This window comes from Acetobacter sp. (assembly GCF_047721705.1).
GTDB lineage: Bacteria > Pseudomonadota > Alphaproteobacteria > Acetobacterales > Acetobacteraceae > Acetobacter.
On sequence record NZ_JBDNXK010000001.1, the window covers coordinates 27,958 to 85,628 of the forward strand.

Genomic DNA, 57,671 nt, shown 5'->3' on the forward strand with positions numbered 1-57,671 from the left:
ACGCGGGGTTCAATGCCAAACTTGCGGGACAGCCATTCCGAAGCCACAGCCACCGGCCAGATGACTTCCTGCGGGAGGCGGATTTTCGGTGGCTTCACGCCAGCAATTTCGGCGACCATCTGAAACAGGTCCCCCAGCAGGTAATTCTGGCCGCCGAGGATATATTTCTCACCGATCACGCCGCGCTCCAGTGCCAGCGCATGACCTTCCGCCACATCATCGACATGCACGATGTTCACACCTGTATCGACGTAAGCGGGCATCCGTCCGGCGGCGCAGTCGAGAATCATCTGGCCTGTCGGAGTCGGGCGGATATCGTAGGGTCCAACCGGCGTCGAAGGATTCACAATCACGACAGGAAGCGCCTTGTCCCGGGCCAGCCTCAACACTTCCTGTTCGCCACGATATTTCGACTTCTTGTAGATGCCGATGACCGAATGCTCGTTGACCGGCGTTTCCTCGTCACTGATCGTGCCGTCACCGATGAGACCCAGCGCTGCCACCGAGGAGCAATACACGATGCGCTCCACTCCGGCGGCCTGCGCCGCCAGCATGAGCAGCCGCGTGCCTTCCACGTTGATCGCCATCATGGGCGCAGGGTCCGGCACCCAGAGCCGGTAGTCGGCCGCGACATGAAAAACGTAACGGCAGCCTTCGACAGCCTGGGCGAAGGTTGCGGGCTGAGACAGATCTCCCTCGACCACCTCCGCTGGAATCTCGGCGATATTGCTGCGATCACTCCCTGCCCGCACCATCAGCCTGAGATTGTGACCACGGGCCTGAAGAACCCTGGCCACGGCCGAACCAACAAAACCGGTTGCGCCGGTCACGAGCGTCGGGGCGGTCATCGATGCAGTTTCCTCTCTGGCTGTGTCACAATCGTTCTGCTTTATCCCGATGTCACAACACTCCGCCAGAGGGACAAGTATCAGTGGGACGGGTAAAAGCCCTGACATGCCCCGCTCTGGCATCTGAACACGGCGTGGTGTAAGGACTTCGCCCTGTTTGATAGGGAAGCGGCCGAGCGCCGGTTCGTATTGCGTCTTTTCCAGACTGGCTCGCGATCGGGAATGCCCATGCGTCATGTATTCCTCCCCGCAATCATGTCACGTGGAAAGGATGGGCTGAAACTGACGGACGGCACGACGCCTTGAAAAAGCTCACCATCCTCTTCACCCTGCTCGGCCTCGCCGCCATTACGGCCGCCATGGCCTGGAGTGGCTTTGGGTCTGTGGCCGAAGCTGTCACACGAATCGGCTTTGGCGGATTCCTGCTGACCGTGCTTGCGCAGCTCGCGGTCGATCTGCTGCTTGGGACTGCCTGGCATGCAGCGTTTCCGAGCATGAGCTTCCGGCATCTGTTCGTGTCACGCATGGTGCGCGATGCCGCGTCCACCTGCCTGCCTTTCTCGCAGTTGGGTGGGATCGTGCTGGGAATCCGCGCGACCTGCCGCAGTCATGGCGCACGTTCAGAGGAAAATGCACCCATCGAATGGCCGGAAGCAGCCTGCGCCAATGTCGTGGACATCACGACCGAAGTGCTGGCCCAGATCGTCTTCATCCTCATGGCCGTGACATTGCTGGCCGTCGGGACGACGCAATCCAACCCCCTGATCAAACCCGTCATCATCGGGGCGTTGCTCCTCACTGCGGGCGCTGCGGGCTTCATCTGGACGCAGCAACGCGGTGGCACCGCCGTGAAGCACACCGTCCGTGTTCTCGGGCAGCATATCGCGGGACAATGGCAGGCAACCATGATGGACGGCGCTGGCACCCTGCAGGACCGCATGGAAGAGGCATGGTCCCACCCCGGTCGCATCTCGCTGTCAGCATCCATTCACTTGGTTGGCTGGATTTCGAGTGCCGGCGTGCTGTGGCTGACCGTTTCCCTGATGGGGGCACATCTCAGCTTTCCCGACGCCATCGCCATTGAAGGCGTGACCTGTGGGCTGATGTCCGCCTCCTTCCTTATCCCGGCGGGACTGGGCGTGCAGGAAGGGTCTTACATGACGCTCGGCCATGCCTTCGGTCTAGACCCCTCCCTCTGCCTGGCGCTGTCGCTGCTGCGACGCGGGCGTGAAATTGGGATTGGCATCCCCGTTCTTCTTCTCTGGCAGCTCAACGAGATGCGTACGCTTAAAAAGTCCAATCGGCGCGCCGCCTCTTCCATCGTTCCCAATGGACTGACCGACAGCGCCGAAGGATGACCTCTGTGACGGCCTCGCCTCTCTTCGACACGCTTGTCATCATCGGACCGGGCCTGATCGGCGCATCGGTTCTCCATCGCGCACGCCGTGACAAGACGATTGCCCGCCGTCTGATCGCCGTCGATATCAACCCAGCCTTTCGTGAGCGCGTGCGTGAACTCGGCATTGCCGATGAAGTCATGGAAGACCCTGCGGCTGCCGTGGCCAACGCCGACTGCGTGATGCTCTGCGTCCCGGTGGGTGCCATGGGTGAAGTGGCGTCGCAGGTGATCCCTGCCATGAAGCCGGGAGCCCTCCTGACCGACACCGGCTCCACGAAAGTCTCGGTCATCGAAGCCATTCGTCCGTTTCTGCGGCCAGACGTGCCTTATGTGCCGGCTCATCCCATGGCTGGCACGGAATATTCCGGCCCCGACGCTGGCTTCGCCACACTCTTCGACAATCGCTGGTGCCTTCTGACCCCTTTATCGGAAAGCCCGGGTGACAGCGTGGAAACCGTTACGCGCCTGTGGCAGCTCTGCGGGGCTCTCACGCGCAACATGACGCCCGAACACCATGACCGGGTCTGCGCCATCGTTAGCCATCTCCCGCATCTGCTCGCTTTCACAATCTGCGGGACCGCGGACGATCTCGCTGACCAGACGCGCTCCGAGGTGCTGGAATTCGCCGCGAGTGGTTTTCGAGACTTCACCCGGATCGCGGCTTCTGACCCTGTGATGTGGCGGGACATCTTCCTGTCCAACCGCGAGGCTATTTTGGAAATGCTGTCACGGTTTCTGGAAGACGCGCAGGCCATGGCCCGCGCCATCCGATGGGGCGATGAGGACTATATCGTGGATCGCATTGAGCGTGGACGCAGCATTCGCCGCAGCCTGATCGAAAACCGTCAGGCCTGAGCGCCACGCCTCTCAGGAAGCGCCAAAGCCTCCTGCTTCCGCATCATTCCGGCCTTTAAGCGCGTCCATGCGTCCGGAGCGATGCGACGCGCCAGCACAAGCAATAACGCACCGGCCACAATCGGTGTCAGGCCGATATGCGTGAACTGGGAAAAAAGACGCGCGCCTAGCAGATAAATATACGCCAGAAAAAGAACGAATTTTTCACCGGACCACCAGCCGCTTCGCACGGCCTGCGCCACGATCCATCCCATGGGAAACGCCAGACAGGCGAGATCGTAATCGAGTAGAAACGGCGAACAGAACGGCATGACCGCAATCAACAGGGCCATCTGGCCGGTTGCTCGGGTCTGCGCATCCCAGCCGCTGCCATTGGAACGCAGACAGGTCGCCAACCAGCCGGTGAGGCTTAAAGCCGTCCCCATAGCCAGTATCTGCACCACGTAAGCCAGCCATTGTGGACCATGCAGCAAGGTGACGGCCGCAAATACGCTCTGCAATTTCCATGCCTGCACGTAACCATGTTCGAAAACGCCGCGGGCTTCCTGACTCATATGCAGAAAGCCTTCCCAACCCGCCGTACCGAAAGCCATCCATGACGCCAGAATGAGGACACCGCTGCCGAACATTCCACCTGCGATCGCCCACCAGCGCCGTGAGCATAACAGGATGACAGGTGCCGCCAGCAAAAGCTGAGGCTTGATGACAAGGCAGCCCAGACAGCCGCCGGCGAGAAAAGGATGGGACGCGAGCAGAACCATCGCCCAGCCGAGGAGCCCTCCCGTCAGCAGGCCATTCTGACCGTTGATCACGCAGATCACCAACCCCGGGAAAGCAAGAACCGGCATCAGCGCCCAATTTTGCGGGAGAAGACGCCGGAAGGCCTGCACAAAAAACGTGGTTGTCGCGATCAGGAACAGCGCGACAGACAGACGGTAAGGCACGAGAGCTAACGGCGCACAGAACAGCAGAAAAGTGGGGGGATAATAGAAAGCAAAATTGCCGAAAGAGAGGCCGGGGAAAAGGGCAAGTTCGGCAAGATGGTGCTTGGCACCATCATAGATTTCTGCTGTGTGACCGTGCAGCAGCTGCCAGGATGCAGCCCAGAAGCTGACAAAATCGGCACAGACTGGCTGACCTTCAAAATTCTTGCCGCCATGCGATCTGACAAGAATGACCAGCAGAATGCCCCAGCCATAGAAGCCGAAAATCCGGCAATAGGCGAGCGCCCGCCCGCGCGTCAGCCAGTTGGCGCGCAGAAACGCACAGTCTACCGCTCTTTTCAGGCTCGTCGTCAGACTGCGCATATCCCCTCTAGCCGCTAGATGCAGAGGCACCATCCGCCAGAATGGTAAATAAAACCCTTCTATTCATCCCATACCCGCGTACATCAACGTCTTGACGACACACTGCATCCGGCAGCGATGACAAGCAGTGTCCTCCGGACATATAATACGGGAAAATCAGGCGCCTCTGATGCGCCGAGAGGATGCAGCATGACCGCCACAACCGTTCATCTCGATTTCGCCGCGCTGGAAAACACACCTGTCACTCCAGGGCCTTTCGCGCATGTCGTCGTGCCGCACTTCATCCCGCCAGCAGAACTTGAAGCATTACAGGCCAGCCTGCCGGAGATTCATTCGGGTGGCTCATTTCCGCCTGAATCGCTGCAACTCACGCCCCTCATGCAGAATTTGGTCGAGCAGATGGAAGGTCCGCAGCTGCGTGACATCATCGCGAGAAAATTTGGTCTTGAGCTGGATGACGCGCCGACAATGCTGACCGTACGCGGCCGGACGCGGGAAAAGGATGGACGCATCCACTGTGACTCGACAGCAAAACGCGTCACGGTTCTGCTCTATCTGAACCCGTCGTCAGCAGCCTTCACGCGTCAGGAAGGATGTCTCCGTCTGCTGAATGGTCCTGACGATGTGGAGGATTATGCTGTGGAGGTGCCCCCCGTAAACGGCACGCTCCTCGTGTTCCCGAACGGTCCAACCACTTGGCATGGACATCGCCAGTATGTGGGGCCGCGTTACACGATCCAGCTCAATTATATGGAAACCGGTGCCAAGGCGCGTTCAGAACTTCGCCGCCACAAGCTCTCGGCACTGCTCAAGAAGCTGCCTTTCGCAGCCTGACGGGCTGGGCGCTCAGGCGCCGTCCATATTGTCCAGATCATCTTCCGGAACGCCGGGATCATTCTGGACAGGCTGTCTGAGCAGCAGGAAAGCACCGAGAATACAGAATGCGCCCACCACCACCGGAAGACGGCGCAAGGCCCATATCAGCCACGGGTCACCGCTGTTGGGATAAAAAATCAGATTCCAGCCAAAGACCAGAATGAGGGTGAAACCGCCGAGGAAGCCTCCCATGATCAGTCCAAGACGACGCAGGTAATTGGGCTGATCGGGCAAGAGAGCGCTCTCCTTTGTCGGCACACACCATTCTGATGACGGACGCTTTATACAGGCGAAAAAACATCCGTCAGCAGGAAAAGTTCACTGCTGGATAGCACGGGCCAGGAAGTTCTGCTGGTCGAGGGAGACAGGCAAGGTGGTGTTGGTGAGAGCAACGCCCTTCCAGCCCGCGCCGATCGCCGTGTAAAGATTGACGGCATCACGCAAACGCTCCAACCGCGAGAGAGCCTCGGCGTTCTGCGCGTTCAAGGTTGTTCTTTCAGCGGTCAGCACATCCAGAAAGCCGATCAGACCCGCACCATAAAGCTTACGCGCCCGATCCCGCGCCAGAGCGCTGTCCTGAGCGGCTTTTTCGAGTTTTTCCTGATATTCGATGTCATCATGCCATGCCGCCATCGAATCTTCGACTTCCTTGAAGCCGTTGAGCACCGTCTGGCGATAATGCAGACGCGCCGCTTCCGCCGCTGCCTGCGCCGCACGAATGGTCGCGGTATATTTGCCGCCATGAATGAGAGGCAGACTGGCCATCATCAGGAACTGCCAGCTCATGCCGTTGACCTGAAAGGCCTGATACATGGCCGACGCGTTGGGGTTGAATGTCAGCGGGATAACGAAATGCGGGTAAAGATCCGCTACCGCAACGCCGATTTCCGCAGTCGCCAGCGCATACTCTTTTTCCGCCATGCGGATATCAGGACGATTGGCTATGACCAGAGAAGGCAGGGTCGCGGGAAAGGCCGGCACGATCGGAAGAGGCTTCACCACCTTCAGTTCGGCTTCCAGCGCCCCCGGCATCTCACCCACCAGCACGGAAATGGCATGTGATATCTGCGATACGCGTGTCTTCAGTGGTTCACGCGCAGCGATCTGGGAGTCGAGTTCGGCCTGTGCCTGCGCCGTTTGCAGCGTGTTACCGACACCTTCGAGATACAGGCGATTGGTCAGATCGAGGTTTTCCTTGGCCACCTTGATATTGTCGGTAGCGATCTGAATCTGGAGCTGCGTGACGCGCAACAGCATGTAATCATTGGCGAGTTCGGACAGCAGCGTCATCAGCAGGGCGCGACGTCCCTCTATGGTCGCCTCAACCGAGCGTTCGTGCGCTTCCACACCACGGCGGATACGGCCGAATACATCGATTTCCCATGTCGCCGATGCCCCGTATGTCAGCATCGAGGCTTCAGGCCGGTTGGCAGGATCTCCGGGACGGATTGGCCAGTTATCGATGTTGATCGAATAACGGACATCGCCGCCACCCGCATTCGCATCCATCTGTGGATACCATGCCGAGGCCGCCTTATCGCGGAGGGCACGTTCGGCAAGGATACGCTCGCCAGCGGCCTGCAGATCGTAGTTGCCCTTGATCGCAGTTTCCACCAGACGGGTCAGAATGGGGTCGTTGAAGGACGCCCACCACTCCGTCATTTCCTTTTCGGTCTTGGCGATTTCTTCCGGTGTGGCAGGTTTCTCTTCCGCCGTTTCGGTGAATGCCTTGGGCAGTTTCATCTTCTCGGGCTGGAAGTTCGGACCGACATTACAGCCAGCCAGCACGGAACAGCTGAGAAGCGCCGGAAGAACACGCCGCCACATCTTACGCCCCAAGCGAGACCTCCGTGCGTTCTTCGCGCAACCGGAAGAATATGGTCCGGTTTGAGACGCCATGTTCGTTTCCATCATTCCGCCCGCCCGCTCTTACAGGTGATCCTGAAGCCAGCTGGTCAGCTTGCCACGGCGGCTTTTCGATTCCGGACCAACGCTGATGGTCGCCGTCATGCCGGCTGCCAGCGTCACACCTTCCGGCACATAATCAAGATGGACACGAACCGGGATACGCTGCGCCAGACGCACCCAGGTGAAGATCGGGTTCACGTCCTGCAGACCCAGCTTGTCGGGGTTGCCGTTCGTATCGTTGATACCACGGGCGATGGACACGACATGACCGGGGATGATCTGCTTGTAGCCCATCAGCTTGACGCGGGCGACGTCACCAACATGCACGCCCCACATCTTCGTTTCCTCGAAGTAGCCGTAAACCCAGTAAGAATCGGAGTCGATCACGGCCAGTCGCGCCTGCCCGGCAGTGGCGTAGTCACCCACACGCAGGTTCAGGTTGGTGATGAAGCCGTTGACCGGAGAGTAAAGCACCGAGCGCTGAAGATTCAGTTTCGCCACATCAAGCGCCGCGCGGGCTGCATCGACGGACGCGATCTGCGTCGCCACATTCGAGTTGAAGACTTCCTGCTCTTCGGCCGAGACGATGCCGCCCAGTCCCATACGGCGCTTCGCATCGTTCTGCTTGAGCTTCAGGTCTTCCAACGCACCATCCAGACGGGCCTGCGCCTCGCGGATGGCCAGACGGAACCGGACCGGATCGAGCACGTAGAGCGGATCACCCTTATGGACGAACTGGTTGTCCACCACCGGCACCTGCACCACCGTTCCCGAGACTTCCGGCGCCACATCGACCACATAGACACGGACGCGACCGTCGCGGGTCCAGGGAGCGATCATATAGGTGTTCCAGAGCGTCACCCCCAGCACGATGGCCAGCGAGACGACTGCCAGGGTCAGGATCACTCGGATCAGTGTACGAAGCAGTGGCATTGCGGTGACTCGAAAACCTTCTAGAGGGGATCAGACATACAGGATGAGAAGACACAGGACGCAGGTATAGAGGGCCACCTCGAACAGGGCGAAGTGCCAGAACCAGCGCATCAATCCACTCCACCAGAGCAGAAAGCGGAGAAACATCGTTATGGGAAGGGCTGCCAGCGCATAGACCACAATCGGTGCCATGAAGACGCCGAAGAGATTGAACTCAGTCAACATCAGGCGGCTCTCGAAACAGGACGTGTGGCGTTTGGCATTGTAAACAGGCGTAGATCCGCATTGGCGAACGGATGGTCCGCCGCTTGTTGCATCGGACCCCCTTTATGGAAGAAACCGGGCGCGGCGTCGATAAGCTGAGCCGCCTGTACGAGACAGGCAGCCATGCGTCTTACAGTGCCCAGCCGACTATTCCCTTCCGTTTCCTGATTTCCTCCGGCTTCAGCCGGGCCGCCAGTTTCCCTGAGGTCAGGCAGAAGCTGCTTTGCAGCCTCCCGCAGGCGGCACGCTGTTGCAATTGGATCACGCCGCAAATCTTTCAGCGCGGCCAACGCATCCTCCACGATTCTTTCCTGCTCCGGCGACGCGTTTCCGTCCTCGCGCAATAACCAGCGCAAACGCATGACCGATCGACCCAGCGCCACGGCAGCCAGCGCCGCATCCGTCACATGAAACACGCGATGACTGCCTTCCACGAAAGAAAGCCGCTGCTGCATGCGCAGCACGCGCTGCATCTGATGATATTCCCACGAGGGCCAACTGACCCTGTAACGCAATGGCAACGCGGCGAATCCCTGCACGGAGCGACAAAGCGCCGTAATCAGACGCGCTACGTCCAGCCGCTGATCAGCCGGAAGAATGACACGAAACACCAGCACCAGCCCCACACAGGCGATGAGAAAGGCAAACCACGAATTCAGCAGAGGAATATCGTGATAGGGAACCGGGTTGTTCACCTGAGACATGACGTTGAAGAACACCGCATAGCCAAATCCCATGACGGCATATTTTGGGTGAAACTGAATCCATATCCCGGGCAGCAGGCAGACAAACAGCGAAAGCCACAGCAGGGGAAACCCATCCGTCTGAGGCAGGAAAAACGTCCGGAAGATGAAACAGGCAGGAACAGCCAGCGCTGTGCCCGAGGCCAGAAACCACGAGGCTTTCGTGGCCGAGGGCGCAGTCGAAAGCAGGCAGGACGCGCAAATCAGGAACACCAACGCGCTGGGACCAGCTGACCAGTGCAGAATATACCACGTCAGACAGCCGATGAGCGCGACCAGCGCACCGCGCGCCATGTTCCTCAGAGCCGCAGGCCACTCGATAAGCGGCAGCAGGCGCACACCTTTTTCATGCCACGCAATGTCGGAAAGATTGTCAACCGCCTGCCCCAGCTGCGTGACAATGTCGCGCTCCGTATCCACTGCCGCCAATCCGGCCAGATCCGGCGCCTCGCGAGCCAGATGTTCAAGCTTGGCAACAGCCTTGCTGATCCGCGCCCGGATGAGTTGCGAATCACCATGCAGCAACTGCTCCATGGGCATATCCGCCAGTTCGCGGATGAGCTGGCCAGAAATCTCACGGGCAGCGCGAACCTGTCCCGCATCGCCCGGCGGTATATTACGGGACGCCGCATGATGAGTGCTCAGAAGCCCCATCAGGCGGCCGACTCCTTCGTGGAGCGCAGCCGCCCGTCGATTCACTTCCCAATCGACTGACGAGGCGTAATCGATGGCTTCGATCACGGCATTTGCCTGCGCGAGCAGTCGGCCGCGCGCACTGTAATCGACAGTTTCCATGGCCCGGAACGCACCGGCCTGTCCGGCCTCATCTGGCCGCGGGGTCGCACTCTGAAGCTCAGCAGCCGTCAGAAAAGCGAACTGGGCCAGCACATCACGCAGATACTGTTCGATTCGCGCACTGGCGGTATTCGGGCTTTTCAGCGTCGTAATCTGAAAGACAAAAGCCGTGCTGATAATGCCAAGCACCACCACAGACAGACGGGCCATGGCGCTTTCAAAGATATGGTCCGGGTTCTCGAATGCGCTCGTCGAGATGATGATGATGGTGTAGCCCGTCAGAACAGCCGCGTAGGCGCGATAGAAGCGCAGCAACGTCGCGACAAAGCAGGCGAGCCCTATCAGCACGCTCAGCCCACAGAAGAAGAGCGTCGGCTGCTGGGGAAAGCACGCCATCAGCGCAATCCCGAGCGTGGTCCCGACCAGCGTGCCGATGATACGCCAGATACTTTTGGAAATCAGGGCGCCGGGTGTGGGATTGGCCACGATCAGCACCGTCGTGACAGCGGATACCGGATTGTCCAGCATCAGGAATCCGGCAAGCCAGAGCGCCAGCCCTATGGCGAGAAACACGCGACCAGCATACAGCGCCGTCGGCTGCACGCGCAGCCATTCCCGCCTGCACTCGTCAACGATTGCAGAAAGAAACCGCCCGCTTCGGTCAACCGCGTGCGCTGTCACCGTCACTCTCCTGCCGACCCGGAATCGTCGCAGGCGAAACGGTCATTCATCAGACCGGACCAGACCTGATCGAACACCGCCTGGCATCCCTTGAGCGCCTCGTCAGACACACCATCAAGAATGCGCGCAGCGACTTCATCAGCGACGCCCAGAACCGTCTCGCTCATGACCGAACCGTTCGGCGTCAATGTCACCAGCTTGGAGCGACGATCTTCCGGATCTACATCCCGCTCGATCAGGCCTTTCTTTTCCAGCGCATCGAGTAGGCGCACGAGCGATTGGGCCTCGACCAGCATGGCGCGGGCAAGATCGGTCTGGCGGACGGGCGTTGGAAGGATGCGCAGATAGTAGAGTGGTCGCCATGTGGCGTCCGTGAGATCGAACGGACGCAGATCATGGTCGATCTCACGACGCCACTGCGTCGCCAGCCGCGACAATCGGTAACCGAAACGCCGCCGCAACAGCAACGTCGTCTCCCCGGGCTGGTCCTGATCCTGAATATGCTCGGTCACCCGGCTGACTCTGCTTTCAATACATTAGGTCGCACACGAATAGTTCGTATGCTTACTAAATGCATGACAGAAAATGGAACCTGCCGCTAGAGCCCTATCGGCATGGCTCCATGCGTCAGCCTATGCCCTCCGGCAGGCTCAGTATTCGTTGGCCTGTCCGGGCAATGGAATGGAAGTGGGTTTTCCCTTGATGCCCGCATAAACCAGCAGCAGAACGGTTTTCTGATTTCCGGCTACACCATGATGCGCGTCATCAACCGCTTCCGGAAAAGCCTCGCCTGCATGAAAGGTCTTCTTCTCACCTGTTGCCTTGTCGACAAGTGTGATTTCTCCCTCCAGCACATAACCTGCGTTAGGATAAGGGTGGGTGTGCCACGGCAACTCGGCGTTCGGTTGGATGGTCAGCCGCAGAACGGTCAGTTCCGGCTGGCCCTTGGCATACGGCGCGTAAGTCTTGCCGTTCCATGAAGCCGAAGATTTGACGAGAATCTCCGCCGACCCACTCTTGGCGCCTTCAGCGTGAGCAACGGATGCACCCATCGCCAGAACCGCAGCCATACAGAACGCCGCGCGTTTTACTACCAGCATTATTTCCCTCCCTCTTTCACCATCCGGGGCCATTCAAGCCTCCCCATACATGGCTATTCTGTTTCAACAGTGTTGCTGCACGGAAGGTTGCAGACACATATCCCCTTAGGCGGACTCCGCACGATAAGGTGAGAGTTCGGAAAGCGCCTCGGCCTCCGCCAGCATCGCAGGCCGTTCGGCTTCCAGAAACTCCGCCACGGCATGACGCAGGCCAGTATGACGGATGTAATGCGCAGAATAAGTCAGGCTCGGAAGGTAGCCACGCTGGATCTTGTGCTCGCCCTGAGCCCCCGCTTCAACACGTGACAGGCCATTTTCAATAGCGAATTCAATGGCCCGATAATAACACAGTTCGAAATGCAGAAATGGCCACTCGCCAATACAGCCCCAGTTACGCCCATATAAAGTATCCGCACCCATTATATTGAGCGCACCCGCCACGGGCCTGTTCTCGTGTTCGGCGATCATCAGCACGATGCGGTCGCCCAGTCGCTCCGACAGAAGGGAAAAGAATGACCGTGTCAGGTAGGCGCTTCCCCATTTGCGATCCACGGTGGAGCGGTAAAAACTGAAGAATGCGTCCCACAGCGGCTCGGTGATGTCACATCCACGGATCACCCGAAATGTCAGGCCGGAGGCATTTGCATCCCGGCGCTCGCGCCGCACCATCTTGCGCTTGCGAGACGAGAGCGCAGCGAGAAAATCTTCAAAGTTCCGATAATCCTGATTGTACCAGTGATATTGCATCCCGAGACGCTGCAACCAGCCCTGAGCCCCCAAAGAGTCGTAATCAGTTTCGGCGCAGAAAGTGACATGAGCGGACGATAGTTCCAGCTCATTGCAAACCTGCGCCAGTGCCCTGCCTAGCACGACAGCGGTATCTCCCGGCGCATCCGGCCTGACCATCAGGCGTGGGCCCGGCACGGGCGAAAAGGGAACGGCTATCTGGAATTTGGGATAATAGTCGCCACCAGCCGCTTCAAAGGCCCGGGCCCACCCCTGATCGAAGACATATTCGCCATAGGAATGCGCTTTCAGATAAGCAGGGGCAACGGCGAGAATCTTCCCGGTTTCATCGCGAAGAACCGTATGGCGCGGCAACCAGCCCGTGGAAGATTTAGCAGACCCGCTATCTTCCACGGCGGACAAAAAGGCATGACTGACGAACGGGTTCCCTTCTCCGGCGCAGGCATCCCACTCTTCAGGTGAGATGTCCGCAATCCGTTCATGAAGGGAAACCGTCCTGCCGGACATCAGGCGACCTCGAACAGGCCTTCGACTTCAACCGGCGCATCCAGCGGGAGAGAGGGCACACCCACCGTCGAACGCGTATGACGACCCGCATCCCCAAATGCCGCAACGGCAAGATCGGATGCACCATTCATCACACTGGCATGGGCGGTAAATTCCGGTGTGCAGGAAATGAAGCCGCCAAGCCGAACGACGCGCTTCACCTTTGAAAGATCGCCGACAGCCGCCTTGAGCTGCGCCAGAACATTGATCAGGCAGTAACGTGCAGCTTCTGTCCCGACCTCAAGCGATACGGCCGCTCCCAGCTTGCCGGTCGCCAGAAGCTTGCCATCTCTGAGCGGCAACTGCCCCGAAACGACAATAAGGTTCCCGGTACGCGCCCATGTGACATAGTTGGCTACGGGTGTGGCTGGCGTCGGCAGTTCGATACCAACTGCGCTGAGACGGGCTTCAGGTGTGCTCATGATCGTGGACCTTTGACGTTATCGTGTGAAAGCCAAAGGTAAGGTGCCGCTCATCCTGAACGGGAGCAAGAGCCGATGAAAATTCTTATACTGCGCCCATCCTCATCTCCTGATGATCGTGCGCAGCCATTCCAAGTTTGTAGGGATGTGATTTTGGCCCCGAGAAGCGATGCTTAACCGCTTCTCGAGGCGCAAAATCAACAGGTCTCGACCCGAAAAACATGTAACCGTACAGACTTCTTATGAAGCCAATACGGACGTGTTGGATTGATCTCCTGTCAGAACTGGCGCCGTAACGCTCTGCGTTGTGCTGAGCAGAGCAGCAGCGGCACTGCCAGATGCGACAGACGTCTCATCCGGAAGAATCGATCCTGTGCTGGTGGCTGCAACCGCAGAGCTGTTTTCAGTCGTCGTTTTTGCAAAGTCAGACTGTATGGACGTGCTCAGGTCTGTGCTACCGGCAATCGCCGAAAGAGACTTGTTGAGGTCGGTGAGTGGTGACGATGAGATGATATGGCCAAGTGTCACGTCTTTGCCATTGCTCAGTCCGATGGTGAGCGTGTAGCTGCCATCGTCATTTTGGCTGTAGGCCTGCGAAGTGGCAGTCACATTTTCCAGCGGATTGATCAGGAAGTGCGTATTTTCATTCACACCCGCAAAAGTCGTCTGAATATTCTGCAGGTTCTGACTTAACACGATCGTATCGTCCGTGCCGTCAACATTCACCGTACTGGTGTTACTGTAAAGCGAAGCGTAATACGTGCTGTCATTTTCCATGTTGACTGTTGGTAGAGCCACGACCAGAGCCTGCGCAGCGGAACCAAGCGTGGAATGATTCAAAGTCAGGCTGCCACCACCGGAAAGATGGTTGTTGTCGATTATCACATTGCTGGTATTATTGTTGATTGTCAGCGACCCATTGATGGCGCTGACGCCGCCCAGTTCAACTTTGGCGGACGTATCAACTACCAGTGAAGCATTCTTCTGAACTTCAACACCGGCTGTCGAGAAGACGTAGCTGTTCGGATTTTCCCCAGCAGCCGCTTTAATCGTCAAGGACGCTTCATCATTGACAGAGAGGCTGACAAACTGCGCTGAGTCGGCTTGGGTCACCACCACATTGGATGTGCCACTGATCGTTCCCTGAGAGCAGCTATCCTGTTGCGGCACGGCACCAGCGGACCAGTTGGCTGAATCAGACCAGTCACCCGACGCCGCCATATAACGATCATTGGAAGAACTGTTGTGGTTCACGACACCACTGTGGGTGGTGACATCGTCGCCTGTACTGGTCGCAGCTGCAGCCGTAGCTTGCAGGTCTTCATGGATCGTCGATGTGGTATAATCTGGGGACGTACCCGCCGCGTTGCTGTCTGTAAGGATATAGTTTCCATCTGCCGTTTGATCGATGGAGACCGTTCCAGGGGTAAAGCCGTCGGCGGAGACTATGTTGTTCAGGGTCAGTGTGCCGCCATTGGAAAGCACAATCACCATGCTGCTGGAACCATTACCGTTCGGAGTGATGGTCGCGGCTGTCGGGTGAACGCCATTCTGTGACGCAATTTCGATCCGGGCATTCTCCGAGAAGCCCTTGATTTCCGTGCTGACCGTAGGGTCATTCGATGGCAGCACAAGCGTGTTCACCGACGCAGGGTCGAATGTGACGGAATGGCCGGAAGCATTCCATCTTGTATAAAGCGTGCTGCCACCCTGCAGGGTAATATCCATATCCGGGATATGAACGGCAGCATCAGCGGAACCGAGCGTCGAATTAACCAGATTCAGCGTGCCGGTGCCATTCAGCGAATTGCCGTCAAGCGTAACCTTGCCATCATTATTCATGATGGTGACGGTGCCGCCACGAATCTGGGTATACAAACCAAGATCGACTGCGGACGAGGTATCGATGATCAGTGAACCTTTATCGGCCACTTCCAGAGAATGCGTTGCGAACACATACCCGGATTCGTTTGTCCCACCTTCCGCCGTAATCTTCAGTGTGCCGTAATCGCCCAGGCTCAGGGAATTGATCTGGCCGTATGAAAAGCCTCCAGCAACAGCGACAATGGGTTTGTCTGCCGAGCCAGTGATGTCAGCACTCTGGCACGTCTTGCTGTGTGGAACATCATTATTAGACCAGTTGGAAGCGGAGTAAAAATCTCCAGACGCTTCACCATCCCAGTAAGTCGTCGTCATAATTCAACAGACCTTTTCATCTGTAACCTATCGCGCAATCCCAGACGGCATCCAGCAATAAGGGAGGCAGACTGGTGACAATATGGTCGCTGAGTTCGTGCACATTATTTCATATATGCAGAATGCACTAAAACGATGACACCATTAAGAAGCAAGTAATTTTATTAACTTTTTCGTCTAAATATTGAGAATATTATATAATATTATAATACCACTCCCATGATTCAGATCATGTTTATTCACGTTGCGAACAAACAGATGATGGCTACACTTCAACAGGTGAATAAGGATTTTGAACAGAAGAATGATCTGATTATCTTATTGGATGAATTTATTGCGACATTGCACCTCGGAAATCTGGTATTTGATTTCCAAGCTATTAAACGAATCTGCGTCGTATAAAAACATCATGAAAATCTGAAAATACTTCGATCTATACCAGCTAATCTCTCAGCATTTCATTCGCTTTACGCAAGGATAAGGGGCGCCAATTTCAGATTCAGGGAAAAGGAAAGAAAACACAGATCATGAGACCCGCCACCACCCTTATCGGAATTAACTGCCAACACGCTCTCTCTGCTCAATCACCCAGTCATAGAAGAGAGACGCTTCATGCTTGGTTTGACGATGCAGCGTGAGAACATATCCGTTGGCGCTTTTTAGAGGCGCAGACCAAGCTTTCGCCAATTGACCGGATGCTACAGCAGCATCAATCAACGGACGCCACCCCAGAGCGATCCCCTCATTCTGACATGCGGATTGCATGAGAAGCGGAAAATGGCTGAAACTGCGAAAGACATTGATCCTGCCCCCACACCTTTGCGCAGTGGCTGTTTCCATTCCCGCAAACCAGCTTTCCCAGTTGAACCAGAGTTCTCCCCCTCCCTTAAGATGCAGAAGATGCGCCCGCCTCATATCGTCCAGCGTTCTGAATGGACCGCAGCGATTGAGATAATCCACGCCACACACTGGATAAATTTCTTCCTGAAACAACATTTTTCGCGTGACCGTCTGATCATTATCCTTGCTTGAACTGGCCTCAAACAGGATTGAAACATCCGGCTGCAGATCACCGGGCACGGATTCCGACAGGCTCCGGGTCGTCACAAGCTGGATTTCCACACCGGGACAGAGTTGCTCGAAATCTGCCAGTCGTTCCATGAGCCATGTCGCGGCAAACCCATAATCGGTTACCACCACGACTTCCCGATTTTTGCTGGCAGCGGATATGTCTTCAAGGCATCCACGTACCCGCGCCGTACTTTCGGTCGCGACAGCGAACAAAGCACGGCCAGCATCCGTCAGAACCACGCCACGATGACCGCGCGTGAACAGCGACTGCCCCAGAACCCGTTCGATCTGCCCGATCTGTCGGCTGACGTTAGGTTGCGTCACACCCAACTCAGCCGCCGCAGCACTGAAGCTGCCGAGCCTGCCTGCCACTTCCAGCAGACGGAGATTGGAGAGAATATATTCCACTACGTAAGGCGTCATAATTTTCAATTATACCACACATAATAACTGCATGACATCACAAACAATCATGTTGTATGGTTAAAATTAGACTTCACTACGCGGCCTGAGAGTTTCATGGCCTGTCCGGAACCAGATCGATGTCGAAGTCAGTCCCCCTTCCCTGCAATGCCATAGCCCAGGCTCCAAAAATGGAAGCGGCTCCGTTCGCGTCATCAGTGGGATGTTGTCGGTAGGTCCGAGAACAATCCCGCCATCGCTCCCGCGCGAAAAAACGAACGCACTTGCATTTCAGGAAAAGACCTCGTGGCTATGGAATTTCGCCGTCTACTGAATGGCACAATCGCTACTGCCTTCTTCGTTTTTACGAGTTCCGTAGCTGTCGCGGCCACAGCTTCGGTCGAGAAACAGCCCCGTCATAACGGGACAAAAGCATTTCACGCGGCAACATCCTCCGCGCCAGTAAAGCCCAAGCCCGCGAAACAGACGGAACCCGAACTGCTGAGCGTCAGCGCCCAACGCTCACACGCCCGCGGCATCACCGAAACGGTGTCGTCCGACATGATCGCCAGATCCGTGCCGGGCACAAACCCGCAGAAAGTGCTCGCCACACGCCCCGGCGTCATGTTCCAGTCCGCCGACCCACAGGGCCTCGATACTTGGTCAGCCCAGTTCTACATGCACGGCTTCCTGCAGAACCAGATCGGCATGACCCTCGACGGCATCCCCCTCGGCGATCAGGAGTTCCGCTCGCTGAACGGACTGAACACAACCGCCGCCATCGCCTCCGAAAATGTCGGCCATATCAACATGTCGATGAGCGCCGGAGCGGAATCCGTCGCCAGCACGTCAAACCTCGGCGGCTCGCTGGAATACTTCTCGTCCGACCCGACCCACGAACACCACCTGACAACAGCACAGACTTTCGGAAGCAACGCCGCCTACCACACCTTCATCCGCGCCGACAGCGGCGACCTCAACCAGATCGGCTCCCGCTTCTACATCTCCTACATGCGCAACGACACGGACAAATGGAAAGGCGGCGGCAACCAGTTCGCCCAGCAGGTGAACGCCAAGTTCCTCCAGCCCATCGGAAAAGACAGCCGGATCTCAACCTTCTTCGACTGGTCCGACAAGGATCTCTACAATTATCAGGACATGTCCTTCGACATGCTGAAGAACGGCGGCTACAATCTCGACAACTTTGCCGGCACACCCAACGGTTATGCCAAGGCCTACCGACTGGCGCAGTCCCTCAACAACCTCCCCGGCGGCGCCATCCCCGCCGGATACTCGCGCATGTCCGACCCGTGGGACGCCTCCTATTACGACGCCGTCACCGCGGAACGGGATTACTTCGGCGGCCTGACAGCGGATTTCGCCCTGACCCACGCCCTGCGCTGGAAATCAACCATCTATGGTCACGGACAATACAGACGCGGCGGATGGACCACGCCTTATCTCACCTCACCCAACGGAGCCCCTCTGGCCGAACAGATCAACGCCAGCCACACCCAGCGCTACGGCTTCACATCAGCCCTGACCTACACCATCGCCCATAACGAGATCAGCGCCGGCGTCTGGTACGAAAACTTCCATACCGACATAGGCCGTTACGGAATCGAGGAACCCCTTTTCGGTGAAGGCAAACCCGTCAACGCGCTCGGCTCCCTCCCCGCAGGCTATCAGGATTTCTGGGCACAGAGCTTCAACTCAAACAGCTTTACCGCGTTCGTACAGGACACCTACCACCCGCTTCCCAATCTCGCCCTGCATTTCGGCTTCAAGTCACTGCTGCAAACCGTCCGCGCCGGACAGACCGCCAACGATGAATCCTATACCGGCACCGACGCCATCGCAGCAGGCAGCATGACAACCGCCCGCGCCTTCCTGCCGCACATCAGCGCGGACTGGCATTTCCTCAGTCACCACGAACTGTTTTTCGATATCTCGGAAAACACGAAAGCCTACCCCGTGGCCGCCTACAAACAGGGCGCCTCACCGTTCGCCGTCACCCAGAGCCAGTTCGATCAGATCCACGGCGGCCTGAAACCCGAAACCGACTGGAACTACGCCGTGGGATACCGCTACCTCGACAAGATCGTCTCGGCATCCCTCTACGCCTATCACACGGATTTTCACAACCGACTGCAACAGACCACATCCGGAACCATCGTCAACCCGATCTCCACCGTCGCGAATGTCGGCTCCGTGACCATGAACGGCGTCGATGCCGGACTGACAGTCCGCCTGCTCCGCGATGTCTCGCTCTATAACAGTATCAGTTACAACCACGCGACCTACGGCGACAACCTCGTCGAAGCCGGTGTGACCTACGCCACCCACGGCCAGCAGATCGTCAACTACCCGCGCTTCATGTACAAAGCCAGCCTGTCCTACAGCCACGGCGGGTTCGAAGCGCACATCGACACCCAGTATCTCGGCGCACGCAATTTCAGCTATGTCGGCGACATGAAAGCCCCCGGCTACTGGCTCGAAAATCTCGGCATGCGCTACAATTTCGGCAAAATGGCCCAGTATGACCGTCACCTCGATTTTCTGAAAAACATCACCCTGTCCTTCGATATCTACAATCTCGCCAACACGAAATACATCGCGACAATGGGCGAGAACGGCAATCCGGTCTCAGGCGATTACCAGTCCTTCATGGTCGGCGCCCCACGCCAGTTCTTCGGCTCGGTCAAGGCAGAGTTCTGACGCCCGCCGCCTCCAGAAAAATCATTCCACAGGAAAAAGCCATGACCAAGCAGACGATTTCTCCCCCACGCCCCGACAACGCAGCAACCAGCCTCACCCTCCGCCCGATCGCCGGACGCATCGGCGCCGAAGTGCAGGACCTCGCCCTCACGCCCGACCTTCCTCCCGCAACCATACAGGCCCTCCGCGACGCCCTCACGCACCACAAGGTTCTCTTCTTCCGTGACCAGCACCATGTCGATGCCGCAACCCAGACTGCATTCGGCAGACAATGGGGCGAACCCGTCGGACACCCCACCGCACCCGACCAGATAGAAGGCCATCTGCTGGAACTGAACGCCGAACACGGCGGAAAAGCCAACGTATGGCATACCGACATGACTTTTCTGGACGCCTACCCCGCCGTCTCCATCCTCCGAGCCGTCAACGTGCCCTCCGCAGGCGGCGATACAGTGTGGGCCAATACCGCCGCAGCCTACGCCCACCTCCCCGATCCCCTGAAACGTCTGGCCGACGAACTCTGGGCCATCCACTCCAACGATTACGATTACACCGTCAACCAGACCCACCCCGATCACGCGCTGGACGCCTACCACACCACCTTCGTCTCATCAGTCTACGAAGCCGAACAGCCCCTCGTTCGCCTGCATCCGATCTCCGGCGAACGATCCCTGATCCTCGGCGGATTCTTCAAGAAGTTCTCCAATCTATCCCTGACGGACTCCCGCCGCCTGTTCGACCTCTTCCAGACCCACATCACCCGTCTGGAAAACACCGTCCGCTGGCAATGGAAAAAGGGAGATATTGCAATCTGGGACAACCAGAGCACACAACATTACGCACTGGACGATTACGGCAACTATCCCCGCGTGATGCAGCGCCTCACCCTGCGCGGCGAACCCAGCCTCTCCACCGACGGCCGCCACAGTCGCCAGCTTCTCCCAGCCCGCTAAATCATCGTTTCCTCTGCAGAAACAAAAGGAACGGTTCGATTTCCAATACAATCCATACAGATTCTTGCCGGATCCCTTTTTCGAGCGCGCTTGTCGTTGGATTGGGAGCCATCACTGCAATGGCTCATCTTGGTAATAATTTTACGCCCTATCTCATCGGTGGCCTGATGGACCAGCTTGGATTTACACCGCTCCAGATGGGGGTGTGGAGCATGGTGGAACTGCTCGCTTACGCCGTGACAATGTTGCTCATTGCCCCCCATCTCCGACATTTCAGTGCACGACACATGGCGCTTATGGCTGGCCTCATAATGGGCAGCGCACAATTTTCCTCTTCCCTCTTCCATACTTTTCTACCACTTTTAGCGCTTCGTGTAGCCTGTGGACTGGGATTCGGATTAGCAAATACTTCCCTTAATCTTGCAGCTGCACAGACAAACAATCCTGCTCGCGCTCTTTCTTTTGGCCTAGCAATACAGACGGCACTCTATACCCTTATTAACCTTGGCCTGCCTATTGCGGGAAAGCGATATGGCACATCAGGCATGTTCGATATACTCGCTGGGCTGGCCATTCTCTTTGCCATGGTGGCAAACAGTTTCCTACCTAACCGCTCCAATGATTTCTTGAAGCACTCATGCGTCAGGCCACAACCCCTGACCAAAAATGGCTGGAAAGTGTTGCTCGCCATTTCCGTGTTCAGTTTTGGTAGCCTCGCCATCTGGCCTTTCATCGAACGCGCCGCACATGAAATCGGTGTATCCGCAGTGCGGTATGGTCAGTATCAGAGCGTCGCCACGTTGGCCTGCGTCGCCAGCAACACCATTTTTGCGGCCTTGGCAGGGCGTTTGTCACTTCGATGGACTTTACTCATCGCTCTTTCAGTGTGCGGGACTGCTTGCGCAGCACTCACATTGGTTTCCACCCATTTAAGTTTCGCCATAGCCCTCATTGCATTCAATGTCAGTTGGCTGATCGCCTACCCGCTTATTCTCAGTATTGCCTACAAAATTGATGCCGATGGTCGTCTTTCAGTCCTGTGTTCGTCGGCATGGATATTGAATATGGCCATTGGATCTGTCGTGACCGGAACAATTGCGCAGTGGTTAGGAAGTTATGTTTTAATCGGCCCATTGGGACTCGTCGGGTGCCTCACTGCATTACGCATGCTTTGGCCCTTAAGTTCGGAAGTCCATTGATCCGACGGAAGAAATCTGATTCAGGCTCTATCAGAACATTGAAGATTAATGACCTTTACGGCTGAGGGGTGCTGGGGAAGAGAATAAAGGGCTACATCCCCAGATCATACTTAATCGCTTCAAGGACTTGTTGCTTGTCGACACACAGCCAGATCAATGCCAGACCGTATTCTTTTCCGCCACTCACCGGCCCGTCATGTTTTGGCTACAAAACCTGACAAGCAGTAGAAAGAAAAGAATTCACCCTTTTTTCAAAGAGTGAATTCTCTATGCTTTTTAAAAATATCCTAAACCTCGAAACTTTTCTATATCAGGAAAGATTCAAAGTAATGTTACTACTACTCGTATCGTCAGCAAACGTCACGGTATGACCATCAGACAAATTGACAACCATGTTGCCATTAACGAAATCCTCTGATTTCACACCTGAAATCGAGAAATACGCCTCACTGTTCACACTTGCTCCGGAAACAATTACATCCCCTGTGTTACCACTATTGATCACAATATGATCCGTACCCTTCGTGACATCTACTGTCAGAGCACCTGCACCCGCTGTGGAGAGATCGAGCCCTCCATCGCCGGCGCTTACACTCACAGCTCCGCCACCCGTAGTAACGTCAAGTTTTTTTGCACCACCGACAACAGTTCCGGAAGCTGTTGAAGATGCAAACTGCATGACAGTCAGCACGGCATTCCCCGAACCTGTATCAGTCACATCAAATGAACCAGACCCGGTAGTGTAGAACTGAGCACTTCCTGATCCAGCATCGACAAAAGAAGTATCGCCTGCACTATTCCAGACTTCAACAGTACCTGCATTTTGTGCAGTGATAGTATTATGACCACCCGGCAATACAACGATACCATTTTCTAGCGTGATGTTGCTTGAACCCTGCGTGGTTCCAAAAATAGTAGCGTAGGAATCTCCAGTCTGAGTGACTGTTCCCGTTGTACTGGAACCATTCCACAGATCGACTTCTTCAGTGTCACCCGAAGTTCCGCCCTGAATGGCGACCGTGCCATTCAAATCATATCCGTTTCCGAGAATAACCTGATTATGACCCGCAGCATTGACGGTTACCTCACCATCACCCAGCCAAAGAATATTGTTGCCACCCTCAACACTATTCACGGTCCAGTCTGACGTGTTACCAACAGAATTCGATACCAGGACACCAGTGCCGCCCGTGTAATTCACTTCCGCAGCGTTACCGTAGACGATTACACTAGCAGTACTACTCGTTGAATTAATGGTCTGATTGTCACCTGCCGTATCAACACTGACAGACTGGCTACCAGTGGCTTGCAGATTGATCGTGGAATTTTCCTGACTGGTGCCCATTTCAAATGTCAGCGCAGCATCATCGCTCTGCGTCGCATCCACGACACCGGAACCCACGGTCACTACACCTTTGCCCGCCTGAGCATTGATACTCGCCACACCAGCGCCAGTGGTCGCATTCCACAACAAGTCAGAACTGGCTGAAGACAACACGCCGATCGTCAGATCGCCAGTCGCTGCCGCTGTATCCTTGACCGAAAAAGTGCCGCTCCCATTCGCATAGAATTGGGCATTCCCTGAGCCAGTATGTGTAAAGGACGTATTGCCGCCCGATGTCCACACCTCAACGTTTCCAGCATCTTGAGCCACAATATTGTTGGAGCCACCCGACAATGCGACAATACCGTTCGTAAGCGTCGCATTCGTCGTTCCTGCCTGACTACCAAAAACCGTAACGTACGATTTTCCCGTTTGGGTCAGACTGCCAGTCGTATTGGCACCGTTCCAGAAATCCACTTCTTCTTTATCGTCCGAATCACCACCCTGAATGGCCAGAGAGCCGTTGAGGCCACTTCCAGCACCGAGAATGATCTGGTTACTGCCAGCAGCATTGAGAGTCGCTGTACCATCACCAAGCCAAAGCTGATTCTGTCCACCCGTCACACCCGAAATGGTCCAGTCAGTGGTATTACCGGCGGCATTTGACACCAGAACACCAGTGCCTCCGGTATAGTTGACTGCTGCCCCATCACCGAAGACCGTGACTTGTGAAATGCTCTTGGCTGCATCGATTGTCTGCGTGCCACCTGCCGCAGTCACCGCTGTAACACCACTGCCAGTATTCGCAATTTGCAGAGTATTCGAACTGTTATCCTTGCCCATAACAAAGGTGTCACCACTGACACCGGTTTCCGTCGCCTTAACCGTACCACCATTCGATATGTTGATCGTGGTACCTGCGCTGCTAACATTGTTATTGGTCAGGGTCAGTGTGGATGCTCCAGCATCAATCACGCTTCCTGGCGCTGTCGAAGCAAGCACTACAGTAGCAGCAGCATCGTCCGAAGTTGTGATCGTCTGCCCTGCTGTGATGGAGGAAGCAGAGCCCGCCACATCAATGGTGGAAGATACAGAGGCAGATGACGTCCCATCGGAAACAGCAATCGAAATCGATGCCGGATCACTTGTTTTTCCAATAAGGACGGACGGATCTGTCGCAGTAATGGTACCGCCCGCAAGCACCGACAACAGTTCAGAAAGCGTTCCTGTTGCAGTGACGGTTTTGCCGTCACTGGAAACCGAGGTGACCACTCCACCCTCAGACGGTGAAACAGAGAACACGCCACTACCACTTGTCTCTTTGATGGTAAGCGTCAAAATCTGTGAACTGGTGGCGCTTGCATCGGATAATGTTACAGCAGCGAGAAGTGCTGCAAGATTGTCGGCCGAAGCTGGTGCATCAAGAAGCACGCCGGGTTCGACAGTCAAAGACCCAGAAGAAGTGCTGGATGTATAACCATTTGAAACCTTGGTGGAAAAAGAAACTGTCTTTTCCGCCGTCAGACTACCTTCTGTAGTGAAAGTGACTGACCGGAGGGCTGCCTGAACATCTGTCGCGTCACCGGCTAACGTCAGGGAGTCACTATCGCTACCCGCAACTGTTACTCCCGACATTGCCGTAGCAGAAAGCGTACCGGCAGCATCATCCACCGAGACCGTCACCGTGACAGGAAGGTCCCCAGGGCTTGTTACCTCAGCAGAAGAGAATGGTGTCGCACCAACCTCATCTGAGGAATTGGAAACTGGCAAGCCACTCAATGTTGGTGCTGCAGATGGAATAATAGTCAGATTTTCCGAGAACGTACTGGCAGACACACCATTCGATACATTGGTGGCACCGATTGTCAGAGTCGTTTTCTGACCATAAGCCGCGCTCGTCTGGTCAATATCAAATACTGTTCCGTGGATAAAAGCTGCCGCATCCGTTGCGTTATCGAACGTCGCCGTAACAGTCTGAATACCATTCTGAGTCGAATCGGAGACGCTTCCAACAATACCGGCTGTCGAAGCCGCTGAAAGATCCAGCTTACCTGCGTTAACGTTGCTGTTTACCAAAGAGACACTGATTTCCCCATTGGCCGATGTAAACGTCACACCGTAAGAGGATGATGGAAAAAGCGAATAAGTCGAACTTGTTTGTAGCAGGCTATAGCTTCCATTTGCCGAGCTTGCACTTCCAGAAGGCGAAGCAGCGCTGACTTTCATGGAAATCGGAATAAGGGTGCCATATTCAAGGAAAGAACTACCCGCCGACTGAACAATAGCGCTCCCCGTTTCCTGAAGAGTCAATGTTGTCTGAATCTGAGCTTCCTCAGTATTCAGAAGAGTTGACCCTGCTGCCGCCACGAAACGGATATCCTGCTGCAACACCTGAGAAAGATCAGCTTCAGTTCCAGTAACTGAAATGCTGTCTGTACCACTTCCCGAAACGGTCACCCCCGCTGGCAGATTGATCACTTCCAGCGTTCCACCGGAACCGGCCGTCACCTCTCCAATGGAAAGAGTCATGGTTGCCGTCTGCGTTGTGGACAGCGTGTAGGCGCTTCCACTGGAAGTGGTGAGCCGATATAGACTACCAATATTGTATGCATTGCCCGCAGTAGCGGATACGGAAAGCGTTGATGTCTGCGCTGAAACAAAAGCATCCACGACATCAGTATCGTTATTCAGAACGATGGAATTGGTCGCTGAAGCAGATCCATAATCATTACTGATACTGATGTTGAACGATTCAGTTTCAACTGCACTATTCACAGCCGTATAAGAAAGATCAGGGATAAAATCGCTGACAAAAGCCGCCAGTGTTCCTTTATAAGTAATTGAGTTTCCATCAGCTGAAACGGTCACCAGGCTGGAGATAGCCGTATCATTCTGAATCCGTGTCAGGCTGAAGCCGCCGCTCCCGGCTGTCTTTGTAATCGTGATCGTATCAATCGGATCGTCACTCTGCCCACCCCGCCAGTCGATGCTACCATCCGTGAGAACAACACCCGCAAGCGGATTGAACAGGATCGGAGCAACTTGGTAGCCGCCTTCCTGTACAGAAATCGTAGGAGCAGAACTTGTGGTTTTCGCAAGCTCAGAAGAAGTGTTGGTATTGTCGCTCATGAATTCATATTCCATCAGCACCTCCCCTTATCCTTCCATCGCGTTTTCGGCGTATGGGAGAGGACTCAAGAAAGCGCGGCATTCAGGAGCCAGACCATCGTCCAGCGGCATGAAGGGAGGTTAAGAAAAAGAAGTTAATAAATTCTGGATAAGTCTTTATTAAAACTGTATATAATTGTTTTAATTTTTATACGAATATGAAAAATTATACTTTGTTTTATTTTAAATAATTACATCAATATAAAAAGTATTCTACCATCTTTAAATTACGGCACGAAACTGCCAAACGCAGCCATACCTCATAAATGTCCCCAAGCTGCTTCGCACAATCCCGCACAATTCTTTCCTTGCACCAGAAAAGAAGAGAAGCAGAAATTTAACTTCCAGAGCACATCCAGAAGTTAACTATTCCAAGATCAAATCCAACCCATCAATTCAGTGCGGGCAAGCGCTTCCAGCAAATCAATGGCGTAAGAAGAAGCGTTCAGACATGGAATGAGAGTCAGTTCTTCTCCACCGGCCACCATGAACTCATCACGCAACTCATTTCCGAGTTCATCCAGCGTCTCGATGCAGTCCGTCATGAACCCTGGCGTCATGATCGCGACTCTGCGGATACCTTTCTCCGGCAACGCTGCAACAAAAGGCGCGGTGTAAGGTTCCAGCCATTTTGCAGGCCCGAAACGGGACTGGAACGTTAGAGGCATTTCTTCTGCGGTTTTGCCCAGATGCTGTCGCAGCGCAGCAACCGTGCTTTCGCATTCCTGCAAATAGGGGTCACCCTTGCGGATATAATCCTTTGGTAAGCCATGGAACGAAGTGACGACCATCTGCGGTTGTTGCGGCAGACCTGACAGCGCTTCCTTCAGCGAGGCCGCCAACGCACCGATATATGCCGGATCTTCCGCAAAAGGGGGCAATGTCCGCAAGGCAGGCTGACGCCGCATTTTCATCAGAAAACGGAAAAGCTGGTCATTCGCCGTCGCTGTGGTGGTCGCACTATACTGAGGATAAAGCGGCATCGACAGGATACGGTCACAGCCTGCCTGCATAAGCTCCGTCACCGCGCTGGCGATGGACGGAGATCCATAACGCATGCCCCAGACAACGGGTACATCGTCTTTCCTGAAACGCTCGGCAAGCTGTTCCGCCTGTGCCCGGGAAAAGGTCTTCAGAGGGCTTTCCTGCTGATCTGTATTCCAGATACGGCTATACGCCTTTCCACTGCGCCCCGGACGCACAGTCAGGACAATCCCCTGCAGAATCGGCTGCCATATCGCAGGATTGGCCTCGATCACACGCTGATCGGAAAGAAACTCCGATAGATAGCGGCGGATGGCCGAATAGTTCGTGTCTTCAGGCGTGCCCAGATTCACGAGCAGAATGCCGACGCGCCCTTTCCCGACAGGAGTATCAGTGCGCTCGGAAGGAATATGCAGGAAGGCCATGCCTTCTGCTTAACTGAATCTTTCTTTGACGCGAAGCCTGTTTCACATCCTGACGCGCGCGACCTGGATCACCTCTTCAGGCTCCGAAGACGTCGGCGGAAGAGTCAGTTCCACGCCTGTGTCCGGAGCGATCTGTCCCATCCGGGTAAAAATGTCGCCAATCACTTCCAGAGAATAAGTCCGCTCGCCGATCATCACACGCAGCCCGGTTGCGGGGCGTGGTGCCTTCATGGGCTGACCAGCCGAATCACGCAGCACGAGCCCGCTGTCAGGAAAGAGGTTTTTGGCGGCAAGCAGTGGAAGAGGCGCGAACAATATGCTCTCGCCATTTTCCCTCTCCCCCAGCGTCACACTGCCATCAGGATGGCTGGCAATGAAACCTCCGCACGCCTCCACGAAGGGACCGCTGGCATCCATAATCTCAAATGAAAGCGCGACGCCATGCTGCATGACCGGACTGATCTGCGGCAGAGGCATGGGGCGCGTCTCACGTTTGCGCAACATGAAAGGTTCATTCTGTCTGGCTGGATCAATATCGAAAATCAGTCCTGCCAAATCGTTTGGCAGTTCCTCTGGCGAGCGGGCCACCAACCTGTCCGTCTCAGGGTCATTGTGCAGAAAGCGGCCATAGCTGTCATAGAGCCAGATCTCGTCAGCACGCGTCCGTGTCTCCGACACAATTTCTCTCCCTGCTTCAGGCCAGCTTCCGGTCACCGTTCATGCAATCGGATAATCCGGCCTCTCCAATCCGTACGCATTTCCGCATCAGAGAGGAAAGCGCAAGCCCGTCGATTTCCGTGCGGGCCGTCACGAAGCCTTCTTCCTCGCGCGGATTGGGCAGAGTGTCCACCACGGCAGCATAAACATCGATGAAAAGCGTGAAGTGCGTGAAAACATGCTTCACGGTTCCCACCATCCGCCAGTCAGGCACACGCCATGCTTTCGTATGACGATCGGCAAACGGGGCCTGTCTGCCAATTTCAGCTTCATGCCACGGCGTATCCCGCCATGCAGTCCCCGGCAATTCGATCGTCCCACCCAACAACCCTTCGGCGGGACGACGGCGCACAAGCGCCCTGCCCGATTTGTCCAGCAACAGAAAATGAGCGCCATAGCGCGTAGGACGCTCCACTTTTGGCGCCTTGCGTGGAAGCGTGGCCTGAATACCCATCTGTCTGGCTGAGCAGGGTTTCTGCCATGGACAGAGCACGCAGGCAGGCGAACGCGGCACACAGATTGTAGCGCCAAGGTCAAAAAGCGCCTGAGCGAAATCCGACGGCCGTGTTCGCGCGGCACGCCCACCATTCAGAGTGACCGCTTTTTGCGCCAGTATCTTGCGAGACGAAGGCAGCGGCTCTTCCACGGCAAAAACACGCGCTGCTATCCGTTCCACATTGCCGTCTAGGGGGACGACCGGCACACCGAATGCGATCGCGGCAATAGCGGCCGCCGTATAAGCGCCAATGCCCGGCAGCGCCTGAAGACCCGCCACATCCTGCGGAAAATCTCCAAGATCCGTCAGCGCCTGCGCGCACCGATGAAGGTTGCGGGCCCGCGAATAATAACCCAGACCGGACCATGCCTGCAGCACATCGTCCAATGGCGCGCGGGCCAGAGCTGCTACCGATGGAAAACGTTCCAGAAAACGGTGATAATAGGGAATGACCGCCGTCACGGTTGTCTGTTGCAGCATGATCTCGCTGATCCAGACGTGATAAGGGTCGGCCACCGCACCGCTTTCGGCGCGCCAGGGCAGCGTCCTGCGGTTATGGTCGTACCAAGCGAGAAGATCTGAGTCTGACGGAATCACGGAGCCAGCTTATGAAACCCGCACGACCGACAGGCAAGGGCCGGAATGGCGAAATGCCCGCCCCACCGAAGCGCACGTTCGCTCCCCGTGAACTGGGCACCCTCATTCCCGGCATCGCCCGCGAAGCCTTCAAGAAGCGTTCGCCCGCAAACGTCACCCTGTTTCTCGACTGGCCCCAGATTGTCGGCACACATCTGGCGAATCGCACGGAACCGCGAAAGTTCTCGCTTGGCACCCTCACCGTCGCCTGTAGTGGGCCTGTCGCCATGGAGATTCAGCACACACAGACTGTCCTGATCGACCGCATCAATACGTGGTGTGGACACAAGATGGTCGAACGCCTGAAACTTGTTCAGGACACTACCCTACGACCCGCAGTAACGCCCCGTCGGCCTGCTACAGGGCAATCAGCAGTCATATCCGTGAAGGTGCCGGACATGCCGGAAGGCCCCCTCCGCGACGCACTGGAAGCGCTGGGAACCCGGGTCGCCGAGCGCAAAGCCAGTCAGAAAAGGCGTTGATTCTCTAGCGCCGGATATGACCAGCGACAGACACATGGCAGAGACGCAATACAGGCAGAAATTTATTTACCTTTCTTTTGGTTGAGACATGCGACAGACGCCGCCGGTCGGAGCGCATGTGTTTCCGATTCGGGATGAACACTGTCCGACTGAACCTGAAGATGAACTTGAAATATCCGCAGAACACGCGTGAAGCCGCGGTTCGATCCGAACACGAATTTCTCCGCCACTGGCGGCAGACCTCCTCGCGGGATACAGCCTGCATGCTGCGGGCCAGCCTGCTACGCCGCACCAATCCCGCGCTGGTCAAAGAGGCGGAAACCGCCAAAGAGCCCGCTCTCGACAAGGCGGACTAGGTTGTCAGAAAAGCTCCGCCCAATAGAAACCGGGCGGAGCTATCTATCGCAATCAGGGAATACAGATCACCTTGCGATTGATGAATTCCTCGATACCGAACTCTGACAGTTCACGCCCGTAACCGGAATTCTTGATGCCGCCGAACGGCATCTCGGGACCACCGCCGCCCATGGCGTTGATGTAGACCATCCCGGTCTCGATCTGCTCCGCCACACGCCAGCCGCGCTCGACGTCCTTCGTATAGACGGAACCACCCAGCCCGAACGGCGAATCATTGGCGAGTTCAATGGCTTCCTTTTCATCACGCACGCGATAGATACTCGCCACAGGACCGAAGATTTCCTTGTAGAAAATCGGATTGTCCTTCGTGATGTTCGTCAGAATCCCTGCCCGCATGAAGAATCCCTCGCGGTTGAGGCGTTCCGCGCCCGTCAAAAGGGTTGCGCCCCCTTTGACCGCGATCTCCACCTGCTCCAGCGCAAGATTCATAGCGTTTTCGCTGCTCATGGGACCGTGGGTGGTATGCGGGTCGAGCGGATCCCCATAACGGAACGTTCCGATGGCTTCCTTGAGGCGTTCGGTAAAAGCATCTGCCAGACTGTCATGCACGATCATCCGCTTGGCCGATGTGCACACCTGCCCGTTGTTTTCAAAACGCCCTTCGATCGCGGCACTGATCACGGTATCAAGATCGGCGTCTTCCAGCACGATGAAGGCATCGGAACCACCCAGTTCCATCGTGCTTTTCTTGAGGGCCTTACCGGCCTGTCCAGCAACAGCACTGCCAGCCCGCTCACTGCCGGTTAGCGCCACACCGCAGATTTCCGGCCGTGCGATCAGCGCATCAGACTGCTCATTGCTGATGAAGAGATTTGTGTAGGCACCTTCCGGCGCGCCCGCATCCCGAAACAGCTGCTCAAACGCAAGAGCACACTGCGGTACGGTCGGCGCATGCTTTATCATGACGGTGTTGCCCGCCATGAGATTGGGCGCCGCCACGCGTGCGAGCTGATAATAGGGGTAATTCCATGGCTCGACGCAATAAATGACACCCAGCGACTGGCTGATCACCTGCGCCTTGGTGCAGGAATTATGAATATCTCGCGGAGCAAGAAAACGCTCGGCATTATCGGCATAATAATCAAGAATTGCTGCCGAAAATTTGATTTCGCCAATCGATTCCTTGATGGCCTTGCCCATTTCCGTAGCAATATTGCGGGCGTGCTTCTCGGCGTTCTGCCGCAGATCCTCCGCAGCTGCCTTCAGGATTTTTGCCCGCTCACTGAAGGAACGGTGACGCCAGTCATCCCGCCACAGCGCATGGGCCTTTTCCAGTTTGGCAAGCATCTCGGCATCGGTGTGCTCGTCAAAAGTCTTTTCAACCTTGCCAGTCGTCGGATTGAGCGTCTTGTAAGCTGACACGATGATCTTTCCTTTCTGCTTCCGGTGGCTGGAACAGCGCGGAACATACTGTACCGGATTCACCCCATCGGACTATGGGACCAGCAGGTAAACCTGCAACGCCGCCGGATACGCCTGTTTCGGATGATGACCCCAACGCAAACACAGGTCGAGCGTTCGAAACACAAATATTACCTATTGATGATGAAGATAATTTTTCTCGACATCAGAAAGAAACTCTTAATCTACGCAGATTACGAACAAGCCATCATTCTTATGAAACACGGCCAGACTTCCCGTCGTCAGACGGAGAGACAGGCCACACAGGGCTTGTTTCACATGAGTTCTCCCCCCGCTTTCGTCATCAGCCTTGAACGTCAACCGGAACGTCTTGAAGCGTTTTTCCGGAACAATCCCCATCATAGGGATGTAACTGTGTTTCAAGCGGTGGATGGTTGGTCGCTTTCACGCGATGACCTCATCGCCAGCGGCATCATCGCCCCCGAAAACCGCTATGTGGAACCGGCTCTCGGCGTGCTGATGTCCCACCTGTCTCTCTGGAGTCAGGCGGCAGAGCAGAACAGAACAATCACTGTTCTTGAAGACGATATCATTCTCGGTGAAAATTTCACGCGTTCTTCACAGGAAATACTTTCCACGACGAAAGAGTTCGACGTCATTTTCTGGGGCGTGAACACCGACTGGCCTATCTCCGTCCAGCCGGGCGAAGGGATGCCAGAAGCCTCTCTGCTGTTCGGAAAGAATATTTCACCATGCACTGCCTCTGACTGCCACTCTCCTTCTTTGTTCCGCCTGCTCTCATTTGCCGGATTAGGGGCATACACAGTCACCCCCGAGGGAGCGCGCCACCTTCTGAAACATTTACTGCCAATCGGGAATATCCCTGCCAAAGCACGCTACTTTGAAGCGGGGGTCGGGACGCTGTCGCATTTCATAAACTGGACCAACAGCGGCCTTGACGTCGAACTGAGCCGACAGTCAGGAAATTTCAGATTCTATCTGAGCCTGCCGTTTCTGGCCCGTTCCATCAATGACTGGTCCACCTCCTCCTTCAAGAGAGAAACGCATGCCATCCAGACTGGGTAAGGAGACTTCGGCACACCAAGTGTCGACCAACAGCGTGATGGAACCCCTCCCTCTGCCCCGGCGTTGAGAGAAACTGTTCCCCCTCACAGGTGCCAGCATGCCACTGAACAATATCTTTCTCTCTGAGCATGCGGGCATTCTTATCACGCCGTTCCGGCAGGAGAGATTTCCATGTCCGACACCAAGCAGAGCACGCCCAGCATACAAAACAGCCTGCATGACCATGCGCCCGGTAGCGGCAAGATAGAAGTCAAAGACAGGATCGCATCCGGTGGCGAACTCCATCAGGACATTGCCGAGCATGGCGATCACAAGGACGGCGTTGCTCATCTGACCGACAATTTTGGTCATCGAATTGCGGACAACGAAAATTCACTGAAAGCAGGGCTTCGCGGCCCCACTTTGCTTGAAGATTTTATTCTGCGTGAAAAAATCTTTCATTTTGACCATGAGCGCATTCCAGAGCGTATCGTTCACGCACGCGGTTCCGGCGCGCATGGCGTGTTTGAATGCACGAAAGCCATTCCCGAACTGACAAAAGCCTCGATTTTTCAGAAGGAAGGCACGACCTGTCCGGTCTTTGTCCGCTTTTCCACCGTCACCGGCGGCGCGGGTTCTGTAGATACCCCACGCGATGTCCGTGGTTTCGCCGTGAAGTTCTATACGGAAAGCGGAAACTGGGATCTGGTCGGCAACGACATCCCCGTCTTTTTCATTCAGGACGCCATCAAGTTCCCGGATCTCGTTCACAGTGTGAAAATGGAGGCTGATCGGGGCTACCCACAGGCGGCATCAGCTCATGATACGTTCTGGGACTTCGTCAGCCTCATGCCGGAATCGCTGCATACCGTCATGTGGGCGATGTCGGATCGCGGCATTCCGCGCACGTTCCGTAATATGGAAGGATTTGGTGTCCATACCTTCCGGTTCGTGAATGAGAAAGGCGAAGGGAAATTCATCAAATTCCACTGGAAGCCTGTCCTCGGCCTTGAATCCACAACGTGGGACGAGGCCGTAAAGATCGCCGGAGCAAACCCGGACTTCCATCGACAGGATCTGTTTGAATCCATTGATCAGGGAAATTATCCGGCGTGGGATTTCGGCGTTCAGGTCTTTGACGAAGCGTGGGCAGCCAAGCAGCCCTATGACGTTCTGGATGCAACGAAGCTCATCCCAGAAGAAGAAATCCCTGTTGAAATCATCGGTCGCATGACTCTCAACAGGAATGTGGACAATTTCTTCGCGGAAACGGAACAGGTCGCTTTCCTCCCGACCAATGTCATTCCCGGTATCGATTTCAGCAATGATCCCCTGCTGCAAGGCCGCCTGTTCTCTTATTTGGACACGCAGAAATCCCGCCTTGGGACGACCAATTTCCACCAGATTCCCATCAACGCGCCCAAATGTCCGTTCCACAATTTCCAGCGGGACGGCATGATGCAGACCCTCGTGCCAACTGGACGGGCGAACTATGAGCCCAACAGTCTGGCGGAAGCGGGAGAAAGTGGTGGCCCCCGCGCCTGCCCGACCACTGGCTACAAAACTTTCGAGGAAAACGCCGAACGGAATGATCCGACGGAAAAGGTTCGGGCACGCGCGGAAAGCTTTGCCGATCACTATAGCCAGCCACGCATGTATTATCGGTCCCTAACCGAAAACGAGCAGGCGCATACGGCTTCAGCCATCGTTTTCGAGTTATCAAAAGTCCAGATTGATCACGTCCGAACGCGTGTTGTGGCGCAGCTGCGGAATGTGGATGAATCGCTTGCCAAGCGCGTAGCCGATGGGCTTGCGATCGACCTGCCCGAAAAGGCCAAAGCGGCGAAAGAACCGGTTGATCTCGGCACTTCCGATGCGCTCTCCATTCAGAAGCAGGCGAAAAACACCCTGAAAGGTCGCACTATTGGTATCCTTTTCGCGGAAGGGTCCGACCTCGCCGAGATCAAACAGTTCAAGATGCTGATCGAAAGCGAAGGAGGCACGCCCGTGCTGGTTGCTCCGAAAGTCGGCGGCATTCCGGTCAAAGACGGCGAGCTGAAGGCCGATGCCAAACTTGATGGTGCGCCTTCAGTGCTGTTCGACGGGGTCATCTCCATCCTTGCCCCCGAGCAAGCTGAGAAGCTGACCAGAAATGCCGCCGCCATCCAGTGGTTCATGGACGCCTATGCCCATTGCAAGACGATTGCTCACTGCAAAGGGACGCAGGTTCTGCTCGATCGCGCGGGTATCGAAAAAGACGATGGGGTCATCGCTCTCGAAGCCTTTGCGAAAACAGGTGTGAAACGTCACTGGGCGCGTGAACCAAAAGTGCGCGACCTCGCCTGACGCATGCGAAAAAGGGTCGGATGGCAATACGCCTCCGGCCCTTTCGCTTTCCGCACATAGGAACTGACAGCCCACCTTGCGATCCCTGACCACGCTCTTTAGTTTCGGCGCACCATTGCCGCGTCGGGCCCTGAATACGACGAGATTGTCCATCCCATGTCCATTCAGGCAGAAAGGCTTCGGAGCGCTTCATGAATTTCGCAACATATCGGGCACAGTGGGCCTATAACCCGCTGAGGGAAGTGCTTGCCGGCATGGTCGGCACATTTGCCCTCATTCCGGAAGTGATTGCTTTCTCCTATGTGGCCGGGGTCTCCCCTGCCGTTTCCCTCTATGCGTCTTTCGTCATCAGTGTCGCCATCGCCATTACGGGCGGTCGCCCAGGTATGATTTCCGGCGCGGCCGGCTCTGTCGCGCTGGTCGCCGCAGCATTGGTCCACGGACATGGCGTGCAATACCTGCTGGTCGCCACGATTCTCGCCGGACTGCTTCAGGTCGTGTTCGGCCTTCTGGGTTTGCAGGCCATCATGCGCTTTGTCTCGACCGAGGTGCGCACCGGCTTCGTCAACGCTCTGGCCATCCTCATCTTCTCGGCACAAGTGCCGCAGATGCTGCATGTGACATGGCACACCTATGCGCTGATCGCGCTGGGCCTCGTCATCATCTACCTCGTGCCGCGCCTGACGACCATCATTCCCTCTCCGCTGATCTGCATCCTTGTGCTGACCGCCATCGCGATGTGGCATCCCATGCCCATCCATACGGTTTCCGATCTGGGCGCCCTGCCGACAGGACTGCCGCAGCTCGTGTTGCCGCAGGTGCCATTCTCGCTTGAGACACTGGAAATCGTCTTTCCCTATGCCGTGGCCATGGCAGCGGTCGGACTTCTGGAATCCCTCATGACTGCCCGTCTCGTCAATGAGGAAACCGATACACACGGAGACCCGGCCATGGAATGTACCGGTCTGGGCATTTCGAATGTGCTGGTGGGGCTGTTCGGCGGCATTGCCGGATGTGGCATGGTGGGCCAGACGGTCGGAAATCTGCGCTATGGCGGTCAGGGGCGTCTTTCCACCTTCACCGCAGGCGCTTTTCTGCTGATTCTGATGGTGGCGCTGCACAGCTATGTCGGTCAGGTGCCTATGGCCGCGCTGGTCGCCATCATGATCATGGTGTCCACCAGCACCTTCTCATGGACATCTCTCCGCGACCTGACGCGCCATCCCAAGCTCTCAAGCCTCGTGATGCTGGCGACGGTCATCGTGACGGTCTCCACTCATGATCTGGCGCTCGGTGTGCTGGTCGGCGTCCTGCTCAGCGGTGTGTTTTTCGCGTGGAAAGTGACGAGCCTCCTTCATATCGAAAAACAGCGTGAGGGCGATACCGATCTCTACACCATCCGGGGACAGGTCTTCTTCGCTTCCGCCGATCTGCTGTATGACCAGATCGACTTTCAGACCACGGCGCGGCGCGTCGTTCTGCGGCTTGAGCAGGCCCATTTCTGGGATATCACGTCCGTCGATATGCTTGAGAAGATCATCGATAAACTGCGGTCGCACGATATCGAGGTCAATGTGGAAGGCCTGCACGCCAAACGCCACAGCATCATTCAGCAACAGTCCAGCGACGACCTTCTGGCGATCTGACGCATGATCTCTTTCTGAGCCTTTTTCCGGGGAGGTTCAGAACGATCCGGGTCTCAGCCGAAGACTGGGTCCAGATACGGGCTGGACGCATCAAAGAACAGACGGTTCTCGGACAGTTCGGCCGCGATCACCCGGAGACTTGCCAACGCACGCAGGATTTCCACTCGCTGGGACAGGTTCGTTTCATGCTGTTCGAGCCTTACCAGCGTGTCCACCGCCATATGGGTCGCCCGTTCGGTCCGGCCGTAATGACCGCCATATCGCCCGGTGAATTGCGCCATGCGTCCCAGCATGTCCTGCACATCCCGGCTGGCGGCTGGCGGCAGTTGCCCGCGCGCCAGAATGGCGCGCAGCTTCAGAATGGCCAGTCCCACCGTCATCCCTGACAGCACGCCATGCAGATAGGCGTCGACCACCGGCCCACGCCGTCCGCCCACGGTATTGAGCAACCGCACCATCCTCTCGATGCTGACACCGATGATGTCATGCGCCGTCGCCGGATATCTTTTCCGGGCGAGGCTCCGCAGCATCTGGAGGATCTGCATCCGCATATTCCAGCGCACGCCATCCGGGTCCAGCGGCAGAAAGACCCGGTACATCCACATGCAGAAGGCCATGGTCAGGAACAATGGCATGGCGGTGTTGAAATACGTGACTTCATCCAGCATGCGCTCATCGTTGAACGGACTGATGAGAATGGTGAGAAACAGGTTGTAGGCCACGGCCCCAAGGATCGTCGCCGGATTGGAGAAAGCCAGCCCGCCCGCCAGCATCACGGGGATGAAACACATGGCCATCATCTCGTAGGTCGAGATCGCCGGCATGACGAGAAACGCCATGAAGGTCGCCACGACGATCACCATCAGGGTTCCATGCAGGAACGCGCGTGTGGCGACGGCAGGGGTTTCCAGTGTCGAAAACAGTGAATTGATGATGCCCACGAACATCAGGAAGAACAGCCCCTGAGGCCATGCCGTGGTGATCCATATCACCCCGGCCACGAACATCGAGACACCGGCCCGCAGACTGTTGCCCGTAGCCTGATGCCAGTCGCGCCATGTCTCGATCGGATAATGGAAATGGTCATGAAGAGGCGGATTGCGGCTTGCATCGAACTGGGTGAGAGAAGCGCGAAGCTCATCCAGCATGTCCCCCAGCACATGCACCGCCTGTCCTTCCCGTGTGATGACCGTTTCCAGAGCCACGTTGACCGGCGGGTTGGTGACCATGTCCATTTCCCGCTCCAGACAGGTAGCGGCGTCCACCCGGCTGGTGGCCTGAAGTTCGGCCAGTTCCGCCATGATGGCGGGAAATTCGTCAGCATCCCTCAGACGCTCGGGAAGGGCCTGAAGAAAGGAGCAGGTGCCCGCCGCCAGCCTGCGCCAGTACGGGCCATAAGTCGCCGGATCGTCCATCAGCGCCGCCAGATCAAGGCCGCGCGAAAACAGGGAAGCCACGCCCGCCAAAGCGGCGCGCGCGTGATCGCCTTCCCGTCCGTGCCGCCCCATTTCGATCTCGGCAAACTCGATCTGATCCCCCAGAGAGGCGAGCGTTCCCATCATCTCGGCTGATGTGCGGAGTGCGTTCCGGTCGCCGCCGAGCAGCGCGGCCAGCGTGTGTGCTGTGGGCTGCATGGCGCTGACATAGTTGTCGACCAGACGATTACGGGCGCGCTGATTCAGACGAAACTGAAAGAGCGATGAAATGACCGTCTCACAGACGATCCCCAGCGTAATGTACGTGGCACGCGCCATGGCGATCTGGAAGATATGATCCGGATCCGCCACCCCATCAAGCGAAATGATGGAAACTGTGAAGCCGCTCGCCCGCATGCCGTGCATACGGTAATTGGCCATGGACGCCGGTCCCGGCAGTAACGTGCCGATGAAACAAAGCGACCCGATGGCGGCGGACAAGAGAAGAATGAAGAGTAGCGGCTGTTGTGGCGTGCTGGCCACCAGCGCGAAGGCCACGACCGTGCCAACGACCATGCCGAACATGTGCCACCGCGCCTTGGCGAGTGACTTGCCCCGCGACCCCTGCGCGATCATCCACACCGTCAGAGGGGCCCACTGCGGACTACCGAGTTCCCACCAGAGGGCGATGCCAAGGGCGATCAGGGACGCCAGCGTGGTGCGAAGGGCGTAGCCAAAATTCAGCAGAGACGGTGCGTAGAACCATTTCTGGCGCAGTATCCACTGTCCAAGTGGACCAGAGCCGAAAGGGCCGGAGAGTCGGGTCCGGGAGCAGAGCCTGTTAATGCTGGCCATGAAGGGGTGTTGTTCGGGAGTCGCCCCACCGCTCATAAGCACCATCTCTCAGGTTGTCCGATCACGACTTTCCTCGACCGATTACACCAGAATTCCTTCAACCATCTATTGCCAGATTGAATAAGTCACTTTCCCGCGCGTGAGGTATGCCATGCGCGGGAAACGCCTTCAGTCGTCGTAAGACAGAAGCGAATGAACCGGCACGTCGATCTTCTCGCGGCCACGCAGGGCTGTCAGTTCCATCATGACGGAAGCACCGACCACTTCGGCCCCGGCCTTGCGCAGAAGCGCGATGGAAGCCGCCAGCGTGCCGCCCGTCGCCAACATGTCATCCGTGACGACGACCCGCTGTCCCGGCCTGATGGAGCCAGCCTGCACATGCAGCGTATCGCTGCCATATTCGAGATCGTAGCTGTGGGAGATTGTCTCGCCCGGCAGCTTACCCGGCTTGCGCAGCATGACGATGCCGCAGCCCAGACGCGTGGCCAGCGGTGCCGCCGTCAGAAATCCGCGTGACTCGATGGCCGCGAGCAAGTCCGGCTGCCACGGACCGACCGCGCGCGCCATCCGCGCCGTGGCCAACTGCCATGCGTCCGCATTCCGCATCAGGGAGGAAATATCGTAAAAAAGAATGCCCGGCTTCGGGAAATCGGGAATGGAGTCGATATACTGCTTGAGGTCGATGTCGTTCATCATGCCAGGTCAGGAAGGAAGTGGATGGAAAGCATCGCCAGACGAAGAGCGTATCACCGCCAGACAAGCGGGGCGGACACTACCCCGCGAAGGAAAGCGTCGCAAGGCGGCGACAGGTCAGGCTGAAATCCGCTCTTTCATCGCAGTCGAAACGGCCTTCAGGAACCCGTCACGCCGAAATGGCTTCGGCAGAAGCTGCGCGTTCTTTGGTGCCGCAGCAGGACGTTGGCCATCCTGCGTGAAGTCGCCTGACATGCAGACCACTGCGAGTTCAGGCAATCTCTCGTGCAGAATCTGCGCCAACTGAAAACCGTCAAGTGGCCCCGGTAACTGCACGTCCGTGACCAGAAGATCATACACATGACCTTCCTCCTGCACGGCATCGAACGCAGCCTCTCCGTCTGCGGCTTCCGTCACACGATAACCAGCAAGGCCAAGGATGGTCGCCACGATATCGCGAATGGCGGGATCATCCTCGACCACCAGCGCCCGCAGGTCCGATTTCACAGGCTGCGTCACCACATCCCGAGTCACAGGAACATCCTGAACAACAGCGCGCGGAAGCCACAGCGTAACCTGCGTCCCTTTTCCCGGTGCGGAAGCGACCGTAACACGTCCGCCTGCCTGACGGCAGAAATCGACGACCATGGCCATGCCAAGACCTGTTCCGGCACCATCATCCTTGGTCGTAAAGAACGGCTCGAAAAGCTGCTGTAGAATTTCCGGCCCCATGCCACAGCCGGTGTCGGTCACATCCACCCGCACCCATGCCCCGGCTGGCAACGAGGTTGCTTCGGACGACACACGCAGGCTGCGCTCACCTTCGACAGGCAGCGAGAGCAGATCCACGCCCGTCGGGAACGACGTATTGGTGGCCCGTATGCTGACCTTGCCGCCACCCGGCATGGCGTCACGCGCATTGATGGCCAGATTGAGCAGGGCGCTTTCAAGCTGGGCCGGATTGACCTGCACCGGCCAGATTTCAGTAGCGCTGCCACATTCCACGGCAATGCGTGGCCCGATGACGCGGGCCAGAAGTCCGTTGGTCAGGGCGAAAATATCAGCAAGAGAGACCGTATCCGGAACCGGCTTGTCCCGACGGGCAAAGGAAAGAAGCTGTCCAGTGAGCGTTTCCGAACGACGTGCGGCATGAGAAGCGGCATCAATACAGTATTGTAGACGCTCGCTGTCGGACACCTGACGCGCTTCGCTCGCCAGTTCGAGATTCCCAAGAATGACGGTGAGCAGATTTTTGAAATCATGGGCAATACCCGCCGTCAGCTGCCCGACGGCCCGCAGCTTCTGCGCTTCGCCCAGAGCGCGCTCACTCCGCAGACGCATCGTGATGTCGTTGGCCGTCAGAACGAAGCCGCGTCGATCGGCGGCCACCAGAGCATCATCAGATGCGAAGAACAGTGTGCGGCAGAGTTCAAGATCGGCGTCATTGATCCCCTTGCATTCTACCATCACCGGCGGCGCAAGTTCTCCCCGGGCGAGCGCACGTTCCACATGCGTGAACGGCTCCAGCATGGGCTGACCATCCACCATAAGGACAGCGCTCAGATCGTTATAGGACAATCCCTGATGCAGAAATCCGTCATCCAGCCCGAGAATTGAACCGAGACGGTCATTCCAGTGGCGCAGCTGCCCGTCCGTGCCGAAAACGGCAACGCCGATGGTCAGGCTGTCCAGCACGGCGCGAAGCTGGAGCGCAAGATTGCGGCTTCGTGCCTCCGCTCGGGCGGCAGCCAGCGAAGTCCGGTCAAGCACCCAGCCCGCCGTGACCATGATCAGCACGCCGATGACAATGCCCAGCGCATCCAGCCGTTTCTGCCAGCTCGTATTGCGCAGCATGTCGGCGAGCCGCCCCTCGCGTCGGGCTGTATCGACGCTGTTAAGCGTAACAAGCGCGGAATCGATTCCAGCCAACGTAGTTTCGGTTTCGGGTCGCACAAGCGCTGTGTCCGGCGTCGTGCGCCACCCTGCGATCGTGTCCAGAGAAGCCCGTAACTGGTCGAGGCTCGCGGGCCTGATGCGGTTCAACCGCTCCTGCACAGCCTCAATGGTTGGCAGATCGACACGCAGGGCGTCGATACGGGCAAGCGTGTCGATGAAGCACTGTTTCTGAACCGGGTCGTGCGTTGCGAGCCATGCGAAACGACAGACCCGCGCCTCGCCCACCTCGCGATCAAGAGAACGGAGAATCTGGTCCGCGCCCGCGCTCTGCCGATCAAGCTGACCATGACGCGCCATCTCGTTGCCGAGCTGCATGGCAAGCGTGCCAAACGTGACGATCAGCAACGCCGCTCCAAGAAGCGCAAGGACATGGGCCCGTTTGGCGGGATGGCGAGCCATTTCTTTTTCCGTCCAGTGATGACGACGTAATTTATAACATCGTCATATCACGGAAAACGTCAAAGCTGTAACCAAAGAGAGACGCGCAAGAAGAGAGTGAAATCTTTTGCTTTATTTGCGCGCAGGGCGAAGCGGCAGACATATCACCATTGCAATCGCTCCCACGACCATGCCGACCGCCATCGGCAATGGTGTTGCGTCGCCAAGAACACCCTTTGAAGAAAGCGAGCCAATCAGCACACCAGCCACGGCGCCGAAAATATACTGCATCGTGCCTGTCAGAGCAGAAGCCGTGCCCGCCATATGCGCATGGTCCGCCAGCGCGCCCATCGTCGCATTCGGATAGATCACACCGGTCGGACTGAGTGTGATGAGCATCGTGAGAATGACCACCCCGATACTGGCGGACAAACCGGTCGTCACGGGCGGATGCACGCCCAGCCAGAGCGAAACAGCCAGAAGGGCAAGGCTACCGAAGGTGGAAACCGCAACCGCCACAGTAAGAATTCTGGCGGGGTCAAAGCGGCTGACCAGCGCTCCATTGACCTGTGAAGCCCCGATCATGAAAACGGCGAACAACCCGAACAGCATGGAAAAATGGAAGGGCGTGAACCCGAAGCCATTGATGAAGATGGGAGAGGCCGCTGTCAGGTAACTGAAGGACAGGAAGGTCGAAAAGCTGGAAATCAGGGCATGGGACACAAAGCCCCGATGCCGCAGCAGCGTGAAATACCGGGTGATGAGTGTAATGCCTGACACACGCTGACGCTTGTCCGCCTCCAGCGTTTCCGGCAGCACCCGCGCCACCAGAATGACAGAGATCAGCCCGTAGACCGCCGATGCCCAGAAGATCACGCGCCACGACACGAACGTCACGACAATGCCGCCGAGCATGGGAGCAAGGATGGGCACCACCCCCATGACCATCACCAGCCGCGACATCATTTTCGCGCCTTCGCGCTGATCCGGCACAAGATCGCGCACGCAGGCCGTGGGAATCACCAGACTGGCCGATGCGCCCACAGAGGCGACGAAACGGGCGACACTGAAGGTAAGGATGTCCGGAGCTGCGGCGCAGATTGCGGAGCTGATCGCAAAAATCGCATTGCCGGCAATGAGCGGGCCACGACGTCCGAAGCGGTCGGACAGCGGTCCTATAGTCAACTGACCAATGGCCAGTCCGACGAACCAGATGGAAAGCGTCATCTGCACCGAGGAAAGACTCGTGTGCAGGCTTCTCACCATCGCCGGGAAGGCTGGCAGATAGATGTCCGTGGAAATAGGACCGACGGCTGTCAGAAAACCGAGCAGAACGGGCAGCCAGCCCGGCACACTCCGTGGCGCATCGTAGTTCCTGTCAGCTTTACGCTGAGGAAACTGGAAACTGGATGCCATGGGGGCTCCCAATTGGTGGTGAGGGGCGTGGAGGAGAAGAGAAGCTCATAAATATGAGGATTTTATCGACAAAAACATTTCTTCGTCGGGAATGGCAGCCATCGACAGGCAGAAAGGGCTGATCGAAACAAAGGCTTCATTCAACCGTCACACGACGCAGCAGCCGGTATCCCAACCATGCAGAGGCGACAAACAGGATGATGGCGACAACAGTGCGCCATGGGCCGCCAAACTGAACACCGGAGCCGAGCGTCACGAAGATGACGGTCTGCGGGAGGCTTCCGATCAGGGTCGCCGCCATAAAAGGTAGGAACGCCACCCCGGCCACGCCGGAGAACAGGTTCAGCAACAGAGAGGACCCGACAGGCAGCAGCCGTAGCATGACAATCGTCTCGAACGGATGACGTTTTAACATAGTCGAGACTCGACCGAGATGACGAATCAGAAAGCCGGGGTCCTCAGCCCGTCGGGCCAGCATGCGTTCACCCCATTCGCGGCCACCCCATCGGGCCCATGAAAAACACCCCACGGCGCCGATGACGGTGCAGAGTGATGCCAGCGCCGTGCCTTCCAACAGCCCGTAGGCAAGGCCGGCGATGAAACACGGAACCTGACGGGGGAGGCCGAAAAGACACCACAGCGACGCGGCGAACACGAACCAGCCACGGCCCGCCGCCCCCTGCCGCAACAGCGCCGTATCACTGAGAATCGTATGGAAGAAGGGCACCTTGCGAAGCGCCACCGCCCCCGCCACGAGAATGACCAGCATCACCACCGGACGAAGGAGAGAACCTCCCGCCGAACCCTCGTCCGCGGGAGCAGCGTTTCGGCTACCCATTCCCATTCTGCTCCGCGACGGACGTTGCATTGAACCCGCGCGGTAACACCTCCTTGCTCACGGTTGCAAGAGCGCGGTAAACGGACGGGCATGTCCGACACACGCTCCTCCTTTCCGCCCCAGACGAACGACATGACGGTCGTCGACGGCATGACCATGCGCAACCGTCGCCACGTCTCGAACTGGCTTCTGAGTATCTGCGTCATGCTGCTCGGCATGATCGCCCTCGGCGGCGCGACGCGCCTCACCGGTTCGGGTCTGTCGATCATGGACTGGCGGCCGGTGACAGGCATCCTGCCACCCTTGAGCCATGCGGAATGGGAGCGTCAGTTCGCGCTGTATCAGGGCATCCCACAATACAAGATCCTGCATGAAGGTTTCGGCCTTGCCGGTTTCCAGAAGATCTTCTGGCTGGAGTGGACCCACCGCTTCTGGGGCCGGATCATGGGTATCAATCTGCTCGGCGGCATCATCTATTTCGCCGTAAAGCGGGTGCTGACACGGGGCCTCATCCTGCGACTGGTCGTGTTTTTCGTCCTTGGCGGCCTTCAGGGCGCCATCGGCTGGTTCATGGTGGCCTCCGGCTTCCGCCCTGACAGCACCGCGGTGGAGCCAGTGCGGCTGGTGCTGCATCTTGGCATGGCGCTTCTGCTCTATGTCGCCATTCTCTGGACCGCACTCTCCGTGCGCTTTCCCCTCCCCGAGCCACAGCCTGACCTTCCCGGCGCGCGCCGCACGAGAAACACGCTGCATGTAGCTCTGATGCTGATCGGCCTGACCATCGTTGCCGGTGGCTTCACGGCAGGCACACATGCCGGTTTCGCCTACAACACCTTCCCCCTCATGGAAGGTCACCTGATTCCGGAAGGCTACGCGAAGCTGAGTCCGTTCTGGCACAACTGGGTCGCCAACATTCCGGCCGTGCAGTTCGACCATCGTCTGCTGGCCACTGTGACAGCGCTGATGATCGGCCTGACCGTTCTGTTTGGCATGAAGTCCCGTCTGACCACCCGTGCCCATGCTGCCGTCGCACTGCTCGGATGGGCCGTGCTGGTCCAGTATGCGCTGGGCGTCACCACACTCCTGCTGGTCGTGCCCGTCTGGGCGGGAACTGTACACCAGACATTTGCCGCCATCCTGCTGGGTGTCGGGGTGTTCGCCATGCACGCCCTGCGTGGCGCAAAACGCGGGCGTCACTAAACACCACGGAATGCCGGGGAAGAGGGGAGTGGCCTGAAATGCAGTCCTCTTCTTCTTCCGGCCCCACTGGGCCACGTCTCATCCAGTCCGTCGAACGTGCTACGGCCATACTGGAAATCATTGCCCGCCAAGGGGGCGCGGCTTCACTGAAGCAGATCGCCGCCCTTGCCGGAATCGGTAAAACCACCGCCCACAATCTGCTCCAGACCCTCGATCATCTCGGCTACGTCCGGCGTCGATCGGGCGACACACGCTATTATCTTGGCAGCAGTATCCTGAACCTTGCCCGTATCGCCGGGAACGACAGCGCCACGCGCGCAAAGTTGCGTCCGACGATGGAGGCCATTGCGCGCAGAACCGGACATACTGCGTGGCTCGCTGTCCCGGCGGGCGATGAAGTCGCTTATCTCGACATTGTCGACTTCAGACACCCTGAAGCGACCAGCGCACCCGCTCCTTTTCGGGAAAAACTGGAAGGATCGGCCGTTGGGCTCATCTTCCTTGCCTTCATTCCCGGCATGGCCAAACGTCTTGCGGCCACGGCGGCCGACATGCCCGATCATGCCACACGGGAGCGGATCGAAGAGACCCGCGCCAAGGGCTATGCTCTCGATCTCGAAAATTATCATCCGGGCATCAATGGGGTGGCCATACCCTGGCGCGAAAACGGCGATGTTCACGCCAGTCTCTGCGTCACCGGCCCGGCAGCCGAACTCCCTCGCGGGAAACTCATCCGCCTCGCCTGGATGATGATGGAAATGCCGACACCTTCTGTTCAATAATGTTGAACAAAGCGGCATTTCACGATCCGCCCCCTTTCCTCCAGAGCCAGTCCCGTTAGCGTGCGTGTTTCTTCCCGCAACAACAGGATCTGACAACAGGATGAAACTCGCGACTGCTTCCGCCATGATCGACGCCGCTCTGGCCGAGGCCACAAGACTGAATGCTTCCGTCTGCATAACGGTTGTCGATGCGGCGGCGTGGCCTGTCGCCTTCATCCGGATGGATGGCGCACCCCTCGGCGTGATTGACGTCAGCAGCAAAAAGGCTAAAACCGCCGTCCTCTTTCAGATGGACACGGAAGCTTTTGCAAAAATTGCCCACCCCGATGGCGCTGCCTACTCGCTGGAAAACACCAATGGTGGCCTCACCAGCTTCGGTGGAGGTCTCCTCCTGAAAACTTCTGACGGCGCCATTGCAGGCGCAATTGGTGTGTCCGGCGCGACGACCGAGGAAGACATCGCCATCGCCCGCACCGCAGCACGCCTTCTTTCCACCTGATCTCCATCCCGGACCTTCTCATGACCACAGATACCGCGCCCGCCGGCCTCTCGACCGCTCTCGTTCCACCGCCCCACGGAACGGCTGCCGCTTTCGCCGTCCTTACATTCGGCACATTCGTGGTGGGAACGGGTGAGTTCGCCATCATGGGCATGCTGCCCGAGTTTGCCTCTTCGCTGAAACTTACAACGGCGGACGCCGGATATGCCATTACCGCCTATGCGCTTGGTGTGGTGGTCGGCGCGCCGCTCATTACCATTCTTGGCGCGCGTCTCTCCCGACGTGAACTTCTGCTCTCGCTCTACATCCTGTTCTGCTTCGGCAATATTCTCAGCGTCGCCATGCCGACAGCGGGACTCATTGAGATCGCCCGTTTCATCACCGGTCTGCCGCATGGCGCCCTTTTCGGCATCTCGGCGCTTGTGGCTGCCACGATGGTGGACCGCTCCCGGCGCGGCTGGGCGGTCGGCCGCGTTCTCTCCGGTATCGCCATAGCCACGCTGGTCGGCGCGCCTCTGTCGACCTTCGCCGCCAACCATTTCGGCTGGCGCGTGTCCTATCTGATCATCGGGTTGTGCGGCCTGCTCCTGTTCGCTGGCGTGTGGCGTTACATTCCCGCCGACTCTCCCAATCGCGCCAACTCGCCGCTCCGGGAAGTGACTGCCCTCTTCAACGCACAGGTCATTCTGACATTGACCACTGCCGCCATTGGCTTCGGCGGCATGTTCATGATCTACACGTATCTGACCAGCGTTCTGCAAAACGTCACGCATGTTCCTGAATGGGAGATCATGGCGTTCATGATTGTCTGGGGTGCGGGCATGCTGGCTGGCGCAAATGCAGGGGCGTGGCTCGTTGACCGCAACCTCTCCCTCGCCGCGATCATCGCCCTCGCTGGCAGTGCGGTGGTCATGCTCGCTTTCTCGTCCGTGCTTCACAGCGTTCCAGCGCTTTTCGTAATCGTTTTCCTGATCCCCACCTTCGTCAATGCACTTGGTCCGGCGCTTCAGACCCGTCTGATGGATTTTGCGGGAGATGCGCAGACGCTTGCGGCCTCTCTCAACCATTCCGCCTTCAATGTCGCGAACGCGGCGGGCGCTTCAGTTGGCAGCATCCTGCTTGCCAACAACTACGGCTACGGATCGCTCGGCATCGGCGCGGCCCTGCTCTCGGCCGGTGGCCTGCTGGTCTATCTGTTTGCACTGTTTCTGCTGAAACGCTCCCCCGTTACGGAATAAGGGCGCGTTTCACGATCGTCCCATTCCGGGAACGCTCTGTTTCATATCAGTTGCTTCCATGAACGTAGCAGCCTCATGCAACGTTCAGACATCGGCGAATGCCTCCTTATCAAACAGGGAGGCATTCAACTGAACCCCGCAAGGAACTGATGTCATGACCAAACCATATGTACGTCTCAACAAGGATGAAGCTGCCGTCCTGCTGATCGATCATCAGACAGGCCTTCTTTCACTCGTACGCGATATCGATCCCGACAAGTTCAAGAACAATGTGCTCGCGCTGGGCGATCTCGCCAAATATTTCAACCTACCCACAATCCTGACGACCAGTTTCGAACAGGGCCCCAATGGGCCGATCGTTCCCGAACTGAAAAAGCTTTTTGCCGCCGCCCCCTTTATCGCCCGGCCGGGACAGATCAACGCGTGGGACAACGAGGATTTCGTCAAAGCCGTCAAAGCCACGGGCAGGAAACAACTGATCGTGGCAGGCGTAGTGACCGAAGTCTGCGTATGCTTTCCGGCTCTTTCCGCTCTTGCTGAAGATTTTGACGTATTCGTCGTCACGGACGCCTCCGGCACATTCAACGAAATGACCCGAAACGCCGCGTGGCAGCGTATGGTCGCTGCGGGCGCACAACTCATGACATGGTTCGGCGTTGCGTGCGAACTGCATCGTGACTGGCGCAATGACATCGAGGGGCTCGGGGAACTGTTTTCCCAGCATATTCCCGATTATCACAACCTGATCACGAGCTACACTCAGAACCAGCCAGCATCCTGAACTTCAGCATCAAACGGCAAGAATATGCGCAGCATCCTGACGTTGGGCAGCACATTCAGTGACTAGAAAATCAATCAATGTTCGAACTGCGGAAGAAAGTCCGCGTCTCGATGGAAAAACCGCGTGGATGATACCCGCGCGGGGCCGCCATTCAGGGAGCACCTGAATCAGATTCCCTTCCCTGACATCGCGCCACACCATCATTGTTGGCAACTGCACGACGCCCACGCCCACCAGCGTCGCTTCGCGCAGAACATCCATATTATCAGTGGCCAGACGGGGTTCGTGAAAAATCGTCGCCGTCTCGCCTTCTTCCCCTTCCAGAACCCAGGAATGGCTGGCTGGTCCGGTTCGGAAATCAAGGCTTGGCAGCCCGTTCAGATCGACGGGAGAAGCAAGCGGCGCAGACACAAGGGACGGTGCCGCAACAAGGCATTGCGTGCTGGTGTCCAGAACCCGCATGACCAGATCTTCTGGCTCCAGAGGTGGAAAACGCACACGAATGGCGAGATCAAACCCTTCTTCCAACACATCGACACGCCGGTTGGTACTTTCGAGGTTCAAGGTTACGGCCGGAAAGCGCATGATGAACTTCGCCAGCAAGGCGCCGAACTGGAAGTTCAGTAATGCAATGGGACAACTGAGCCGGATGACACCGCACGGTTCGGCATGCAGCCGGGTGACGGCCTGTTCCGCAGCCTCAGCATCTTCCAGAACAGCCACGCACCGTTCATAAAAGCCGCGCCCGACTTCGGTTACGGAGAAATGGCGTGATGAGCGCTGGATCAGCAATGTGTCCAGTCGATCTTCCAGCAACCGCACCCTGCGGCTGAGCAGGGACTTCTGGAGGCCGGTCTCGCGCGCTGCCGCCGCAAAGCCTCCATAACGGACGACCTGCACGAAATAATAGAGATCGTTGAGATCCTTCATCGTCTCATCAGTAGAACGGTCTGTTCGATTTTACAATCTTCATGGAACGCACGCCGTCCCCCATGTTTCCTTCATACGAAACAACGTTCTTCCAACAGAGGGAACAAGACAATGCACAAGAAAATTCTTGGCCATTACGGCAATGATCGGGGACACTGGGTTGGGGACGGCTTTCCCGTGCGCTCCCTGTTTTCCTACAACAGCTTCGGCGAACATCTGAGTCCGTTCCTGCTGCTGGATTATGCAGGACCACACGCGTTCGGCCCCACCACGGCAAGGCGCGGTGTGGGCGCCCATCCTCACAAAGGCTTCGAAACCGTCACGATCGTTTACGACGGTGAAGTCGAGCATCGCGACTCTTCCGGTGGCGGAGGCGTCATCGGTCCGGGGGACGTGCAGTGGATGACGGCGGGCAATGGCATCCAGCACGAGGAGTTTCACTCGGCCTCCTACGCGCAGTCCGGTGGTGCGTTCCGCATGGTCCAATTGTGGGTCAATCTGCCAGCAAAGGACAAGAACACACCAGCAGCCTATCAGACCCTGCTGGCGGCAGATATTCCCACTGTTCCGCTGCCCAATGGAGCAGGCCATCTGCGTGTCATCGCCGGGGAGTATGAGGAACAAAAGGGCCCGGCACGGATCTTCTCGCCATTGAATGTCTGGGACGGGGTGCTGCATGCGGGCGCTCAGATCACACTGACGCTGCCGGAGGGACACAACACCGCTATCGTCTCGCTGGAAGGACGGCTGATTGTGAATGGCGCGCAGGAACTCGGAAGTGCGCAGTTCGCTCTACTGGGAAGGGAAGGAACGACCGTTACGTTGCAGGCAGGAGAAGAAAGCAGCTTCCTCATCCTGACTGGCGAACCGCTGAACGAACCGATCGCTGGCTATGGGCCTTTCGTGATGAACACGCAGGAAGAAATCCATCAGGCCATCGAAGATTTCAACAGTGGCCGTTTCGGTCGTATCCGAGCCTGATTCCTCTTGTTCAGAAATGACAGGATAAACGCGCGAAAAGGAAGAAACAGCATGATCGACATGATGATCGAACAGCGTCGACGCAGTCTGGGAGGTGGGCTGGAAGTGGGGCGCGTTCTTCCTTTCGCGCGCAGGCGGATGGTTGGGCCGTTTATTTTCTTCGACCATCTCGGACCGCTCGATCTCTCACCCGGCGTGAGCCAGAGTGTGGATGTCCGCCCGCATCCACACATCGGACTTTCGACGATCACCTATCTCTTTTCCGGCGAGATCATGCACCGGGACAGTCTGGGTTATGAGCAGGCCATCCGTCCGCAGGAGGTCAACTGGATGACTGCCGGAAGCGGGATCACACACAGCGAACGCTTCGAAAAGGCGCGTGCGGTTGGCGACCATCTGCACGGTATCCAAGCCTGGGTCGCTCTGCCGAAAGAAGCCGAAGAAACCGCGCCGTCCTTTTCTCACCATGAAGGAAATGATCTTCCACAATGGGATGCGGACGGCGTGTGTGGGCAGTTGATTGCCGGGAGCGCCTACGGACTACAGGCCGCAGCGCGCATCCACTCCCCGTTATTCTACGCTCACCTTGAACTTGAGACTGGTGCCCGCGCGGAAATTCCAACCCAACATGCGGAACGCGCCCTCTATATTGCCAAAGGCGCCATCAAGATTGGCGGCGAACGCTACGAAGCCGGACGCATGCTGGTTCTTGGCGCAGACGCCTCATCCTTTCAGGCTCTGCAACCAACAACCGCCATGGTGCTGGGCGGCGACCCCGTTGGCGAGCGTTTTCTCTTTTGGAACTTTGTCAGTTCTTCAAAGGATCGTCTCACTCAGGCAGCCGAGGATTGGGAAGCTGGCCGCATGAAACTGCCGGATGCAGACCATGACGAGTTTATTCCACTACCGCACAGCGATGTAGCTCCGCCAGCTATGTCTTGAGAGAAAAAAACAGCCAACCAGAGATGGGGCAGATCGCCCCACTCTCTCACAATTTCGATGCGTTCCCGGCTTTGCTCGTCACACTGGAATGCACTTCCGGAGCCTCCTCCTGTTCCAGCCAGCCGCCGTGGAAGCCGGCCCGCACCAAGCCCATGCGGATATAGGGATTACGCTTCATCACGTTCCACACGAAACCGCTGCGCCAGTTTTCGATCATCAGAAGGATCGGACCCTGATCGATTCCGAGATATTCGCTGTCCACCCAGAAGGTTTTTCCATTATCGAACGTCGGATTGAAGGCATCCACAAAGCCGTATTTTCCATAAATCCGGTCGCCATAACGCCCTCTGAAATCGTGTAACGCAGGCACGACAATTTCCGGAGCAAAGGCGATGGAACCAAGCGCCGCCGTGGGAGCGATCGTGCCATCGTCCTGCACATAGTCACGGCCGGTTCCACGCGCGGAGTAGGATAGGAAGTGACGAGCTTCACCATCTACTTGCTTTGTCACCTCTCCCGGTCCGTCAGAAGCAGTCAGCCCCCAGATAGTGGCGCTGTAATCCTTCCATTTGCCGGGATTGGCAGTCGCATAAGCCTGCTGCGCGTAGGCGGCACGTCGACTGTTCTCGAAGTAATCGATGTTCTTGCCGCTGGCCCAGTCATCCTGAATCCCGCGAAAATCGATCCATGCGTGGGTATATTGATGACCGAACAGCGGTGCGAAGTTGAGGAAGGTCTGGCCATAATAGCTGCCCCACCGCTTGTCGTTCGTGGCGAGCCAAGCCTGCCATGAAACCGGCTTCAACGCATGATCTGGTGCGCCAAGCCCCAGAATGTAGGCCATCATGCCTTCGCTGTAGCCCTCCCAATAGTTCGAAATGAACTGATGTTCCGGCCCCCATCCCATGCTGAGGCGATTATCGGGACGTGTCATCCACTGCCAGTCAACAGACCGATAAAGCTGAAGTGCCAGACTGCGGATTTCCTTTTCGGCATCCGTATCCCGATCATAAAAGCTGTCAGCAAACATGATACCCTGCATGAGCAATGCCGTATCGATGCTGGACAGTTCAATATCGGGATTAAGACGCAGTCCGGTCTTTTCGTTCAGGAAATGATAGAAAAATCCGTGATACCCAGCGGCGTTGGTTGGGCTGTCATTCTGCGGCAGATTGCTGAGATAACGCAGGGTCACAAGCGTACGCTCCACCGCCTGGTCCCGCGTGATGTAATGGCGCTCAACGCCGATCCCGTAAGCCGTCAGCCCAAACCCGATCGATGCCACGCTGCTGAATGTCTGCGGCGAAGGATAGCGATCCGGCACAAGTCCCGTGTGGGGATCGGCCGCCTGCCAGAACCAGTCGAAGGTGCGGCGCTCAAGATCATTGACGAGCGCCTGATCGGAACGATTGATGCTGTCATAGGATTTCGGGGCTGGAGCCTGACGGGCGGCGGCAGGCTCTTCCAGAAGTGCCGGGGCAAGCCCCGTAATCAACGCGACCAAGCTCCATCGCCGTAGCGAGACATTCCGTGACATTCAACTTCCCTGCCGCAAAAGTGAAGCCCGCTCGAATTTCGGGCTGATGGAATTCAGAGTGACAGCATTTCGGCGCAGCGCAGGCCCCGAAAATCAGCGTTCAGGGATCGCCTGTCGATGAAACACAAAAGTTTCTCATATACGACGTATTATTGCTGCCTCTCATCCACGCGCGGCAACTGGCGCTCCCGTGAGATCGACGATCCAGTGAGCAAGGGCTTCGCCCAGCAACTGATACCCACGATCTCCCAGATGCAGGCCGTCCGGCGAAAGCTCGTCGCGCGTCATATCGTATTCCGCGCACCATGATTTCATCCGCGTGTAACGATCAAAGAACGGGATACCGAGTTCGATTGCCAGCGCTGGCACGGCGTCGCGGAAAGCGGCGAAGCGGGAATGTTCTTCCATCATCTTGGCCCATTGCGGCCCCATCATGCCAAGATCGCAGCCAGTCCGGCGCAACGTTTGCAGATCATCGCGTGTCTGATCGATGAAAGCCGAGACCGGGATATCCTGCCACACATCATTGGTGCCACCCTGCCAGATGACGAGATCAGCGCGATCCTCCAGCACCTGCGGCAGGCGTTCATGCATTTCCTTCGCCCCATTGCCGCCGATGCCGCGATTGATGACCGTCACACCCTTCGGCATATAATACTGCAACGTCTGCTCGACGACGGGACACAGGCCCTTCTCCGGCGCGCTGGCGCCAATCCCTTCGCAGGTGGAAGAGCCAAACAGACAAATCCGCACAGGCTCTCCCTCACGGAGCATGCGCGTAAGACGTGGAAAATTGCTCATCCTGTCACTCCTGTAATCGTGCGGAGAAAACGCCCACGGACGTCGACCGCAATGCCAAATGTCCGTGTCAGCGTGCGCTTTTCAGGAAGCCGCGCCCTGAGCGGTCTTGTCCGGTGCAGCTTTCGGGCTACGGGCCAGATTGCGTTTGCGCTCATACACGACAGTGACGCGGTAGAGTATCCACAGTCCTGCAAGGTTGATGATCGCCTGGAGGAACCATCCTTCACCGAACGTCGTGAAGATCAGGCGACCGATCAGGTCGAGCACTGTTCCCACCGTGAAGACCTCCAGCGAGTGACGTCCACAAAGGGCAAGCGCCTGTCCGAAGCGCGTCTCGGAAAATGTCCGCGCCAGAGTGGAAGACTGGACGAGGTAGAAGATTGAAAGCACGTCGAGCAGCCGCAACGGGGCGAGCGTGCTTTTGCTCGGAGACGTCAGATCGAACGGCCGGAAAGCGGGTAGTCCCCACTGCCCCCACGGAAATGCCTCGAAAAGCGAGAAAAACAGATAACAGCAGCAACCGATTTTCAGCCATGGAAAGGACGGCAGGTTGCCGCCCCGCTTCTCCGCCTCGATCGCTCCACAGGCGCCCAGCATGAACAGGAACTGCCATGCGAGCGGATCGAAATACCAGCCGTCCGGATCAAGCCAGTTGGGAAAATTCACTGTGGGATCAAGATTGATCAGCAGCCACAGAGCCGCACTCAGGCCGAGAGCAACGAAACGGTTCACCCTGATCAGCACATACATCAGCGGGAATACGCCGAGCAGCACCATGTAGAGCGGCAGGATGTTCAGGTTCGATGGCAGGGCGTCGAGCAGAAAGACGCGCCAGAAATTTTCCAGTCCGTGCGCCAGTTCCGGTTCCAGAAAATCGACTGGAACGGGGGTGAAGTTACGCCATGTCCGGATGATGACAACAGACGAGATCAACATCAATGTCTGGGCCACATAAAGCTTGCCGCAGCGGGCAGCGATACGACGCAGCGTCTCGCCAGTGCCGTATTTCGAAAAGCCGCGTCCATAGGCCAGCCAAGAGGCATAACCCGCCAGAAGCACAAAGATCTCGGCGGCGTCTGCAAACCCAAGGTTCCGTATCGTCAGCCGGTTGAGCAAGTCCTGCGGCATATGATCGACGAACATCATCAACAGCGCGATGCCTCTGAGGGCATCGACACGATGATCGCGCGCTCTTCTGGTCGGTGCCGCCTTTGCTGCCTGCGCGGAAGTTGTCTGTCCGCTTCCTGTCATGGAGCCTGCAGCAGACCTGCCCTCCGCTTTGGGATCGGTTGACATCGCAGAAGAAAGGGTGACCGTCATGTCTTATCCCGAAATAAGGCGGCATGAGGAATTGCTGCGGTGGGCATATGCCACATATCACTCCTAAAGACAGCCCGATGAAGGCCAGAAAAGAAACGTTACGTAGACTTAAAACTTTGGCAAAACGTTGCTTTCCGGAAACACAAGCGGTTCCTGCCTACTGGCCGTGAAGGAAATTTGACGCCATATACACACCGCACCAGAGAAAAAAGGCGGCGTCATGGCGGAGCACCCCGACCCCACCCGCGAGGGTATCGAACAGATTGTTGGCAACACGATCAATCCGGCGACAGGAGAGTCAGTCCTGCGTCAGGGACAGATTGAATCCTGTCTCGTGGAAAACGGACGCATTCGCCTGACGTTTGCCGTGCCCGCAGGTCAGGCGGCCGAGATGGAGAAGTGCGTTCCTGTCATCGAAACCGCCCTCAGCCGCGCTTTTCCGGGGTTACAGCCCAGCGTCATGCTCACAGCCCATCGCGCGCAGCCTGCTGCTTCCCCACCGGGAAGCAGTGGCCATCGCCCTCTTGGCGGCGTCGGTCGCAAGGAAACGTCCGGGCCACTCCTACCCCACGTGAAGGCCGTGATTGCCGTCGCCTCCGGCAAGGGTGGTGTGGGCAAATCCACCACTGCCGTAAACCTTGCAGCAGGGCTGGCGCAGGAAGGTCTCTCGGTCGGCCTGATGGATGCGGACATTCACGGCCCTTCCCTGCCCCGGATGCTCGGCACAAAAGGCAAGCCTGAAGTCCGGGACGGCAGATTGATCCCTGTCGAGGCATGGGGTCTCCGCGCGATGTCGCTGGGGATGCTAGTCGATGAGACGCAGGCGATGATCTGGCGCGGCCCCATGGTCATGGGCGCGATCACACAGCTGCTGGGCGATGTCGAATGGGGCACGCTCGACGTCATGGTGATCGACATGCCACCCGGCACCGGTGACGCACAACTGACTCTCGCTCAGAAAGCCGTGTTGAACGGAGCGATCATTGTCTCCACCCCGCAGGACATTGCGCTGCTGGACGCGCGCCGCGGTGTTGCGATGTTCCAGAAGACCAATGTGCCGGTGCTCGGGCTGGTCGAGAACATGTCCTATTTCTGCTGTCCAAACTGCAACCATCGCACCGACCTTTTCGGGCATGGGGGCGCACGGGATGAAGCCGCGCGGCTGGGCGTGCCGTTCCTCGGTGAAATTCCGCTGCTTGCAGACATCCGGCTCAGTGCGGACGATGGCACACCTATCGTCGTCAGCGCACCTGACAGTGAAGCTGGCCGTGCCTATCGCAGTCTGGCAGCGAATGTTGCCAGCGTGATACGAAAATTACCGGCCAGAGCGTAAGTCGGTCAGCCTGACCGGGCTCCTTTTTTCAGGAATTCCACTGCTCTTCTGAGAGGAGCAGTGATCTTCCAAGACGTCGATGCCTTCACTGTCTCGAAGGCTTTTTTATAGACTTGCGCCTGATTTCTATACTGCTCTTCTTTTTCACTGCCAAAAAATGAAAAACCGTCTTTTTTTACAGCTTCTATAGTCGAGCCTGCACAGATGACTCTCTGTGTATCCGCCGACAATTGCGTGCAGATATCACTTTTCAGCCAATCACCGACATTCGCGTCAAGCAGATCGGCAATTTTCTTGTTGGCGAATTCTTTCCGCGTCTCTTCCGGCAGTCCGTGGCTCCATATCTGAAGAAACCAGACCAGACTGTGGATGGGATGCATATGCGGCCCCACCTCTGCATGTCGGATATCACACCACTGCTCGAAAAGAGATTTGTTCCCTTCCATTGTCGCGTTGAAATAATGCGACGGGTATCCATGTTCCGGTTGCAGAAACGGATAATCAATTCTTGCCACGCCACCCGGCTTCAGAACACGACAGATTTCAGCGGCAACTTCCCAAGGACGCCGCGTATGTTCCAGTGTCGCGCCACAAATCACGTAATCAAACTGATTGTCGGCAAAGGGCAGATCTTCACCGACACAGATGACATCCGTGCTCAGAGCGTTGAAGATATCGACATTCACCACATGCTCATTAACGTGGCTACGCAAACCTGCGCCCACATCAAGAAACATCCAATCCG

General features: G+C 57.0%; 47 protein-coding genes (1 of these 47 running past the window's edge). 19 read left to right on the top strand and 28 right to left on the bottom strand.

The window, feature by feature from the left end; all coding sequences use genetic code 11:
• Nucleotides 1-848, bottom strand: an 848-nt coding sequence (gene hpnA / locus ABF824_RS00130; protein WP_415485769.1) for a hopanoid-associated sugar epimerase, incomplete at its 3' end; no start/stop codon positions are given.
• 302 nt (nt 849-1,150) lie between these two features.
• On the opposite strand from hpnA, the gene ABF824_RS00135 reads away from it, so the two are divergent.
• Nucleotides 1,151-2,206 (top strand): lysylphosphatidylglycerol synthase domain-containing protein, encoded by a 1,056-nt coding sequence (locus ABF824_RS00135; RefSeq protein ID WP_415485770.1) that lies wholly within the window; start codon nt 1,151-1,153, stop codon nt 2,204-2,206.
• A gap of 5 nt (nt 2,207-2,211) precedes the next feature.
• The gene (locus ABF824_RS00140; RefSeq protein ID WP_415485771.1) at nt 2,212-3,102 is read left to right on the top strand and encodes a prephenate dehydrogenase/arogenate dehydrogenase family protein; all 891 of its coding nucleotides are present in this window, start codon (nt 2,212-2,214) and stop codon (nt 3,100-3,102) included.
• Here ABF824_RS00140 and ABF824_RS00145 read toward each other — a convergent pair.
• Entirely contained in the window at nt 3,093-4,409 is a 1,317-nt protein-coding gene (locus tag ABF824_RS00145; protein ID WP_415485772.1) for a glycosyltransferase family 87 protein, read from the bottom strand. The genes ABF824_RS00140 and ABF824_RS00145 overlap by 10 nt on opposite strands.
• 189 nt (nt 4,410-4,598) lie before the next feature.
• On the opposite strand from ABF824_RS00145, the gene ABF824_RS00150 reads away from it, so the two are divergent.
• Nucleotides 4,599-5,243, top strand: a complete 645-nt coding sequence (locus ABF824_RS00150) for a 2OG-Fe(II) oxygenase (protein ID WP_415485773.1) — start codon at nt 4,599-4,601, stop codon at nt 5,241-5,243.
• A 12-nt stretch (nt 5,244-5,255) separates the two neighbouring features.
• Here ABF824_RS00150 and ABF824_RS00155 read toward each other — a convergent pair whose 3' ends face one another.
• From ABF824_RS00155 to ABF824_RS00205, 11 genes are all read right to left on the bottom strand, one after another.
• Nucleotides 5,256-5,519 carry a hypothetical protein gene (locus tag ABF824_RS00155; protein ID WP_415485774.1) on the bottom strand — a complete coding sequence of 88 codons (264 nt, stop codon included), beginning with the start codon at nt 5,517-5,519 and terminating at the stop codon, nt 5,256-5,258.
• 84 nt (nt 5,520-5,603) lie between these two features.
• A complete protein-coding gene (locus ABF824_RS00160) occupies nt 5,604-7,112 on the bottom strand; it encodes an efflux transporter outer membrane subunit (RefSeq protein ID WP_415485824.1) in 1,509 nt (502 codons plus the stop codon).
• Nucleotides 7,113-7,214: 102 nt separating this feature from the next.
• On the bottom strand, nt 7,215-8,126 hold the full coding sequence (locus ABF824_RS00165; RefSeq protein ID WP_415485775.1) for a biotin/lipoyl-binding protein: 912 nt from the start codon (nt 8,124-8,126) through the stop codon (nt 7,215-7,217).
• A 30-nt stretch (nt 8,127-8,156) separates the two neighbouring features.
• A complete protein-coding gene (locus ABF824_RS00170; RefSeq protein WP_415485776.1) occupies nt 8,157-8,351 on the bottom strand; it encodes a DUF1656 domain-containing protein in 195 nt (64 codons plus the stop codon).
• Nucleotides 8,351-10,609 carry an FUSC family protein gene (locus ABF824_RS00175; RefSeq protein ID WP_415485777.1) on the bottom strand — a complete coding sequence of 753 codons (2,259 nt, stop codon included), beginning with the start codon at nt 10,607-10,609 and terminating at the stop codon, nt 8,351-8,353. Before ABF824_RS00175 ends, ABF824_RS00170 begins: the two co-directional genes overlap by 1 nt.
• A 2-nt stretch (nt 10,610-10,611) precedes the next feature.
• A complete protein-coding gene (locus ABF824_RS00180; protein ID WP_415485778.1) occupies nt 10,612-11,121 on the bottom strand; it encodes a MarR family winged helix-turn-helix transcriptional regulator in 510 nt (169 codons plus the stop codon).
• A 138-nt stretch (nt 11,122-11,259) separates the two neighbouring features.
• On the bottom strand, nt 11,260-11,709 hold the full coding sequence (locus ABF824_RS00185) for a cupin domain-containing protein (protein WP_415485779.1): 450 nt from the start codon (nt 11,707-11,709) through the stop codon (nt 11,260-11,262).
• 105 nt (nt 11,710-11,814) lie between these two features.
• The gene (locus ABF824_RS00190) at nt 11,815-12,963 is read right to left on the bottom strand and encodes a GNAT family N-acetyltransferase (RefSeq protein ID WP_415485780.1); all 1,149 of its coding nucleotides are present in this window, start codon (nt 12,961-12,963) and stop codon (nt 11,815-11,817) included.
• A complete protein-coding gene (locus tag ABF824_RS00195) occupies nt 12,963-13,427 on the bottom strand; it encodes a RidA family protein (RefSeq protein WP_415485825.1) in 465 nt (154 codons plus the stop codon). Before ABF824_RS00195 ends, ABF824_RS00190 begins: the two co-directional genes overlap by 1 nt.
• 237 nt (nt 13,428-13,664) lie before the next feature.
• The gene (locus ABF824_RS00200) at nt 13,665-15,620 is read right to left on the bottom strand and encodes a hypothetical protein (protein WP_415485781.1); all 1,956 of its coding nucleotides are present in this window, start codon (nt 15,618-15,620) and stop codon (nt 13,665-13,667) included.
• Between the two features lie 555 nt (nt 15,621-16,175).
• Nucleotides 16,176-17,114, bottom strand: a complete 939-nt coding sequence (locus ABF824_RS00205; RefSeq protein ID WP_415485782.1) for a LysR family transcriptional regulator — start codon at nt 17,112-17,114, stop codon at nt 16,176-16,178.
• A gap of 291 nt (nt 17,115-17,405) precedes the next feature.
• Between ABF824_RS00205 and ABF824_RS00210 the strand changes: the two genes are divergently transcribed.
• The 3 genes from ABF824_RS00210 (at nt 17,406) to ABF824_RS00220 (ending at nt 21,963) form a co-directional block, all read left to right on the top strand.
• On the top strand, nt 17,406-19,811 hold the full coding sequence (locus tag ABF824_RS00210; protein WP_415485826.1) for a TonB-dependent receptor: 2,406 nt from the start codon (nt 17,406-17,408) through the stop codon (nt 19,809-19,811).
• Nucleotides 19,812-19,852: 41 nt separating this feature from the next.
• Entirely contained in the window at nt 19,853-20,764 is a 912-nt protein-coding gene (locus ABF824_RS00215) for a TauD/TfdA dioxygenase family protein (RefSeq protein ID WP_415485783.1), read from the top strand.
• Between the two features lie 119 nt (nt 20,765-20,883).
• The gene (locus tag ABF824_RS00220) at nt 20,884-21,963 is read left to right on the top strand and encodes an MFS transporter (RefSeq protein ID WP_415485784.1); all 1,080 of its coding nucleotides are present in this window, start codon (nt 20,884-20,886) and stop codon (nt 21,961-21,963) included.
• Between the two features lie 310 nt (nt 21,964-22,273).
• On the opposite strand, the gene ABF824_RS00225 is transcribed toward ABF824_RS00220, so the two are convergent.
• From ABF824_RS00225 to mutY, 4 genes are all read right to left on the bottom strand, one after another.
• Nucleotides 22,274-26,416, bottom strand: coding sequence for a beta strand repeat-containing protein (locus ABF824_RS00225; RefSeq protein WP_415485785.1), 4,143 nt, complete (start codon nt 26,414-26,416; stop codon nt 22,274-22,276).
• 416 nt (nt 26,417-26,832) lie between these two features.
• Complete coding sequence (gene hemH, locus ABF824_RS00230; RefSeq protein WP_415485786.1) at nt 26,833-27,864, bottom strand: ferrochelatase; 1,032 nt, start codon at nt 27,862-27,864, stop codon at nt 26,833-26,835.
• A gap of 42 nt (nt 27,865-27,906) precedes the next feature.
• Entirely contained in the window at nt 27,907-28,542 is a 636-nt protein-coding gene (locus ABF824_RS00235; RefSeq protein WP_415485787.1) for a hypothetical protein, read from the bottom strand.
• A gap of 16 nt (nt 28,543-28,558) precedes the next feature.
• Nucleotides 28,559-29,674, bottom strand: a complete 1,116-nt coding sequence (mutY, locus tag ABF824_RS00240; RefSeq protein WP_415485788.1) for an A/G-specific adenine glycosylase — start codon at nt 29,672-29,674, stop codon at nt 28,559-28,561.
• Nucleotides 29,675-29,685: 11 nt separating this feature from the next.
• Here mutY and ABF824_RS00245 point away from each other — a divergent pair, with 11 nt between their 5' ends.
• Together ABF824_RS00245 and ABF824_RS00250 are read left to right on the top strand one after the other, a co-directional pair.
• Nucleotides 29,686-30,195, top strand: coding sequence for a DUF721 domain-containing protein (locus ABF824_RS00245; protein ID WP_415485789.1), 510 nt, complete (start codon nt 29,686-29,688; stop codon nt 30,193-30,195).
• A 161-nt stretch (nt 30,196-30,356) separates the two neighbouring features.
• The gene (locus ABF824_RS00250) at nt 30,357-30,551 is read left to right on the top strand and encodes a hypothetical protein (protein WP_415485790.1); all 195 of its coding nucleotides are present in this window, start codon (nt 30,357-30,359) and stop codon (nt 30,549-30,551) included.
• A 52-nt stretch (nt 30,552-30,603) separates the two neighbouring features.
• Here ABF824_RS00250 and ABF824_RS00255 read toward each other — a convergent pair whose 3' ends face one another.
• On the bottom strand, nt 30,604-31,974 hold the full coding sequence (locus ABF824_RS00255) for an NAD-dependent succinate-semialdehyde dehydrogenase (protein WP_415485791.1): 1,371 nt from the start codon (nt 31,972-31,974) through the stop codon (nt 30,604-30,606).
• Between the two features lie 318 nt (nt 31,975-32,292).
• On the opposite strand from ABF824_RS00255, the gene ABF824_RS00260 reads away from it, so the two are divergent.
• The 3 genes from ABF824_RS00260 (at nt 32,293) to ABF824_RS00270 (ending at nt 37,031) form a co-directional block, all read left to right on the top strand.
• A complete protein-coding gene (locus tag ABF824_RS00260; RefSeq protein WP_415485792.1) occupies nt 32,293-33,060 on the top strand; it encodes a glycosyltransferase family 25 protein in 768 nt (255 codons plus the stop codon).
• Between the two features lie 171 nt (nt 33,061-33,231).
• Nucleotides 33,232-35,385, top strand: coding sequence for a catalase (locus tag ABF824_RS00265; RefSeq protein ID WP_415485793.1), 2,154 nt, complete (start codon nt 33,232-33,234; stop codon nt 35,383-35,385).
• Between the two features lie 191 nt (nt 35,386-35,576).
• Complete coding sequence (locus tag ABF824_RS00270) at nt 35,577-37,031, top strand: SulP family inorganic anion transporter (protein ID WP_415485794.1); 1,455 nt, start codon at nt 35,577-35,579, stop codon at nt 37,029-37,031.
• A gap of 53 nt (nt 37,032-37,084) precedes the next feature.
• Here ABF824_RS00270 and ABF824_RS00275 read toward each other — a convergent pair whose 3' ends face one another.
• The 5 genes from ABF824_RS00275 to ABF824_RS00295 form a co-directional block, all read right to left on the bottom strand.
• Entirely contained in the window at nt 37,085-39,346 is a 2,262-nt protein-coding gene (locus ABF824_RS00275) for an FUSC family protein (RefSeq protein WP_415485795.1), read from the bottom strand.
• Between the two features lie 123 nt (nt 39,347-39,469).
• The gene (locus ABF824_RS00280) at nt 39,470-39,997 is read right to left on the bottom strand and encodes an adenine phosphoribosyltransferase (RefSeq protein ID WP_415485796.1); all 528 of its coding nucleotides are present in this window, start codon (nt 39,995-39,997) and stop codon (nt 39,470-39,472) included.
• A 114-nt stretch (nt 39,998-40,111) separates the two neighbouring features.
• A complete protein-coding gene (locus ABF824_RS00285) occupies nt 40,112-42,349 on the bottom strand; it encodes an ATP-binding protein (RefSeq protein ID WP_415485797.1) in 2,238 nt (745 codons plus the stop codon).
• 111 nt (nt 42,350-42,460) lie between these two features.
• Nucleotides 42,461-43,744: a multidrug effflux MFS transporter gene (locus ABF824_RS00290; protein ID WP_415485798.1), complete on the bottom strand. Its 1,284-nt coding sequence runs from the start codon at nt 43,742-43,744 to the stop codon at nt 42,461-42,463.
• 136 nt (nt 43,745-43,880) lie between these two features.
• Nucleotides 43,881-44,582 carry a TVP38/TMEM64 family protein gene (locus ABF824_RS00295; RefSeq protein ID WP_415485799.1) on the bottom strand — a complete coding sequence of 234 codons (702 nt, stop codon included), beginning with the start codon at nt 44,580-44,582 and terminating at the stop codon, nt 43,881-43,883.
• 150 nt (nt 44,583-44,732) lie between these two features.
• On the opposite strand from ABF824_RS00295, the gene ABF824_RS00300 reads away from it, so the two are divergent.
• The 5 genes from ABF824_RS00300 (at nt 44,733) to ycaC (ending at nt 49,082) form a co-directional block, all read left to right on the top strand.
• Nucleotides 44,733-45,782, top strand: coding sequence for a COX15/CtaA family protein (locus ABF824_RS00300; protein ID WP_415485827.1), 1,050 nt, complete (start codon nt 44,733-44,735; stop codon nt 45,780-45,782).
• Between the two features lie 38 nt (nt 45,783-45,820).
• Complete coding sequence (locus ABF824_RS00305; protein ID WP_415485800.1) at nt 45,821-46,564, top strand: IclR family transcriptional regulator; 744 nt, start codon at nt 45,821-45,823, stop codon at nt 46,562-46,564.
• Nucleotides 46,565-46,664: 100 nt separating this feature from the next.
• Nucleotides 46,665-47,063, top strand: coding sequence for a GlcG/HbpS family heme-binding protein (locus tag ABF824_RS00310; protein ID WP_415485801.1), 399 nt, complete (start codon nt 46,665-46,667; stop codon nt 47,061-47,063).
• A gap of 20 nt (nt 47,064-47,083) precedes the next feature.
• The gene (locus tag ABF824_RS00315) at nt 47,084-48,301 is read left to right on the top strand and encodes an MFS transporter (protein WP_415485802.1); all 1,218 of its coding nucleotides are present in this window, start codon (nt 47,084-47,086) and stop codon (nt 48,299-48,301) included.
• A gap of 154 nt (nt 48,302-48,455) precedes the next feature.
• On the top strand, nt 48,456-49,082 hold the full coding sequence (gene ycaC / locus ABF824_RS00320) for an isochorismate family cysteine hydrolase YcaC (RefSeq protein ID WP_415485803.1): 627 nt from the start codon (nt 48,456-48,458) through the stop codon (nt 49,080-49,082).
• Nucleotides 49,083-49,091: 9 nt separating this feature from the next.
• On the opposite strand, the gene ABF824_RS00325 is transcribed toward ycaC, so the two are convergent.
• Entirely contained in the window at nt 49,092-50,012 is a 921-nt protein-coding gene (locus tag ABF824_RS00325; RefSeq protein WP_415485804.1) for a LysR substrate-binding domain-containing protein, read from the bottom strand.
• A 111-nt stretch (nt 50,013-50,123) separates the two neighbouring features.
• Here ABF824_RS00325 and ABF824_RS00330 point away from each other — a divergent pair, with 111 nt between their 5' ends.
• Together ABF824_RS00330 and ABF824_RS00335 are read left to right on the top strand one after the other, a co-directional pair.
• Nucleotides 50,124-50,993, top strand: coding sequence for a pirin family protein (locus ABF824_RS00330; protein ID WP_415485805.1), 870 nt, complete (start codon nt 50,124-50,126; stop codon nt 50,991-50,993).
• A 51-nt stretch (nt 50,994-51,044) separates the two neighbouring features.
• Entirely contained in the window at nt 51,045-51,935 is an 891-nt protein-coding gene (locus tag ABF824_RS00335) for a pirin family protein (RefSeq protein WP_415485806.1), read from the top strand.
• Between the two features lie 46 nt (nt 51,936-51,981).
• Here ABF824_RS00335 and ABF824_RS00340 read toward each other — a convergent pair whose 3' ends face one another.
• The 3 genes from ABF824_RS00340 to ABF824_RS00350 form a co-directional block, all read right to left on the bottom strand.
• On the bottom strand, nt 51,982-53,472 hold the full coding sequence (locus ABF824_RS00340; RefSeq protein ID WP_415485807.1) for a glucoamylase family protein: 1,491 nt from the start codon (nt 53,470-53,472) through the stop codon (nt 51,982-51,984).
• 162 nt (nt 53,473-53,634) lie between these two features.
• Nucleotides 53,635-54,273, bottom strand: coding sequence for an SGNH/GDSL hydrolase family protein (locus ABF824_RS00345; RefSeq protein ID WP_415485808.1), 639 nt, complete (start codon nt 54,271-54,273; stop codon nt 53,635-53,637).
• An 81-nt stretch (nt 54,274-54,354) separates the two neighbouring features.
• A complete protein-coding gene (locus tag ABF824_RS00350; protein ID WP_415485828.1) occupies nt 54,355-55,524 on the bottom strand; it encodes an OpgC family protein in 1,170 nt (389 codons plus the stop codon).
• A 289-nt stretch (nt 55,525-55,813) separates the two neighbouring features.
• Here ABF824_RS00350 and ABF824_RS00355 point away from each other — a divergent pair, with 289 nt between their 5' ends.
• Nucleotides 55,814-56,926, top strand: a complete 1,113-nt coding sequence (locus ABF824_RS00355; RefSeq protein ID WP_415485809.1) for an Mrp/NBP35 family ATP-binding protein — start codon at nt 55,814-55,816, stop codon at nt 56,924-56,926.
• Nucleotides 56,927-56,931: 5 nt separating this feature from the next.
• Here the strand turns inward: ABF824_RS00355 and ABF824_RS00360 are convergent, their stop codons facing one another.
• Nucleotides 56,932-57,671, bottom strand: the 3' portion of a protein-coding gene (locus ABF824_RS00360) for a class I SAM-dependent methyltransferase (RefSeq protein WP_415485810.1). 361 nt of this gene lie beyond the right edge of the window; 740 of the gene's 1,101 nt are visible here — the last part of the coding sequence; its start codon lies off the right edge, out of view — the gene reads right to left on this strand; it ends in the stop codon at nt 56,932-56,934.

Excerpts from the sequence above, each read along its gene's own strand:
- ABF824_RS00145 (WP_415485772.1), bottom strand. The coding sequence starts at position 4,409 with ATGCGCAGTCTGACGACGAGCCTGAAAAGAGCGGTAGACTGTGCGTTT.
- ABF824_RS00150 (WP_415485773.1), top strand. The coding sequence starts at position 4,599 with ATGACCGCCACAACCGTTCATCTCGATTTCGCCGCGCTGGAAAACACA.
- ABF824_RS00160 (WP_415485824.1), bottom strand. The coding sequence starts at position 7,112 with ATGTGGCGGCGTGTTCTTCCGGCGCTTCTCAGCTGTTCCGTGCTGGCT.
- ABF824_RS00165 (WP_415485775.1), bottom strand. The coding sequence starts at position 8,126 with ATGCCACTGCTTCGTACACTGATCCGAGTGATCCTGACCCTGGCAGTC.
- ABF824_RS00170 (WP_415485776.1), bottom strand. The coding sequence starts at position 8,351 with ATGTTGACTGAGTTCAATCTCTTCGGCGTCTTCATGGCACCGATTGTG.
- ABF824_RS00185 (WP_415485779.1), bottom strand. The coding sequence starts at position 11,709 with ATGCTGGTAGTAAAACGCGCGGCGTTCTGTATGGCTGCGGTTCTGGCG.
- ABF824_RS00190 (WP_415485780.1), bottom strand. The coding sequence starts at position 12,963 with ATGTCCGGCAGGACGGTTTCCCTTCATGAACGGATTGCGGACATCTCA.
- ABF824_RS00200 (WP_415485781.1), bottom strand. The coding sequence starts at position 15,620 with ATGACGACGACTTACTGGGATGGTGAAGCGTCTGGAGATTTTTACTCC.
- ABF824_RS00205 (WP_415485782.1), bottom strand. The coding sequence starts at position 17,114 with ATGACGCCTTACGTAGTGGAATATATTCTCTCCAATCTCCGTCTGCTG.
- ABF824_RS00210 (WP_415485826.1), top strand. The coding sequence starts at position 17,406 with ATGGAATTTCGCCGTCTACTGAATGGCACAATCGCTACTGCCTTCTTC.
- ABF824_RS00215 (WP_415485783.1), top strand. The coding sequence starts at position 19,853 with ATGACCAAGCAGACGATTTCTCCCCCACGCCCCGACAACGCAGCAACC.
- ABF824_RS00220 (WP_415485784.1), top strand. The coding sequence starts at position 20,884 with ATGGCTCATCTTGGTAATAATTTTACGCCCTATCTCATCGGTGGCCTG.
- ABF824_RS00225 (WP_415485785.1), bottom strand. The coding sequence starts at position 26,416 with ATGAGCGACAATACCAACACTTCTTCTGAGCTTGCGAAAACCACAAGT.
- hemH (WP_415485786.1), bottom strand. The coding sequence starts at position 27,864 with ATGGCCTTCCTGCATATTCCTTCCGAGCGCACTGATACTCCTGTCGGG.
- ABF824_RS00245 (WP_415485789.1), top strand. The coding sequence starts at position 29,686 with ATGAAACCCGCACGACCGACAGGCAAGGGCCGGAATGGCGAAATGCCC.
- ABF824_RS00250 (WP_415485790.1), top strand. The coding sequence starts at position 30,357 with ATGAACTTGAAATATCCGCAGAACACGCGTGAAGCCGCGGTTCGATCC.
- ABF824_RS00260 (WP_415485792.1), top strand. The coding sequence starts at position 32,293 with ATGAGTTCTCCCCCCGCTTTCGTCATCAGCCTTGAACGTCAACCGGAA.
- ABF824_RS00265 (WP_415485793.1), top strand. The coding sequence starts at position 33,232 with ATGTCCGACACCAAGCAGAGCACGCCCAGCATACAAAACAGCCTGCAT.
- ABF824_RS00270 (WP_415485794.1), top strand. The coding sequence starts at position 35,577 with ATGAATTTCGCAACATATCGGGCACAGTGGGCCTATAACCCGCTGAGG.
- ABF824_RS00275 (WP_415485795.1), bottom strand. The coding sequence starts at position 39,346 with ATGGTGCTTATGAGCGGTGGGGCGACTCCCGAACAACACCCCTTCATG.
- ABF824_RS00280 (WP_415485796.1), bottom strand. The coding sequence starts at position 39,997 with ATGATGAACGACATCGACCTCAAGCAGTATATCGACTCCATTCCCGAT.
- ABF824_RS00285 (WP_415485797.1), bottom strand. The coding sequence starts at position 42,349 with ATGGCTCGCCATCCCGCCAAACGGGCCCATGTCCTTGCGCTTCTTGGA.
- ABF824_RS00290 (WP_415485798.1), bottom strand. The coding sequence starts at position 43,744 with ATGGCATCCAGTTTCCAGTTTCCTCAGCGTAAAGCTGACAGGAACTAC.
- ABF824_RS00295 (WP_415485799.1), bottom strand. The coding sequence starts at position 44,582 with ATGGGTAGCCGAAACGCTGCTCCCGCGGACGAGGGTTCGGCGGGAGGT.
- ABF824_RS00300 (WP_415485827.1), top strand. The coding sequence starts at position 44,733 with ATGACCATGCGCAACCGTCGCCACGTCTCGAACTGGCTTCTGAGTATC.
- ABF824_RS00305 (WP_415485800.1), top strand. The coding sequence starts at position 45,821 with ATGCAGTCCTCTTCTTCTTCCGGCCCCACTGGGCCACGTCTCATCCAG.
- ABF824_RS00310 (WP_415485801.1), top strand. The coding sequence starts at position 46,665 with ATGAAACTCGCGACTGCTTCCGCCATGATCGACGCCGCTCTGGCCGAG.
- ABF824_RS00315 (WP_415485802.1), top strand. The coding sequence starts at position 47,084 with ATGACCACAGATACCGCGCCCGCCGGCCTCTCGACCGCTCTCGTTCCA.
- ycaC (WP_415485803.1), top strand. The coding sequence starts at position 48,456 with ATGACCAAACCATATGTACGTCTCAACAAGGATGAAGCTGCCGTCCTG.
- ABF824_RS00325 (WP_415485804.1), bottom strand. The coding sequence starts at position 50,012 with ATGAAGGATCTCAACGATCTCTATTATTTCGTGCAGGTCGTCCGTTAT.
- ABF824_RS00330 (WP_415485805.1), top strand. The coding sequence starts at position 50,124 with ATGCACAAGAAAATTCTTGGCCATTACGGCAATGATCGGGGACACTGG.
- ABF824_RS00335 (WP_415485806.1), top strand. The coding sequence starts at position 51,045 with ATGATCGACATGATGATCGAACAGCGTCGACGCAGTCTGGGAGGTGGG.
- ABF824_RS00340 (WP_415485807.1), bottom strand. The coding sequence starts at position 53,472 with ATGTCACGGAATGTCTCGCTACGGCGATGGAGCTTGGTCGCGTTGATT.
- ABF824_RS00345 (WP_415485808.1), bottom strand. The coding sequence starts at position 54,273 with ATGAGCAATTTTCCACGTCTTACGCGCATGCTCCGTGAGGGAGAGCCT.
- ABF824_RS00350 (WP_415485828.1), bottom strand. The coding sequence starts at position 55,524 with ATGACAGGAAGCGGACAGACAACTTCCGCGCAGGCAGCAAAGGCGGCA.
- ABF824_RS00355 (WP_415485809.1), top strand. The coding sequence starts at position 55,814 with ATGGCGGAGCACCCCGACCCCACCCGCGAGGGTATCGAACAGATTGTT.